The following is a 57,671-nucleotide window of genomic DNA, read 5'->3' as shown; positions in this document are numbered from 1 at the left end:
GATGCGCAGGCGGACCTTGAAGTCGTTGCGGTGCGGCTCGAAGTGGATATCGGACGCCCCGGAAGCGATCGCGGCCTCGAAGACATTCGCAACCAGGCGCGAGCCGGCGCCCTCGGCGGTGCTGTCGGCCACCTGGTCGACCTCGCGCTCCAGACGGCGTCGGTCGGCGACCACCGGCGGGGCCGTGGTGTGACGATCGAAGGCTTCGTCGAAGGCGCGCCGCCAGTCGGAGGGCCGGGCGACCAGGATCTGCACCTTGCGGCCGGTGGCGAACACTAGGCCGGAGAGGCCCTCGTCGTCCAGGGGATCGCAGGCGGCGATACGGATCTGGCCCTTGGAGAGACTCAAGGGCGCAATCCTCGCCCGGCGCAGGAACTCGACACTGACGCCGACGTCGTCGCGCGAGAGGGTGATTGGCTCGGCCGAGGGGTCCCAGATCCCGCAACCCGCCGCCTCGGCGTAGGCCGAGACCAGGTCATCGTCGGAGAGGCTTCCCAGAGTGTTGAGCACCTGCTCCACCGGCTGGCTGGTCTGGGCCGAGACGAGCTCGGCCCGGGCGAGGGCGCCGGTGTCCACGAGCGCGCGCTGGCGCAGGATCTCCACCAGCGCCGCACGCTTTTGCCGCCCGAAGCCGGCGGCGCCCTTGGCTAGAGGCGGAGCGGCCATCCGGCGGCCTCCTGGATCAGCCCCACAACGATCGCGGCCGCGGCGATGAACGGTCCGAACGCCATGCGCACGCCCTTGACCTTGCGCAGCCTGAACGCTGCAAGGCCTAGGGCGGCGGCGAGGGCGATGGCCCAGGATGTCGCCGCGCCCAGCCAGAGGGCCAGGGCGGCGACGAGCTTGACGTCGCCCAGGCCCAGGCCGTGGACGTTGCGTCGGCGAAGATAGACGGCCCGCAGGATTAGCAGCAGCAGCCCGCTGACGACCGCGGCCACCGATCCTTCGATGAGGGCGCGAGGCGACCAGGTCCAGGCCAGGGCCGCCGAGACCACCGCCGCGGCGAGGTTGAGGCGGTCTGGCAGCCGCTGGGTCTTCAGGTCAAAGACGGAGGCGGCGAGCAGGAGGAGCCCCAGGGCGGCGATCAGCCCGCCGCGCACCGGCCCCGCGATGACCAGGGGCAGCGTGAGCAGCAGCGCTCCTGTCACCTCGCCGGCCAGGTGTGTGGGGTCGATCGCCGCGCCGCAGTGCCGGCACGCGCCCCGCCGGAGGGCGAAGCCGACGACCGGCAGGGTCGCGGCAAATCCCAGGGCGACGCCGCAGTCATCGCATCGGGAGCGTCCGGCGACGAAAGCTTCCCCCCGGGCCTTGCGCAACGCCGCCGTGGCGGCGAAGCTGCCCAGGCAGAGGCCGGCGGCGCCGGTCGCCAGGAGGACAGGCCAGGGGATCATTCGGTTGGGGCCGTCAGGTCATGGTCTGCGCCCGTACCGCCGGGCTTGCCGTCGGCGCCGAGGCTCTCAACCTGGAAGGTGCGGCCGTTGGACCCCAGGACGTAGAGGACGGGATTGCCCCAAGTGTCTTTCAGGCTCCGGGTCTTGGCGTAGGGGCCGACCCAGCCCTGAGCGCCCGGATCCTGCACCAGGGCCTGCAGACCCTCCTGCTGTGTCGGATAGCGGCCGACATCGGAGTGGAAGTTCTCCACCTCCGTCGCCAGCGTCTCCAGTTGCAGCTGGGCCGCCTTGGCGCGGGCCCGCGACATCTGGCCCAGGACTGCAGGGGTCAGCACCGCGGCGATCAGGCTGATGATGCCGATCACCACCAGCATTTCGGTAAGTGTGTAGCCGGCGTCGGACCGCTTCCGGCGCCCCTGTCCTAGGCGGCGAAGTCGCATCGTTCCCCCATTGGACCAGAGTGCGTGAACTGCCGCTCGGCGACGGCGATGGGATGGCCTGGCGCCCCGGTGAAGCGGATCACCGTATCCTCCGTCCGCCCGTCGGCGTCGGTGAGCCGCAATCGCCAGAGCTGGCCGAGGCGCCAGTTGATGGGGCCAGGGCGCGGGGCCGCGGTCGGCGCGCGAGCGACGGACGCGGCGGTTCCGTGTGGCGACAGGAAGGTGCGCGCGCAGAGCCGCCAGAGGGCGCTGTCGTCCGCCGCCTCGATCGCCTCGGCGCTGTTGTCGCTCGCCAGGGCGGCGAGGGCGGAGGTCAGGTGGGCTTCATCCTTCACCTGCAGGCGCGCGTTTAGCGCCGAAAGGCCCTCGCCGGGGTTCTTCGGGGAAAGCTTGAGGCCTTCGGGTTCGGCGATGACTTCAACGGGGCCGTTTTCCGAGGCCAACTGCCAGCGGACGCGCCCGGTGTTGCTGGCGCCCAGCAGGGCCTGGACCGCCGCCAACCTGTCCCCGGCCAGGGCGTACTCCGCGCGGGTCTTCTCGTAGTCGGCATGCGTCGCCCGTTCGGCGGAGACGGCGAGCGTCATGGCTGCCGCGACCGTGGTGGCCAGCCCTAGGGCGATGGCAGCGGCCGCCGGCGTCGCAAAGCCCGCGTCGGGCCGGTCAGGGCGGGGAGAGGAGGCCACGGGCTTCGATCTCGCGCATGTCCGCCTCCAGGCGGGTCATGACCTGGTTGGTGGACGCCTGGTCCTTGAGGATGCTGGCGGTGAGAAGGACGATGAGTTCGGTGCGGTTGCCGTTCTTCTTGCTGCTCTTGAAGAGGTTGCCGACCACCGGGGTGTCCTTGAGATAGGGCACACCGCTGTCGCTGACGGTGTGGCCGGTGCTGATGAGGCCGCCCAACGCCACCACCGCGCCGTTGTTCATGATCAGCGAGCTTTCCAGGTGCCGCTGGGAGATCGTCGGAGAATCGATCCCCGATGTGGTGGTGTTGGAGACGGCGCTGACCTCCTGGGTGATGTCCAGGAAGATCCGGTCGTCGCCGGTGACCCTGGGGGTCACAGACAGGATTACCCCAGTGGAGCGGTAGTCGACCGAGGAGACGATGGGCGAGTTGGGCGCAGTGGTCGCCTGGCTAGACTGGGTCACCACCGGCACCTGGTCGCCGACCTGGAGCTTGGCGGTGTGGTTGTCCAGGGCGACGATCTTCGGCGCGGAGACCACTTCCACGGCCGACTTCGAGCCCAGGGTGTTGAGGGCCGCCATGATGTTCTTGTCGAGGAAGGTCACGGAGAAGCCTGGGAACTGCGGACCCACCGTTCCCGCATTGCTCTCGATGGAGGCCACCTGCAGCTTGCCGCCGGAGCTCAGGCTCGACCAGTCGATCCCGAACCGGAAATCGTTGGTCAGGGTGACCTCGACGATCGAGGCCTCGATCAGCACCTGGGGCGGCGCCTTGTCGATCTCGTCCAGGATCTTCTGGATCTGCATCCAGCGACCGGCCGAGGCCTGGACGAGCAGGCTGTTGGACTCCCGATCGACCCCGATCTTCAGGGTCTCGCCGTCGGTCGAGGAGCCGGACATGGAGATCGGCGAACTGGAGCCGGAACTGACGGGCGCTGGCGCAGTGGCCGCCGTCATGCTGGTCATCTGCGCCAGCGGCCCGGAGTTGACGGCGCCGATCGGCGGTCCTGGGATGCTGGGCGAAGCGGATGAAGACAGGGGCGCTGAAGCTCCTCCTTGGGAGCTGGCCCCTTGCAGGCCAAGGAAGGTCCCAAGCGCCTGGGCAAGCTTTTCCGCCGAGGCGTTCTTGGGATGGTAGACGTAGAGGGTGCTCGCCTGCTCCTTGGCCGGCACGTCCAGCTTGCCCACCCAATCGGCGACCTGGTCCAAGGCCTGCGGCGTGCGGGCGAAGACAAAGACCCCGTTCAGGCGCCGAAGCGGCACCACCGTCACATTGCCGGCGCCGGAGGCCTGCAGCACCTTGTCCAGTTCGTCGGCCACGGTCTGGGCGGGGGCCTGGCTCAGTTCGAACCAGCGGATCTTGGCGCTCTCCAGGCCGCTGTGGTCGAAGACGTGGATGGTCTTGACCGCCGCCTCCAGCTCCTCGCCGGTGCCGCCGAGCACCAGCAGCCCGGCCTTGTCGTCCACATAGACGACGAGGTTGGTGGTCGAGATGGACCCCAGGGCCTTGGCCACCTCCGAGGGGGTCGCATAGGAGAGCGGCACGGCCAGGGTCTCGTAGCCGGCGTGATGTACGCCCTCGGCCAGGGTGCGCATGGGCGCGGCGCCCTTGGCCTTGTCGCGCGGCGTGAGGAAGAGGGCGTCGCCCTGGCGCACCATGGCGATGTTGTTCGTGTTGAGCACCGCCTCGAAGGCTTCCAGCAGCTGTTCGCGCGTCAGGCGCCGGTCGATGCGGAAGGTCATCTTGCCGGTGACCGAGGGATCGACGCTGTAGGTGACGCCGAGCGCCTGGCCGAGGATCGCCTCGGCGACCTGGGTCACATCGGCGTCCTGGAAGGCGAAGGTGTAGCTCTGCGCTGACGAGCTGGCATGTGAGGCGGCCATACCGATGGCCGGAGCCGCGCAGGCGCCGGCCGCCAGCACGGCGGCCAGCGCCGGGCCGGCCCAAAGCCTGCGAACTCGCTCACGCTGTCCCAAAATCGATATCCCCGAACCCAATGACTTAAGTCTCAGCCGCCCGGCGCGTTCGCCGGCGCCGGCGGCAAACGATATCCGGCGGGCGGCCCAGCCGAACCGGGCGCCCCTGCCGCCGGCGCGCCCGGTGCGCTGCTCGCCGGCGGCGTTCCGGTCTTCTGGCCCAGAGCGACTTCCTTGGTCCCAGTGACCGTGTCCACCAGGACGCTGGCCGCGCGCACCTCCTGCAGGGTGACGCCGTCGCGGGTCTGCCCTTCCGACAGCCATTCTGGGGGCTTGCCATCGATCGTGAGGAGGGCCGAGGCGCGCCCGCCGGCTTTGGCGATGCCTTGCAGGGCCAGCACCGGGTCGCTGACCGCGCCGGGACCGGTCGTCAGGGCGAAGATCGGCGCGGCGCTCAGGTTGGCGGCATCGAAAGCCGTCTGACTGGCGCTGGCCGGGGCCCGAAGGCCATCGATCCGCTCCTGCAGGGCGTCCATCCGCTCGGCCGCGGGCGCGCCGCGGGCGAACGCCAGCCAGCAGAGGGCGCCGAGCGCCAGGCCGCCGCCGGAGCCCGCGGCGATCAGGGACGAGCGTCGTTGGAGCAAAACACCCGTCCCTGAAGCTTGAGGTCGACGCTGGACGTCTTGGAGACGAGGTCGGCGCTGTCGATGAAGATGGCGGGCTTGTCGTTGGCGAGGCTCGCCAGCAGTCCCATCACCTGGTCGTAGTGGCCGCTGGCCTGTAGCTGTAGGGTCACGGGGGAAAGGGTCATTCCACCTTGGCCCTGGGGACCGGGAGCGGCGTTGAGGCTGGCCAGGGTGACGCCGGCTGCTTGGGCGGCCGCCTGCACCCGACCCTTCAGGGCCTCGACAGCCTGCGCCTGCGAGGTCTCGCAGACCGAGCCGGCGGCATAGGTGAGCGAGCCGCTGGAGCGGATCTCCTGCTCGGACTTGCCGAGGCTCTGTTCCAGCTCGCCCATGCGGCCCGAAAAGCCGCTGGGGCTCGCCAAGGTCGAGAGCGCCAGGAAAACCAACACCGCGGCTGCCGCGCCCGCCGTCACCGGAAGGACGATCCGGTTGATGTCCATCGGTTCGCGCCGGCTCATGGCTGACCCGCGCCCAGGCTGCGGTGAGCCGCCGGCTCCACGCCCCAGAGCCAGAGTCCAGGGCGGATCGGTTTGGGGACCTTGGTTACCTGGCGGTCGCCGGCGGCGAACGGCGGCTGATCGCCATGGGCTTCCACCGCCATCAGGCCGTGGTCCCAGTGCACGGCGTCGATCCGGGCGCCGGGCGCCTTGGCCGCGGAGGCCCAGGCCAGGTCGCTGAGGTAATCGGAAAGGGCTAGGCCCCGCACGCCGCCATTCTCCAGAGCACGGGACTCGCGTCGCTGGCGGTCCAGCGCCTTGGCGAGGCGCGCCTTGCCAGCCACTGCAGGGGTGAGGCTTTCCAGCCGCTCGGCGTCCGCCCCGCGCGCGACGAGGGCATAGGCGAATGCCGTGCCGACCGAGGCCGCCAACATCCCGAGCAGGAGGGCCAGGGCGATCGCGCCTTGGGCTTTGCGCGCCTGCACTCGGGCCGAAACGAAGCGCACGGCCCGGGCTTGGCCGTCGACCTCGACCACCTCCTCAAGAGCCTCGCCGACGTCGCGGGCGCGCGCATAGAAGGCGGCGAACCGCGCCGGCCGGCCCGGCCGCCAGGGTTCCAGCCGCTGGACCTGATAGACGATCTCGGCCAGGGGGAGAGGCGCGCCGAGGCGCGCTTCGAGGCCCGCGGCCCGTCCCTGGTCCCAGGGCGCCCCCGCAGGCGCCAGGAAGGGGCGCACGAAAATCCGTTGCCGCGGCGCTTCCGGCTCGAAGACTTCCGGGTCCTCGGGCGGCTCCTCCTCCACCAGTCTCAGCGAGGGGATGTCCGTCATGACCGGCACCCCTGGGCGATGGCGTCGAAGACGCAGTCCTTCGGCTCCTCCGTCCACAAGCGCACGGCCGCGACCGGCTGCGAGCCCGACGCTGTGAGCGCGATCGCGGTCAGGGCCTGCGGGCGGGTCTCGTTGACCGGCCAGGTCGGATTGGAGCCGGTGGCGTCGATGTAGGCGAAGACGCCGCCTTGTGGAGCAGCATAGCGCTTTGAGGCGGCGCCCTCGCGGACAACAAGCCAGGACCCGTCCGCGGAGCTTTCCAGGTGGGCGCCGCAGGCGCCGGCGGCGCAGTCGAACTGGAAGCCGGCGGGCGAGCCGTTGAGGCCGCCGCGGCCATCGCTCAAGAAAGGACCTTGATGCGCCATCAGATCGTCGAGGGCGTTCTGCACCCTGAGGCTGCGAGCCGCCTGTTCGGCCGCGCCGTTGGCGCGCAGATCGGTCGCGCCGATCACCCGGGCGCCGGCGGTGAGGCCCGCGAAGGCAAGCCCAAGCATGGCGACAGCCGCCAGCATCTCCACCAGGGTGTAGCCGGCCTCGCTCATGCCATCGGCTCGAGCGGGCAGGGGAGCTGCGTCGCAACCGTATAGGTGCGCCCGCTCGGCGTGGCGGAGAGTGTCGCTGAACGGCGGCAAAGCTTCAGCGCCGGGTTGGCGCCCGGCGCCAGGGCGGGTGTTTCCGAAACCCGCCAGGTGAAGGCGCCCGAGCGGCCATCCCGGCTGCCCAGCTGGTTTGGGGAGGTCTCCATGAGATAGCGCAGCAGCACCGACGCCTCCCGCGCCTCCTGCGCTTTCTCGGCCGCCCGACGGGCCGTTACCGCCGCGCTTAGGGAGAGGCCGATGGTAAGCGTCAGGATGGTGAGTGCGGTCAGCGCATCGACCGCCGCGAAGCCGCCATCGGCCTTGGCCCGTGAGCCGGGGCGCGTTCGGCGACGCCAATTCCATATCCGCAACACGCATCGCCCCACGCCCCACCACCCGAGGGCGTTCCGTCCTTCCACCTAATCCGATATGACCGGCTCGTACAACCTTACGGCGCGCCAGGCGGCAAGATTTCCCCATGTTTTCAGTGATCGCCGATCGTTCGCCTCCTCGGCCTCCGCCGCCTGCGCGACAACGCGCCAGGCGCTGGCGCGAAACGGCGCTCGTGGCCTCGTTGGCCTTTCACGGCGCCCTCGTCGCCCTGTTCGTCCTCGGCGCGGCCGGTGAGGTGGTCACGGGGGGCGGGGGCGGAACGCCGGAAGAAAGCGCCATAACCATCTCCCTGGCCGGCATCGCCGGCTCGCGGCAATCGTCCTCGGCGAGCGAGCCCGATCGCCTGCAGGCCCTCTACCAAAAGGCGCTTTCGGCGCAGTCGGACCTCTACGCGACAGACAAGCCGGCGCCCCAGCAATCAAACTTGTCGAAGCTGTTCGACGACATCGAGCGCCAACACGCCGGCGACAGCCAGGCCGATGGGACGAACGGGAAGTCGGACAACGGCCGGGAAACCGGCGCTGGTCAGAAGGGCGCCGAGCCAAAGCCGAACCCGTCCAGGCTCGCCGCAAACGGACCGGGAACGGCCGCCTCGTCGGGCGCGCTTTGGGGGCAGGTCGAGCCGTGCTGGCGGCGAATGCCGGACAAGTCCCAGGTTCCTGTCCGCCTGCAGGTCCAACTGACCGCAAAGGGCCAGATCGCTCGGCCGCCGACAATCCTGCGGCCCGATTCTTCGCAGCCCGATCAGCGCCGGCTGATCGCCGAGGCGCGGGCGCTTGCGGCGATTGCCGCCTGCATTCCCTACAAGACCGCCGATCTGCGTTCCGACGCCATCTATACGCTCGACTTCAGTCCATCAGGTCGTTGAGGTAGATGACCTCAGCAGCCAATTAGAACGCGACACGCTGACCGCTGCAAGGAAGTTTTCGCGTGTCATGCTAACATAGGTTCGAATCTCACGGGCCGAAGATCATGAAATCGCCAAGGCCGACGACCGCGCCTCCGTAAATTCTTACATACCGAGCGGATACGCCATTCATGCTGACGCTTGTATAGACGTTGTCAGCGGTGTTTTCGATTTGCCCATCTTGCATGGTTGTGATGGTTGTCCACGTGCTTCCGTCATTGGAATATTGTAGAAGCTTTCCCTCAAGATCTGAGCTCGACCATATCGTGCCGCCAAGAGATATTTGTGGGATTCGAGCCACAGTGATGTGATCGATCGTTTTGCTGGAGCCAAGATCAGCCTGAATCCACTGGTTAGAGCCTCCGACATTGTTTGTCCCGTGGGCGGAGGCGAGCGTATTGAAGACCGCGTCGTCCATCCCCCCGGACGTCGTCAGGCCTGTGAAGCCGGAACCGGGATAGGTGGATGAGGCCGAGAATGTTGCGGCCAGTTCCTTGGTTGTGGCCCCTACCGTCACAGAGGCGGTGGACGAGACAAACCAGCCGTTGCCATCGGTGATGGTGAAGCTAAAGCTGTCGGTCCCCGCGTAGCCGCTGTTGGGAGTATAGGTCGCGTACTTCTTGCTGGCCGACAGCGCAACGGCGCCATGGGAAGGGGCTGTGAAGCTGACCAGGTTCAGGCTGCTGAACGTACCGGCGACAGCGTTTTCCTTCGGACTGAAGTGGACCGGAATGTTCGCGCGAGTCGAGAGGGCGTAGGGGTTGGCCGTAGGAGGCGCATCCATCCATACGGTGATGTTGCCCGTCGCGGTTCGGCCTATGGTGTCGATGATCGTGTAGTGGAAGGCGTCCGACGCCATGTTGTAGCCGGCGTTCGGTGTGTACGTGATCGACGTCCCGCCGTTGAGCACCGCGGTGCCATGCGCGGGCGCGGTGATCGACTGGATCGTAAGGGCGTATCCAGCGGGATCAGAATCTGCGCTCCGCGGGTCGAAGGTAACGGCGACGCCGGCGGTGGTTGCGGCGGTGAACGCGCCAGCCGTGGGATTGGCGGCGTTTACCGTGACGCCGGCCTTCGCAGTGCCGCCGTGACCGTCGGAGATCGCATATGCAAAGGCGTCGGAACCGGAGTAGCCGCTGGCTGCGGTATAGGTGACGCTCGTCGATGTGAACGACGTAGTGCCGTGCGCAGGCGCGGTCACGCCAACCACAGTCAAAGCAAAGCTATCAGGGTCGCTGTCATTCGTTCGCGGGTCAAAGGTGACGGGAGTCGAGCCCGTGGAGGAGATCGTATCGTTCACCGCCACTGGTCGGTGACGGGTTCCAGCCGTCGTCACGCGCTGAGTCCGATTGCCTGCGGGATCATAGGAGAAGGTTATGACGGTCCCGTCTGCATCTGTTTGGGTGAGGACGCGACCGAGCGCGTCATAGGTGTAGGCGCTCGACTCGGCTGCGGCGGGTGAGGCAGCAAGCAATATGCCAGCGCCCACCAGCGCAGCCTGAAGTGTGGTCATCCTCGCCATCGCTATCCCCAAAAAAACGCCACCAACGCGCCGCCATATGAATTGACGATCGAACAAGCTTTGCAATAGCGTTGACAACCTAAGCGCGGTTTTTTCGTGCATGACGAAACGATGACGCCCAGATCGACCGGTGGGCGAGCGATGGCGTGCGCCTCGGGTGGGTCAGGGATGGGCAGAGTTGTGATGTGGCAAGCGATAATCCGTTCCGCAGCCCTACAATTGGCCGGGTTGGTGCTTGGCCTCTCATTTGTCGGGGCGGCCGCAGCGCAAAGTGTGGCCAATCCGCCCCCACAGAACGCCCTGGCTGTGCCCCTCAGCTACGACGAGCAGATGTCCAAGCTTGCCGCCAGGACGGACGTGTCCAATGCCGTGGTTCCAACGCCGGCGCAATCCCGCGGCGGTCAAACGGCCTCATCCTCGGGGTTCGTGGCCACAACCAGCGGAACGGGCGGGGCTCGCGCAATGAGCTTGAGCCTTCCGGCCTCGGTCACCAATCCAGATGAGATTGTGGAGCTCTCGCGGGCTCTTAAGAACGACCCAGACCTGATCTACGAGTACGTCTACAACAACATCGAGACCTTGCCTCAGTACGGAAGCTTGAAAGGCCCGGTGGGAGCGCTGATCGACGGCAAGGGCACAGCGTTCGATCAGGCGGAGCTGATGTTGATGCTGCTCCAGCAGGCCATCTCCAATGGCAATGGGACGATCAACAACCCGCAAATCCAGATTGGCCAAGTCTGGATGACGGGATCCCAGCTGAAGAGCTGGATAGGGACGGACGAATACAACGGCGCCCGCCTTACGTTGGGCAGCTCTGGCCAGCCGGTGGCCAACTACTATGTTAACAGCAGCAACCAGATAACCTGCACTAACGTCGGTTGGGCATGGGTGTCGGTTCAGATCAACTCCGTGACCTATGTTTTCGACCCTGCGGCAAAGCTAAGCAATCAGACGTTCTCGGACCTGCAGGGCGAACCCGCCAATTGCCCCATGGCTACGTCCGAGGGGCCGGCGAGCAACGCCTACCACGTGATCAACGGACTCAGTGATCAGACCCCCAGCGTATCGCTGGGCACGGTGCTTGGGTACTCGCAGAGCAACTTTATCAGTGGGATCGATGGCCCGGGCAGCGGGGCGACGGTGACGTCGAATTCTGTGTCAGGCCTGAACCGCAGCACTGAACGCGCAAGCCTCACCAACTATTCAAACGCATTGGTGGGCTGGATTCAGGCAAACCGGCCGACTGCCACCACGGCGGACATCGTCGGCGGCAAGACAATCCAGGCCTTGCCACTTGCGACCCACCAGCGCTGGGCCGCTTTGCCCTATTTCTGCAACACCGCTGGCTGTTCAACGGTGCTGCCGAAATCGTGTGCGGATCCCAGCTGGGTGCAAGCAAATCCATGCTACGGTACCACCGTGCCGACAGTTTTTCGCACGACACTTCAGGTGACAATCCCCGGCGCCGCCAGCTCGATCACCTTCAATTCTTCAGACATATACGGCCACAGGCTCACGATTTTCTTCGACAACTCGAACGAGCCCGTCTTGTCCCTCGATGGAACCGTGCAGGCTACAGGTACAGCCGTTACACCGGGCGCCCCGGTGGCGATTCCAGTGGTGATTACCCATCCCTACGGCGGCTTCGCGAACCAGAGCGGCACGCTGTCTGTCGTCGCTGGCAGCCAGTACCTTATCGCGACCGGCTGGGGGCCGGTCAGCCGCGCGATGATGGAAAAGCACCGGCGGCTGCTGACACTGAATCGGCAGGCAAATCCATCGGCGCCCGCGTCCGAGCCCGTGATGGGCGAGAGCCTGTCGATGCAGGGCTACAGCTGGTTGGCCGAACTGAGCCAGGCCATGCTGGTGACCGGTCAGATCACCAAGAGCCAGACGCTGTACCAGCATGCCGTTGGGATCGTCGGCATAGGACTGGTGGGGGGTGGGCCTGGCACAGCGCCTTACGTAGACCTTCCGCTGAATCTCTTTTCGGTTGCCCAGGAGCACAACAGACCGGTGCTCCCGCCCTCAGGGCCAATTCCGCCTACGCCCCTTGAGACCTCCAGCTTCTACACGACGATGCAGATCGCGAGTGTCTTGGAATCTGGAACACTCGAACAGCTTGAGGCTTCAAATACAGCGGCTTCGACAATCAAGCTGTTGGATATGGCCAGTCAAACCGACGTCATCTATGATATCAATAATACAAACGTGACTGGCGATGGTGCATCGTACTGGACCAACGCCCAGATTGCGAGCGCGCTGCCCAGCTATACCGGAACGGACTTGGCCCGGGTGCAAAGCCTTGTCGCGTCGGGTTTGCGAGTAGTTGCGCCGCAGGGCGGCAACTATCCCATCGGCGGATGGAGGGGGACGGGCTTCCTGCAGTTGGGTCAGGACTATAGGAGCTTGGGCGCCATCATCACCGGCGGCCTAAGTGGCGGGTTCAGTGGCCAGTCGTACAACACGGACGAAGTGCTGAGCGGAAGCCTTCAGGTTCAAACGCCGACAGTCGTGAGTGCAAATAGCTGCGCGAGCGGATGTGTCTCCACGACCCCTGGTGACAACAACACGAACAACTTCAGCAGCGTCGCCGACCCCGTCAATCCGGTCGATGGCGCGTTTGAGAACGACCACGCCGACCTAACTGTCGGCAGCGGCTCGTTCCCCTATGCGCTAGGCTTTTCGCGCACCTACAATTCCAGCAGCCGATTGGCGAATGGGGTGATGGGGCTTGGCTGGACCCACAGCCTGGCGTTCAGCGCCCAGGCGGGCAGCGACGGCTTCGCTGGTTTGGGACAGGATTCTCCGATCAGCGGCGCCTCGGCGATTTCGACGATCTACGTCTTGCAGGACATCCTGAGCCAGGCGGATGGCTCCGGAAACTCTCTGATCAATCTCGACCGCCTCGTAATCGCAGCCATAGCTGAACGTTGGCTTATGGACCAACTGACCGGCAACGTCGTGACTGTGTCACAGCCAGGTTCCGGCGAAGCGTTCGTCAAGCTGGCGGACGGAACCTACAATGCGCCTCTGGGTTCGACGGGCACACTGGCTCTGAATAGCGGAGCGTACACCTACACGACACCGAGTGGGGCGACGCTGAACTTCAACAACGCCGGCAACATCTCCACTTGGCATAGTCCCGCTGGGCCGACGGTGACCTTCAACTACAACGGCTTGAACCAGCTGACATCCGTCAGCAACGGCATGGGCCGCAGCCTGACGCTCAACTACACTGCCAATGCTACAACCGGAACCAGCCAGATCACGTCGGTGACGGATGGTGCGCGCACTGTCAGCTACACCTACGATGGTTCCGATCAGTTGACGGCCTTCCACGACGCTGCCACACCATCGAACACGATCAGCTATCAATATGACCAGCCGGGGCGGTTGACGCAGATCTTCTATCCGTCTTTCCCGACGACGGCCTTCGTCACCAACACCTACGGTGTCCTCGATCGGGTCAATGTTCAGCAGGACGCGTTGGGGAACACGACGAACCTCTTCTTCGCTGGATATCGAACGGAAACGGACGACCCGGCCGGAACCCCCCAAGTTCAGTACTTCACGGCCCGCGGCAAGGTCCTGGCAGTGATCGATGGTCTGAGCCACGTGACGACCAATACCTACGACGGCCTGGATCGTCTGGTGTCGACGACGCTGCCAGAGGGCAACTCGACCACCTACGCCTACAACAACACCTACCAGTCGGGTTGGGTGTCGCTGCAGAACGTGACCAGCATCACCGCCAACCCCAAGTCGGGGCCTGGACCGAGCTCGCTGACCGTGTCGATGACCTACGACACCAACTGCCACGACCAAGTGAAGACGGCGACGGACGCCAACGGCAATGTCCTGACTAACGTCTACAACTCCACGACCTGCACCTTGAGCGAAGTGGATCAGCCGGCCGTTGCGGCGGGCGTGCCCAAGACCTTCTACACCTACAGCAGTCGGGGTCAGGTGCTGACGGTGACGGATCCGCTCGGCAAGGTCACAAACAACACCTACGACACCTCGACAGAGGTGCTCCTGACCAGGACCGCCGACTACGGAACCGGCCGGCTGAATCTCATCACACAATTCGGCTACACGCCCGTTGGCGATATCAATTCGGTGACTGATCCCAACGGCAACGTCACCACCTCCACCTACGACGCCTTGCGCCGCGTGACACAGGTAACGGCTCCAACCTCGACCAACGCCATCACCAAGACCGCCTACAATCCCGATGGCGCGGTGGTTTCGGTGCAGCGGCAGACGGCGACCGTGGGGACGTGGGAGACGACGAGTTCGACTTGGTCGGCTTCCGGCAAGAAGCTGACCGACGTGGACGGCAATGGCCACACGACGACGTATCACTACGACACACTCGACCGCGTCGATACGATCACCGACCCGATTGGCCGGGTGACCACAAACACTTACGACGTGCTCTCACGGCTGCTCAGCGTGAAGAATACCGCAATCCAGGCGGCGCCCCTGGTGGCCTACACCTTCACCCCCAACGGCAAACGGCAGACCCTGGTGGACGCCAACGGCCACACCACCACCTACGTCTATGACGGCTTCGACCGGCTATCGCAGATGCAGTATCCGCAGGCCAACCCGTCACTGACCACTTCGGACACCGCCGACTACGAAGGCTGCACCAGCTACGACAACAACGGCAACTGCCTGATCGCGCGCAAGCGAGACGGGACAACCACTATCACCAGCACTTACGACGCCCTGAACCGGCCGACCCGCGTGACGACCCCGGACCAGGACAACGTCTATGCCTACGACCTGGCAGGCAAGATCACCTCGGTCACGCGCCACAGCGACGGCACGGGCGTGGTCTATGGCTACGACACCGCCGGGCGGCAGACCTCGGAGACCACCTTCGGCAAGGCGCTGACCTTCCAGGTGGATGCGAACGGCAACCGGGTCCGGACCACCTGGGCGGATGGATACTTCGTGACCTACGACGTCGACCCGCTCAACCGGGTGACGGCTGTGCGCGAGAGCGGAGCGGCGAGCGGGATCGGGGTGCTGGCGACTTATGCTTATGATCCTCTAAGCCGCCGCACGTCGCTGATCCGCGGCAACGGGGCGGTGACAAGCTATGGCTATGACTCTGGTGACCGGCTGACCAATCTGGCGCTGGCGCTGGCGCCGGCGATGTCAGCCAGCAATCTGGCCCTGACGTTCGCCTACACCAACGCCAACCAGCTGCAGACGCGCACCAGCGACAACGGCGCCTACGCCTGGACCAACCACGCGACGGCGACGGTCAACACCACGCCGGACGGCCTGAACCGTGACGCCGCGGTGGTCACCGCCAGCGGCTACGACGGCAATGGCAACATGACCAAGGATGCCGCAGGCGCTAGGACCTTCAGCTACGACAAGGAGAACCGGCTGACGGGCGGAACCGTCAGCGCCTCCTCGACCAGCGTGACCCTGGCCTACGATCCGCTGGGCCGACTGAACAGCCAGGCGACTACGGTCTCCAGTACGACGACGAACACCAGCTTCCTCTATGACGGCCAGCGGCTAAGCGCCGAATACGACGGCTCGGGTAACCTGCTGCGCCGCTACATTCATGGCCCCGGCTCGGACGAGCCGATCGTCTGGATCGAGGGCGGGGCGACCAGCACCGACCGGCGCTGGCTGCACGCCGACGAGCGCGGCTCGGTCGTTGCCCAGTCGGACAACACCGGCACAGTGACGCAAATCTACGCGTATGGCCCTTACGGCGAGCCGCAGGACAATTTCGGCTCAGGCTCCCGTTTCCGCTACACTGGGCAGATCGCGATTCCGGAATTGGCTCTCTATCATTACAAGGCGCGTGCCTATGATCCGGCTTCGGGGCACTTCATGCAGACTGATCCCGTTGGCTACGACGGCGGCATTAACCTGTATGCCTATGTAGGGGCGGATCCCCTAAATGCAGCCGATTCTAGAGGGTTGACGGCGGGGTGGTCTCAGTCGGGTCAAGCATCCGGTGGGCGGCTTATACTTGCGGGATACGAAGAAGACGAGACCCGTGACGACGGCGTGGAGGATGATTCGAAAGAGGAATTGGCCAGAGAAGAGGCTGCAAAGCGTGTCACTTCGGCCAATCCAAGGATAGATCCTTCTGAATTTACAACAGGCCAGCTAAATGCCATAAGCACTCAATATAGTGTTTTGGGGTCCGGCAATTTGAACGGACAATCCGAGACAATGAATTCGGACGCAGGAGATCAACTAAGCTATAGAATCCAGACAGTATTGTCTGGTGCGAGGTTGGATAAGACAATTGGCCAGTACGGTGCAAGCTTCCAGTTTGTCGGAAATGCAAATAATCTAGATCGAGATATGGAGTTACTTACGGGTCAAGGGTTGAAGTTGGGGCAAAATGTGAGCTATCGCATCGGTGACGTGCAGGTGTTTATCAACTATCATCTCTCTAGCGGTCAAAGCGCCTCGGGGGCCTATACGTCCAGTCCGACACTTCAAATCACCGTGCGTGCACCAGTCTCTGACGGTGAGGCGGTGCCCACTAGCGTTAAAATTAGATATCCAGGGCCGTAGGTGACCGCATGTCTAAGTATCTTGTGTTGTGCAACCTTGGAATTGGCGACGATGAGCGTGATAACGCCAATCTGATAGAGAGCCGAAAAGTCGAAATAATTAAATATCTATTTACGCTTGGGCCGGCGTGGATGGCTTCTGGAGACTCTATTTTCGTTGATACTGAAGAATCTCAGACAAGTATTATAGAGGGTGCGAAGATAATATTGAAAGATTACGATGCCTTCTTTATTCTTGAACTCGTTGACGTTGGCCGTGCTACGTACTCAGGCGCTCTGATGGACGCCGAGGGCGCGATATTACTCTTCCCCAATGTTGATCTGAGGCCGACCTAACGCTCGCGGAAATCCGGCTTCGACGCCTGAAATAGCCGCGGCTGGCTGGTGACCGCCGCCTGTGGGTTTGCATGGAATTTTGACCCCCTGCCCGGGGTGATCGGCACGCAAATTTGACCCCTTCATCCCGGGGGGCGTGATGGCCAGATCGGCGGCTTTTGGGCTTGCCGAATCGGAGCGGGGATGTTGGTGGTGGAGACGATCGCCCGGATCAGGCGCGAGCACTTCGTGAAGGGCAAGACGATCAAGTTTCGATCAACGCCAGGGTCCTGTAACCATCGACCTTGATCTCATGCACTCAGTCCTCCCCGGCGGGCGGAACGCCGGCCTGGGCCGCCTGGGGCGCAATGAATTAGTGGCAAGATAGCGGTCGAGGCAGTTCGCGCTCGGCTGCCGCTTGAGGCGATCAGTCTATTCCTAATGGCGACGCCCCCCGTCTTCTCCGCCGAGCTCGTTCAAGCTTGGGTCACTGAAGCACAGTGTCTCTCGCAAAGCCGCTGAGTACGGGCGCCCGTGGCGCACCGCGGGCCGTCCGCCCCAGATAGACGACCTCGGCGCGCCAGACGGGCGCGATCCAGCGAATCTTGCCATAGCCCCGTGGGCCTCTGGGCGCCGGCAGAGCTGTCATGGGCTCCAACGCGTCGAACAGTGCTTGCCCGAACGAGCCCACGTTCGCCCGGCAGATAGGCCGCCAATCTGGCTCGCCCGTCTGCATCAGGGCCACCGATGAGACATAACCGGGGCGATTGGCGATGAAGCCTGCGATCCTGAACTGGCCATGCTCCTGGCGCTTGACCTTTAGCCAAGTCCTGGAACGCCCCCCGACATAAGGTTCGGTGACCTTCTTGGACACGATCCCCTCCATGCCGCGCTCACAGGCCATTCTGAAGAGCGTCGCGCCGTCCCTGTGGACAGCGCATAAGGCAACCCGATCCGCCTTCGGGCCCAGCGCCGCGACCAGACTGGCCAGCGCTGCCTTGCGTTGCAGGAGGGGGTGCTCGCGCAAGTCTGCCCCATTGAGGCGGAGCAGGTCAAAGGCATGGAACACCAGCGATCCTGTGTGGCCTTCGGTCAGAGCAGCTTGCAACCCGCTCAGTCGGGTGACCCCGTCGTGATCGGGGACCGCAATCTCGCCATCGATCACTGCGTCGTTGCAAGGCAGCGATGCAAGTTGAGCACCCAGGTCGCCATAGCGGTGCGTCCAGTCGTGTCCCCCGCGGGTGACGAGGCGAACCGATCCATCGCGGATGAAGGCGAACGTCCTATACCCGTCAACCTTGATCTCGTGGACCCAATCTGGCCCAGCCGGAGGTGCGTTGGCCTGGGCGGCAAGCTGGGGAGAGAAGGCTGCTTGGGAGAGCCGGGCGGCGGGTGCAGTGGAAGGAGCCATTGCCCTTCTTCGCCCGAACACAGGTGGAGTTTATCCTCCGTAGCGTCTTCGAGCGTTGCGGCGTGCGCGTGGCTTAGCGCTTCTGATGAACTCAGATCGAACTTGCCAACGTGTGCCGCTTTGCCTGGATCCCATGCATACGCCTTGGGATGCTCGCCAAGCGCCCAATCCCCTTTTGCCGGTTAGTGCCGCTGCCGACGCATCAGCCGCGCGCGATCTCGGATTTCGAACGGAGTAGCGTCATCCGGAAGCTCTTCAGCAGCGCGCGCCATGCTCTGAAGTATCTCTTCGAGTATCAGGGCGTGCTCTGCTGAAAGGCTCGCTGCAAAGCGCCTCATCGCCTGGCGCGCCAAGCGCGTCAGAGCAGGGTCGTCACGCTCGCTTTCCGTCGCTCGGGCAAGCCGAGAAATGGCCTCGTTGATCATGGCCGCCTCAAAGGGCCTGGCGGCCCTTCGCCCTCATGTAGACCGCGCCTTGAAGCGCGTGGTGGAACCAAGGCAGGACGGGATGCTGAGCGTCAAGGGGCGGCTTTGACGGGTCTCCTGGGCGCGGCGGGACTGTGTCTGGGCTCGATCAATCCAACAGCAAGGTGTCGAGCGTCGAGAGGATCTGACGTACCCTCTCCTTGGCGTCGAACACCAACTGTGTGTGGACGAGGTCGTAGCGCCCGCAAAGGGCAAGCACGATCTCCAGCACGGCATTTGAGTGGCGCATCAGGAGCACGAGGTGTTCGCCGCTCGGGCCGTTCCTGCCCTCGAACCAGTTACGCACGCCGCGCTCGTTAGCCCTGACGAGCCTGGCGACGCGCTTGACCGCCGATGGGTTGCTGCCAAAATCCCGCCGCAACGCGTCTGCAATCGCTGTTGAGAAGCTCAGCTCTTCGCTTGCATCCAGCGGAAAAGGTTTTCCGGATTCAGGCCGAAGATTTCGGCCGCTCTCTGCAAAAGACATCCGCCCACGTTCCTGCGTTACTTCGCCCGGAAGGTCGTTCTTCCCGTTTTGGTGTCGCAAGAGATGTGGACGAATACGGCGCAGCGAGCGCCCCCAGAAATCACAAAGCAGGCTGTCGCTGCAAAAGTGATCCGCGCGGCGCAGTACGTGCGCATGTCGACGGAACACCAGAAGTACTCGACGGAGAACCAGGCCGACGCCATCGCCCACTACGCGGAGGCTCGTGGCCTGACGATCGTCCGGACCTACGCCGACGAGGGCAAGAGCGGCCTGAACCTGGAGGGCCGCCTCCAGCTGCAGCAGCTGATCGCAGACGTCACCGAGGGGCGGGCCGATTTCGAGGTGGTGCTGGTCTACGACGTCAGCCGCTGGGGCCGCTTCCAGGATGCCGACCAGAGCGCCTACTACGAGTACGTCTGCCGCAACGCCGGGGTTGCGGTGCAGTACTGCGCCGAGCAGTTCGACAACGACGGCAGTCTCAGCGCCACCGTCATCAAGAGCATGAAGCGCGCGATGGCGGGCGAGTACAGCCGCGAGCTCTCCGCCAAGGTGTTCGCCGGCCAGTGCCGGCTGATCAGCTATGGATTCCGGCAGGGCGGCCCGGCAGGCTTTGGCCTCAGACGGGTGCTCGTAGACGAGCAGCGCCAACCAAAGGCCGAGCTCGCCAGGGGCGAACACAAGAGCCTGCAGACCGACCGCGTGATCCTGTCCCCTGGACCGGCCGAGGAGGTCGAGACCGTCCGGCGGATGTATCGGATGTTCACGCTGGGCGGCCACGCCGAGAGTCAGATCGCCGAGACCCTGAACGGCGAGGGACGGCTTACGGACCTTGGCCGGCCCTGGACCCGCGGATCGGTCCACCAGGTGCTGACCAACGAGAAGTACGTCGGCAACAACGTCTTCAACCGCACCTCCTTCAAGCTGAAGATGCGGCGGGTCAGGAACCCACCGGAGGCCTGGGTCAGGCAGGAGGGCGCGTTCGAACCCATCGTCGAGCCTGATTTCTTCGCCGCCGCCCAGCGCATCATCCAGGAGCGCTGCCGCCGCTACAGCGACGAGACCTTGCTGGAACGCCTCTCAGAGCTCTTCAGCCGTGAAGGACGGCTCTCTGGCCTGATCATCGACGAGGCGGAAGGCATGCCCTCCAGCTCGGCCTATCGCCACCGCTTCGGCAGCCTGGTGCGCGCCTACCAGCTGATCGGCTTCTCCCCGCCCCGCGACTACCGTTTCATTGAGATCAACCGTCTCCTGCGGGGGCTGCATGCAGACGTCGTCAAGGACACGATGCGCGGGATTGAGGAAGCCGGTGGCGAAGTCGAGGCCGATCAGGAGACCGACCTCATCGCGGTCAACCACGAGTTCACGGCCTCGATCGTGATCGCCAGGTGCCATCCGACACCGGCCGGCGGCCTCAAGTGGAAGCTTCGTCTCGACACTGGGCTCAGGCCCGACATCAGCGTAGCCGTCCGCATGGACGCCGGCAACGCCGCCGCCCGCGACTACTACCTGCTGCCCCGCCTTGACCTGGGGCGCATATCGCGGCTGCGCCTTTCCGAGGAAAACGGCATCGGCCTCGACGCCTACCGCTTCGACGACCTGGCCGCGCTCTTCTACCTGGCGAGCCGGGAACCCATGAGGGCGGCGGCATGAGTGTGGAAGAGACCGACCCCGCCACTGCCGGCGCCGTCGAGCGCGTGCCGATCAGCCAGATCACGGTCCTGAACCCCAGGGCGCGCAACCGGCGTGTGTTCGAGGAACTGGTCTCGAGCATCGCCAACCTAGGCCTGAAGAAGCCGATCACTGTCAGCCGCCGCAGGGACGGCTCCGGCTACGACCTCGTCTGCGGCCAGGGCCGGCTGGAGGCGTTCAAGGAGCTCGGTGAAGTCGAGATCCCCGCGCTGGTGGTCGAGGCCGACGAGGAGGACTGCTTCGTCATGAGCCTGGTGGAGAACCTGGCGCGCCGACAGCACACGCCGCTTGAGCTGCTGCGCGACATCGGCGTGCTGCGCCGGCGTGGCTATTCAGTGCAGGACATCGCCGCCAAGACGGACCTCAGTCCCGAGTACGCCTATGCGATCTGCTACCTCTTCGAACACGGCGAGGAGAAGCTGATCGCCGGGGTCGAGCGCGGCATCATCCCGCCGACGATCGCCATCGAGATCTCCAAGGCCAAGGACGGCGATGTCCAGGACGCCCTTGCGGAGGCGTATGAGACCAAGGCCCTGCCGGGCAACCAGCTCCTGGCCATCCGCAGGATCATCGAGCAGCGCAACGCCAGCGGAAAGGGGATAAACGGCACCCGCGCCGCGCCCCGAAAACGGGCCACGAGCGATGGCCTAGTGCGCGCCTACCTTCGCGAGACGGAGCGGCAGAAGACCCTCATCAAGAAGGCCACCCTGGCCCAGAGCCGGCTCCTCTTCCTGGTCAACGCCATGCGCAAGCTGATGGCCGACGAGCACTTCACCACCCTGCTGCGCGCCGAGGGCCTGACCAGCCTCCCAAAGCCGCTGGCCGAGCGCCTGAACAGGTAGCGACATGGCCGACACCCTCCATGACGGCATCCGCGCGGCCTTCGAAGGACGCCTCGTCATCCTGCCGCTGGAGATGATCGCGCCTCAGCGGGAGGCCACGGAGGCGATGCGCCTGTCGTCGAAGTACCGGCGCATTGCCCAGTCCATCGACGAGGTGGGCATCATCGAGCCCCTGGTGGTCGCGCGCCCCACCGGTCTGGAACCGCGCTACCTGCTGCTCGACGGCCACATCCGCTTCGACATCCTCGCCGCCGCAGGGGAGGCGGACGTCCGTTGCCTGATCTCCAGCGACGACGAGGCCTTCACCTACAACAAGCGCATCAACCGGCTGGCGACGATCCAGGAGCACTACATGATCGTCCGCGCCCTCAAACGCGGGGTCTCCGAGGAGAAGCTGGCCCGGGCCCTCAACGTGGACGTCAAGGCGATCAAGCGCCGTCGCCTGATGCTGGAAGGCGTCTGTCCCGAAGTCGTGGACCTCCTGAAGGACCGCAACATCAGCGTCCAGACCCTGGAGGTGCTGCGGCGCATGAAGCCGATGCGCCAGATCGAGGCGGTCGAGCTGATGATGGCGCTGGGCAACTTCTCCTGCGCCTACGCCAAGGCGCTGCTCGCCGCCACGCGCCAGAGCGACCTTGCCCAGCCCGATAAGGCCAAGAAGGTCGGCCGCATGACGCCCGAGCAGATGGCCAGGCTCGAACGGGAGATGGAGACCCTCAACCAGGATTTCCGGGCCCTGGAGGCCTCGTACGGCGACGACGTGCTGCAACTGGTGATCTCGGCCGGCTACGTGGGCCGGCTCCTCGCCAACAGCGCCATCCATCAGTTCCTGGCCCGGCGCCAGCCCGAGCTCCTCGAGGAGCTGACCGGCATCGTCAATGCCGCCTCCCTCGACCAGGCCGGTCCGCTGCCTGCGATCGGGCGCGAAGGCGAGACTCTGCGCCCCGGATGGGCGGTCGCCCGAGCCCCACCGGAGACAGCGGGCGCCCAGCCACAAGCGCCGACGCCCTGACTTCAGGGCAGGGCGGGGAATAGAGGGGACCGGGACCCTTCAAGCGCCGGGACCGCCGGAGAAGCCGCCGTGTGGGGCGGATCAAGGGCGGTGGCGGGGATGACGGCGAACCCGTTCGGAGCCCGCCAGGCCGGTCGCGATAGGTCCGGCCGGACGCCGCGTCTATGCGGCGCTGGAGTGGGTGCGCCGAGGCTGGCGCCCGCAGGCGACCTTCGGCGCACCCGTTTTCCGTTTAAGGTGTGAGCCCGCCCCCGCGGCTGGGCGACTAGCATCGGAAGGCGTCAATCAAGCCTTGGCGCACGTCGAAGATTTGTATGCACGAGTTGGGGTTTCCACGGGATGAGCGGTGACCGAGCACCAACGCTGAAACCGACGAGCGAGGGGGCCTGGGTTTGTTCTGATCCACGAGGCTGTCGCCGTCAGCCCAGACCAAGCCGCTGGAAGCCGACCACCATGCTGTCCGCGGCCCTGAGCGGGGTTCCCATCATGGCTGGTTCCTGACCCTCCTGTGGGGCTGGCCACTGCTGCACAGCAGTTTGGAAGTTCGGGTCATCGACGAGTGGGTAGAAGAAGCACTCGTGGATTTCCCTGAAGAGCCGCCATTCAAAGCAAGGGGCGGCACGATCAGGGTGCGTACCGTACGTATAGACATTGCGAAGGCCAAGAAAGCGCAACGTGTACTCCCGGTCGATCACGGCGACAGCGTCTGGCAGCAGGAGCGCCAGCACCTTGGCGTTGGCGACGAGGCGGCTGTTCGTGGTGGACGCCTCGGCGGCGTGGAACACCCGACAGAGCGCCGACCATTGCGCCTGGGTCTGGGGTCGCCTGACGTCCCAGAGCGCCTCAAGTAAGGGCCATACGGACAGGATGCTTGCCCTGAAGGTTTCGAAGCGCGGCATCGTCGCGCCCCGTTCGCCCATGCGGTGCATGCCCCAGGCAAGAAGTGTCCCGTAGACCTCACGAAGGAACCGGTCCCGCTCTGCGTCCCCGTTCCGCGCCGTTCCGCGCGCTTCCGCGGCCCAGACCGGCAAGTCGAGGCTTGGGCCGCCGAAGACCCCGTGCGCCGCCGCCATGGCCTGCGGAAGTTGCCCAAGTAATCTGATCCTATGCTCTTCATAGCAGCGAACTTGCCGTAACCGGCTGCGCGGCTGCGGCAGCCGCGCGGGTTCCCGATCGCAGGCACACATGCAGTCGGCCTCCTTGACCTCCGCCATCAGTAGTCGCCCTGCTCCACCCTTGCCCCCGTCGCGGCGAGGTTAACGGACGCCGGGGGCCGCCGCCTGTGGCGTCTTTGCCCCGGAGCGTTTCGTCCTCCCCTTGTCGGTAGCGTGCACCGCTGCTGTGCCCTGGTCATAGGCCGCGCTGTCGAACTTTGCTTTGTCGTCGGCTACGGTGTCCGAAACCACCGCGCTGACGAACAGGGACGCTCATTGACCACCGCGCCTGCCGCAGGACCGCGCGCCGACCTTGAGGCCATGGCCCAGGCCCTGGAGTTTTCGGACGACTACCGGGTCCTACGTCGCCTGGCGCCAAGACCCGATCGAGGCCCACCCGTTGGTGTGCCGACCCGTATGGGCCTCTTCGTCGATACAGAGACGACCGGCCTCGACACCGCCCACGACGAGATCATCGAACTGGCGATGGTCCCGTTCATCTACGGCCTGGACGGCGAGGTCTACAGCGTCGGCGAGCCATTTCAGCAACTGCGTCAACCCGCCAATCCTATCCCCCCTCAGATCACCGCCATCACTGGCATCGATGACGCCATGGTGGCGGGCAAGACGATCAATCCGGACGAAGTCGCCGCGTTCGCCGCCCCCGCCGCGCTGGTCATCGCCCATAACGCGGGTTTCGATCGGCGTTTCCTGGAGCGACACTACGGAGTCTTCAACACCAAGCCCTGGGCGTGCTCGATGAGTGAGGTGGACTGGGCTGGCGAAGGTCACGAAGGCACGAAGCTCGCCTACCTCGCCGTCGGCGCCGGTTTCTTCTATGAGCGCCACCGCGCCGTCCATGACTGCTTGGCGGCCATTGAGCTCTTGGCCCGCCGTCTGCCTGTCAGCGGCCGCACTGGCCTTGACCAGCTCCTGGAGCGGGCACGGGCTCCGTCCTGGCGCATCTGGGCAGAGAACTCGCCCTTTGACCTGAAGGATGTCCTCAAGGCTCGGGGCTATCGATGGAACGCAGAAGGTGGGGGCGGACCGCGCGCCTGGTACATCGACGTCGATGCAGAAGCGCGAGAAGCCGAGGAGGCCTTCCTGAAGGCAGAGATCTACCGCGGGGAAATTGACCTGCTGGTGCGCCGCCTTGATGCCTATGACCGGTTCTCAGACCGTGTGTGAAGCTGCGTTGTTCTTGGGCGAAGCGCGACTGTCCAACCCCGTTGTTGGGACAGCGGGTTTTCGCGAGAGCGACCTGCGCCCCCACCACGCTTGCCGAAAGGCAAGATCACCAAGCGCGTACTAAAGGAAGAATTCGGCGTCTGCCAGTTTGCCCACTGGCGCCTGCTGCGTGAGTCCCACCGGGTGAGGGAGCGGTTCCGGAACGGCGCCCGTAAGCGCTAACTCGCAGAGGCTAACGCGCAGATATCCAGATGGTGGTCAGAACGGATCCTCGCGGCGAAATTGAAACGCGAGTTTCGTTATCATCGCTGCTTCAGTTGGATACCCTAGGTCGCGGCATTTGGCGCGAAGCCTTGCAAGGAACCCCAATTGCCCCCCCAGCCGTGTTTCTACAATGGCTTCATCGAGCAAGGGTGCGATATCGGCGCGAGTTTCCGTTGAGGACGCAACAGCATCGTCAAGTGAAGAAGGATAATTCTCTAGTGAGTAAGAATATAACATAGCGTGTATCATACGTGTCAGGGAGCTTTTCGTCAATATTTTATTTAAACTGAAGTCAACCACCGTTCGGTGTTCTGATTTCATGCGCTGGCGCACCACAAGCTTGCCGACAACGCCTGCACCAAGGCTCGCTTCCGTCGCCTCGATCAGCGTTGCGCTGTGCATGCGGGGGGCTCAAACTCTGCCGCAGCACAGAATCCAACCGTCCGTATTGGCATCGCTAGCGGCGTGATGGTGGTGGCACACCTCCCGGTTCAGCGGCAGACGGCCTCTCAGGATGCATGCGCCGGATAGCAAGGCGATACAGCGGCGGCCGCAGACCAGGCGGGCCACTCGATTGCGGAAGAGGCCAGCAGCGGGCCGGGTCTCACGCCGTCTCGGGCCAGCAGACCCATCAGCGGTTCGACAATGTTGCGATCCACTTCGACGGGTCCAGAAATCCGTCCGAGGGGCACGGCGTACAGCCACGACCGTCTGGCCATTGGCAACGACGCTTCGCTCTCAAAAGCAAGCAGGCGCGTACCAAAGGCGGCCATAGGTGTAAGGCTCGCCCGATAGTCGGGATCGGTGAGGCGTCCATCGGAGCCGAAGACCAGATCGTCCATATCCCAAGGATCAGAAGCCTTTGGCCCGTAGCCCACCAGGAGCAGCGCGGCATTGCCGGCAGGCCAGCCCTCAACAGCGCCAGTCCTGAAGAGATCGAACCCAAGAAGCAGGTGAGCGGGCCTGTTCTGTCGGGCGTAAACGCCTTTGAGCTCGCACTCGTAGCCGTAGCTGAGGGCGTCCGAGCGCATAACCTCTTGCCTATATACGGCCTCCAGTCCTGCACGCCGTAAGCCGGTGATTGCGGCCTGTCGCAGGTGTTCACCTTCTGCCCAGACCTTTGTCATCAGCCCAGCGGCAACGAAGATCGGACAGTCAATCATCGGTCGCCCTCCAGTAGGCCTAGCTTTTCAAAGGGTCCGAAAGGCCCGCAATCCGGTCGGCGGCGAACCCGCCGAAGCCCACAGGCTGCGCCGATGCTTCGGCTGGAGACAGCCAAAAGGCGCACGCCGGGATGCTGGGCGGCAGGTGGGGCAACGCCTCGAGGGGAAAGCCTCCAAATCCCACTACATCTGCAAGAGCCAGAAAGCTCCGAACGAGGATGGCCCAACGGCCGGAGGCTCTCTGCTCTGCAGTCGCCTCCATTTGCTCCAGCCGGCTGGACGCGTCTAACCAGGTGAGCGCCTCAAACCCGCGATGCCGAACGCGATAGGGGTATTTTGACAACACGAACGCGAGCTGCTCGCCTGGCCAGCGGCTTCGGACCGCCACCTTCTCCCGGGCGACTTCCCGATCGAGCGCAGCGGGCGCCATTTTCCAGTCCCACTTCATCTCGCCGATCACGACAAGCCGCCGCCCGACCTCGAATTCGAATACGACCACGAGGTCCGGCTCGCAGCCGGTAAGTTCATCGCCCTCGACGCTTGGCGCCAACAGGCCCGACGGCCAAAGATGGACCGTGTGCCTGCGGGGCAAGTTTGCGTCAGAATGCTGCCCGAGCGCGCCGCCAAGCAACTGATCGAGGGCTGCGAAAGCTTCGCCGGCTTCCATGAAGGTCAGGGGCGTGAAGACCATCGAGGTGATGGCGTCTTCGTCCTTGCCGTTCGTGTGCTCATGGCCATCGCGGCCAAGAATCCGTCGCACCTTTTTGGTGATGAAGGCGTGCAGCACGTGCAGTCTTAGCTCCAGCAGGTTTCTGAGGTATCAACACCATTCAACCTTAAGTGCCAACGGCAGTCCTGGCCGCCGATCGCGTCAATCTGTCGTGCGTTCTAGGCAGAAGCCCTGGCCATTGACTCCTCAGTCGTCGGTTGAGGCCAGAAGACTGAGGTCCATTCCCAATGGAACTCCGGTTGCCGCGCGACAGTAACATGGAGCCGCGGCGACGCTCGCGACGCCAAGCGGCCCCGCGTGCGCTATCCAACACGACCGAATCTGTCGGGTGGGCGCGCGATAGTCCCAGGACTGTCCAGGGACCCAGTCAATGCTTGAACTTGACCTGTCTGTACACGCCGGCGCCCGCGCCCAGCAGCGCGGGGCGCCCCACAGCCTCATCAATGCCCTGCTTGAGCATGCCGACATTGACGCTCCCGCAGGAGGCGGTTGCCGCTTATTGCGGGTCAGCCGCCGACGGTTACAGGATCGCTCTATCCGAGCTGAACTAGGTGGCCAGGTTGATCGCCTGTCACGGCTGGTTCTGGTCTGGAGCGACCTTACAGGCAGCGTTGTGACAGTCCTGCACCATCACGAAGGCCGCGGTGGTCGCCGCTACCGCGCCGTCCATTGATCGGCGCCTGCCGCGCGACAGCCCCAGGCTGCGCAACGAACCAGCGGTTCGTTGAAGTTGAATTCTTCCTCTCAAGCACATTAACTTCAGCTACGGGGGCAAGGCGATGATCGAAGCGGACATGCGCGTGCGCGTGAAGGATGATCCGGCGAAGGTCGGCATCGCTTCAGCGCAGACCAGGATCACCAACGGCCGGGTCTACCGGCAAGTTCAACTCGCGAGCGGACAGCCGATCTGGCTTCTCGAATCTCGTCTCATCCCCCTGGAAGAGGCGCCGGACGCCGTCTCGGATCTAGCGCGAGGGCAGCTCTCGGCGCCCGACGACCTGGGCCGCCTTCTGACGCATGTGCGCCTGACCGGCCGACTGGCCGACCTCATCTACAGCATGGAAGCGACGAACACCGATTTCCATGCCTTCCAGTTCAAGCCAGTCGTGAAGATCCTCAATTCCGCGTCGCGCGGCCTACTCATCGCCGACGAGGTCGGTCTCGGCAAGACCATCGAGGCGGGCCTGGTATGGACGGAGCTTGCCGCCCGCTACGACGTACGCCGTCTCCTTGTTGTCTGCCCCAAGTCCCTGCAGCCGAAATGGCGCACCGAGTTGCGCGATAAGTTCCGCGTCTTCGCTGAAGCGTCAGACGCTGCCGAACTCCTTTCAACCTTGAAGGAGGCTGAGGTCCGAGGCGGCGATTTCGCGGTCGTCGCGACCTTGTCCGGCGTCCGTCTCCCCCGAGGCTGGGATGACCAGGAGACGCCGGCTTCCGGAGCGAGAGCCGAGCTTGCCCGCTTTCTCGACGCCCGTCAGGGCGGCGAGCCACTCTTCGACATGGTCGTGTTCGATGAGGCCCACCATCTGCGCAATTCGGAGACGGCGCAGCACCGCACGGCGCGGATGATCACTGAGCTTGCCGACTACAAACTCATGCTGTCGGCGACGCCGATCAACCTGAGGAGCGAGGACCTGCGCTCCATCTTGCGCCTTATCGAGCCGGATCTGTTCGACCGCGAATGGATCTTCAGCGAGCTGCAGACCGAGAACGCGCCCCTGGTGGAGGCGCGGGACAAGGTGCTCTCCGCCAGACACTCCCTGGCTGACGTCGCTGAAGCGCTGACTGCGATCGCGCCGGGGCAGCTGCTGAAGACCGATCGGCGTCTCGCCATCCTGCGCGAGCAACTGTCTGAGGACGCTACAACGGACACGCCGGCCCGCCGGGCGGAGATCGCCTCGCGCCTGGAGGAGATGTCGATGCTCGGCGGCATCGTCAACCGGACCCGGCGGCGGGACGTCAGCGACATGCAGGTTGTGCGCCGGGCCGAGTGCCGCCGTTGGCAGATGAATGAGTTGGAGCGCGACTTCTACGACCGCGCCAGCGCGATCATTCGCCAGTACGCCTGGGAAGCGGACGTCAACGAGATGTTCCTGCTCTCCAACACCCAGCGGATGCTCGCATCCTGCCTGCCGGCCGCCTACCGCCGTTGGAAAGAAGCGGTGGACGACTTCGGCGAGGAAGGAGAGGACGAGGTGGATCGTCCTGCGCGCCGCGCGGCCGGCCCACTCATCCAGGCCTTGTCCGCCGCTTGCGAGGACCCCCGCGGCGCTGGGAAGCTTGCCGACGCCGACAGCAAATACACCCTCCTGCGCACAGCCCTTGGCGACACCTGGGCTGCGGATCCGCTGTCCAAGCTGATCGTCTTCTCCAGCTACCGGGGCACGCTGGACTACCTGGAGGAACGCCTGCAGGCGGACGGCATCGCCTGCCACAAGATGCACGGCTCGATCAGCCGGTCCCGCGAGAGTGTCCTGGAGGCGTTCGAGGACGCTCCAGGCGCCGCCGTCCTGCTTACCTCGGAGATCGGCGGCGAAGGCCTGGACATGCAGTTCTGCCGCATCCTGATCAACTACGACCTGCCCTGGAACCCGATGCGGGTCGAACAGCGCGTGGGCCGCATCGATCGCATCGGACAGACGGCCGAGACCGTGGAGGTCTTCAGCCTCATCTGCGAGGGCACCATCGAGGATCGGGTCTACACCCGGCTCTATGAGCGCCTTGAGCTGATCGTCCGCACGTTGGGCGGGTTCGAGCCCATCCTAGGTCCCATCGTTCGCGAGCTGGAGGGGCGCCTTCTCGACCCCAAGCTCACGACCGAAGAGGTCAACGGCGAGATCGAGCGCGCAGCCCAGGCCGCCGAGACCCGGCGAAGGATCGAGGACGATCTGGAAGAGGAGGCGGCCGGTCTCATCGCCCACGGCGACATGATCCTGCGCCGCATCAAGCGCACCCACGAACAACAGCGCTGGATCCAGCCCGAGGAGCTTTATTCCTATCTGCGCGGCGGCCTGCAGGCGATCTTCCCCCGCTCGTCCATCGACCGCGCGCCGGTGGACTACGAGGCCCACGATCTGAGGCTCTGCCCGGCAGCCCACCAGGCTTTCCGCGAGTATCTCGACAACCGGGCGCGCCGCTTTGAAACCCGCTTACGCCGCGGTGAGCCTGTTCGCGTCGCCTTCAAGAAGCCGGCGGGCGCTCGCCGGCCGGACATCGAGGTCATCACACCGACGCACCCGCTGGTGCGGTTCATCGCCGAGCAGCGCGAAGCGGCGGCGTCCGGCCTTAACGCCCGCCCCGCCGTCGTCGGACTGCTGGACGCTGATGAGCGTCCAGCCGGCCTTCAGCCCGGAACCTATGGCCTGGCCGTGCAACGCTGGTCCGTCGGCGGCGTGACGCCGCAGGACCGGCTGGTCTACGCCGGCATGGATCTTGTCACAGGGGAACTACTGGCCGAGGAGACCGCCGAGACCCTGACGAGCACTGCGCTGCAGCATCTGCAGATGATGGACTGCTCGCCGTCCGAGGCGGCGCGCTTCGCAGACGCCATCCGAGACGGTCTTATCGAGGGGCATCTGGAGCGCGCCCACTCGGAATACATCGCCATCGAGGAGGCGTCGCACGAAGACAAGCGCGCGACCCTGCTCGCCGTCCTGCAGCGCCAGCTCGACAGCCGGCGGGCCAAGGATGAGGCCCAGATTGCCGAGTTGCTCCGGGTCGGCGGGCGGCGCGCCAGGATCGTGCCGGCGCAACGGGCCAAGCTTGAGAAGTACGTCGGCCGGATGGAGCTCAAGATCGAGGAGGCCGAGCGCGCGGGTTACTTCGAATTCAACCCTCCCGAGACGCTCGGGGTCGCCGTGGTGGAGGTGGCCTGATGTCCAACCGGGAGAAGAACCTGCCGTTCCAGGAAGCGCTCGCTCAGCTGCGCAAGCGTCTCGCCAGATCCCTTCCCGGCACGCAGCCTTCGTCTTTGCCTGCCCGTCCTGCTCCAATCGCCCCAACCGCTCCGCCGTCCCCGCCGGCGCCAACCAAGGCGGCCAACGCCTCGCACGCGCCTTCGCCATTGCCCGTAGCCGCAAACGATGAGCAGCCCGTCGCGGACCTCAAGGGCCGAGCCGCGCTCGCCTATGTCCACTCCAAGATCTTCGAGCAGGCGATGCAGCCTGCGCTCACGAGTGAGACCTTGACCCCTGAAGCGGTGGGAGCGATCAGCGCCACGGTGAAGGCTGGCGCGGCGCGGATCGCGATGGAAGGCGCTCCGGACGAGGGCGGCTATGTGGTCGGCCTCGATTTCGGCACGAGCTCCACCAAGGTCGTGGTGCGCCAACCGGGCGCCGGCGACCCCTCCTACGCCCTGACGGTCCCTGAGGGTCTGAGGGCAGAGCCTGGCGCGGCGGGAGCCCACCTGTGGGCGACGCGGGTCTGGTATTCATCCTCGAGCGGACGTTTCGCCCTGACGTCGTTCGGTGACGCCGAGCCCATCACGGGCTTCAAGACTGGCCTGATCCCACGGCCGGATGCAGGTCAGATCCATACCCGCGGTCATCGGATGGCGGCCCACGGTGTGACCTATGCCCAGGCTGCGACCGCCTTCCTCGCCCTCATGATCGCCTACGTCGTCGGCGACCACGACAACGATGCGCCCGCGGGTATCCGAAGAGCAGACTATTTCTCGCGCTTCCACGTCGGCTTGCCGGTGTCGTGCAAGGACGAGGCGGGCTGCGTGGAGGAGATGCATGGCATCCTGGCAGCTGCCTTTCGCCTGGCCTCCCAGGCCGATCAGCTAGACCTGGACGCCGTGCGTGAGGCCCTGCGAGACGCAGACAAGGCCGAAGCAGCCGGCGCCGATACGCCGTTCGTCCTCTACGAAGAGCTCGCAGCGGTGATCGCCGGCTACAAGGTCAGTCCCGACCACCGGGCGGGCGCGCATGTGATCGTCGATGTCGGCGCCGCGACCCTCGATGTGGCGACCTTCTACCTCCCGGCCGGCGACGAGAACGTCCAGGTCCTGATGTCTTCGGTGGATACGCTCGGCGGCGAGGCCCTGGCTTTGGCGAGAAGGAACGGTGTTCCCGATCCCACCTTCCGCGCGGCCTGCGCCCAGCATACGCGCCGTGTGCTCAGCTACACCTTCCTCCGCAAGGACAGCCGCTTCTTCCCCCTGAACGGCATCCCTAAGCCCTTGCTGTTTGTGGGGGGCGGACGCCTGACAGACGTCCACTCTGAGCTCTACAACAACTACCCTCAGGGTCTCGAAGCGCCTCTGGTGACGCCCAAGCCCCAGCGTGGGCTGAAGTACACAGCCGGCGCTGACTTCGCCCGCCTCGTCCTGGCATGGGGTCTTTCCCAAGGTGAAGAGATGCTGCCGACGCTGACCCCGCCGTCGCAGATCGAAGACGAAGTGCGCCGCCACCGGGACTACACGGCGAGCTTCGTCGACAAGGACATGTGTTAGTGCGCCGTCCAGGGGCACTGAGCATCCCATCCGACCGAACCTGACGCATCGGTGATCCAAGCGCAGAGGCAGACAGCCCAGGGCCGCGCCGCGGTCCGCTGCATGACCTGGAGGCAGATACACCATGGCGAACCTTGGCCCGTTCATCCTCAGCGGCGTGATTGGACTGCTCGCGGCGGCCATGGTCGCGCTCGTGCTCGTCGTCGTCCTGCGCCGCCATGGGCTTCGTCCGGCTGGCGCTTCGGAACCGATGGCTGAACGTGTCTCGCTTGAACGGGAGCTCGCCGTGGCGCGGGAGCGGCTCTCCCAAGCCACTCAGCACGAACAGGAGCTCGCCAGCGCCCGCAGCAGGATTGATGAGGAAAGGGCAGCGAAGGTGCAAGCTCAGACAGAGCTTGCCGCAGCGCTTGCGACGGGCAGTGAGCGCGAGGCCACTACTGCGGACCTGAAGGGCCGGCTGCAAGGCGTCGAGGCCGCTCGCAAGGCGGAGGCCGAGGCAGCGCGCGATGCGCGCGAGGCATCGGATCGTGAAGTCAGCCGCCTCAAGGTCGAACTGGCAGGCCTTAAGGAGGCCCTCGACCAGGAGCGCCGCAACGCTGAGGAAAAGCTGAAGCTCCTCAGCGAGGCCAGGGACGCCATGACCAAGGAATTCCAGGTCATGGCCAACGACGTGATGTCGCGCCACGGCGAGACCTTCACCAAACAGAACAAGGAGCAGCTCGACGGCCTGCTGACGCCGCTGCGCGACAAGCTCAAGGAGTTCCAGGACGGTCTGGCGAGCGCCCAGACGGACAGCGCCAAGGAGCGCGCGGCGCTCAGCGAACAGGTCCGCCTGCTTTCCGAGCAGAGCGCGAAGATGACTACCGAGACGGTGAACCTCACCCGCGCCCTGAAGGGCAAGTCCCAGACCCAGGGCGCCTGGGGCGAGATGATCCTGGCCTCGCTCCTGGAGAAGTCGGGCCTGCGGGAGGGCGAGGAATACATCTCGCAGTTCAGCCAGACGCTGGACGATGGCCGCCGACTGCGTCCCGACGTGATCGTCCGCCTCCCCAACGGCCAGCAGGTGGTCATCGACGCCAAGGTCTCGCTGGTGGCCTTCGAAACCTATGTGAACAGTGAGGATGAGGCCGAGCGCGATGTGGCCCTCTCCGCCCACCTCGCCTCCATGCGCAAGCACATCAAGCACCTGGCCTCCAAGGATTATCAGGCCCTGGCCGGTGATCACCTCGACTATGTGATCATGTTCGTGCCCATCGAGGGCGCGCTCGCCGCGGCCCTGCAGAAGGACCCGACGCTGACGACATTCGCCGTGCAGAACAACGTCGCCATCGCCACACCAACGACGCTCATGATCGCCCTGCGCACCGTGGACAACGTCTGGCAGGTGGAGCGCCGCAACCGCAATGCTGAGGCCATCGCCGAGCGCGCCGGCCACCTCTACAACAAGTTCGTCGGCTTCGTTGAGGACCTGCAGAAGGTCGGACAGAAGCTCGACCAGGCGCAGCTGAGCTACCGCGGCGCGATGACCAAGCTGCAGACAGGGCACGGCAACCTGGTGGGCCAGGCCCAGAAGCTGCGAGAGCTAGGCGCCCGCAACACCAAGGCATTGCCCAAGGGGCTGTATGCCGAGGACGAGGGTGACGACGAAGGTGACGAAGCGCCGACGCTGCCGTCACTGGAGCCAGCGCGCCTCATTGATGAGGCCGCCGCGGAGATCGCGCACTGACGTTTGGGCGCGCCGCTATCAGGCCGGCTCCGCCGAGTCGGACCAGGTTGGCGTCCGCGGGCGCTCAGACGTCCCGATCCCTAGACCTCGGCGCTGATCTCGCGCGACGATGCCGGCGCCGCCAGGCACGGCCATATCTGACGCACCAAGCCGCTGAGCTGAAGACGCCATCCGAATCGTCGATGGTGTCTGGAGGTCCATGATGGCCTGCAATGCCCGCAACCACCGCAGCGACTGCCACTGCGGCTGGGGCGGAACAAGAAGCCCCCGCCCCGCACAACCATCCTTTTTCGCCGTGCCGCCGAAGCCGCAGAGCCGAGCCCAGCGGCTGCGCCGCCTCACCATACCGGATGTCCGCTGTCCCGAGTGCCGCGAACGGGTGTTCTTCCACCAGTCAGTCGGTGGCGGCCGCGTCTATCTCGACAAGCTCGGCCCACCCTGGCCCCGGCACCTTTGCACCGAACATCCTGACTGGAATGTGCGCAGGCTCGGCGAGGCCGGCGGGGGCCACATCGTCCGGCAGCGGACGCCTGCAGAGGTCCGGCGCTGTGTACGGGACGCCCGCGGCTGGCTCCCCGTGACGGATATGCAGCCCGGTGCGGGACGGCCGGCGGACAGCTTCGTCCACGCCCTGGCGGGCGGTACGGTCTGGATCGAGACGCAGAGCGACGGCATTGCCCTGCTTTGGTTTCCGGCCAAGCCGTTCGACTGGGGCGGACCTGTCTTCTTCAGGCCCAGACCAAAGGATCCGATGATCTTCGACCTTGAGACGATCCGCATCGCACGCGGCGCCCCACGACCCATCCGCCTTACGGCAATCCTCGACGACCCCTCGGTGAGCGGTGAGTCCCTGGCAGGCCGTCTGGCTCGGGCGGTTGGATAGGGGGTTCGCGCAGCTACGCGGGTGCTCATGCGAGCGCCAGATCGCGTCGAGGGAGCCGTGAGCCGCCACGCCGATCCCGGCTACACCCCGCTGTCCGAACGCGCCTTCACGTCGGTGGCGATGGCCGTGAAGCCATCCCAGATCGCCGCCTGCGAGAGGTCGGCAAGGGGTATCGCCGGCCAGCCGGTCGCCTTGGTGGTGGAGATGGAAACGCCCGGCAGGGCCCTTATCCGTTCCAGCAGCTCAAGACGCTGCGCATCGCTCGCAAACGCCGGATTCTCCTTCAGGTACTGCAGCGAGGTCTCCACCTTCCCGGAGCTACGCCGGATGAAGAATGGCCAGATCGGCTTGCCACCCGGCTTCACCAGCCGCGCGAACATCGCATCCTGGGAGTCGGTGATGCCGGTGACGAACCCATGCGCCCTGAACCACTCCAGGAGCCGGGCGGCATGGTCGGCACACGCCACGCCCTTGGCCTCCTTCAGGCTCTCCAACCATCCCGCCTCGTCGATCGGCGGCTTGGCCGGCGTCACCGCCTTGGCGCTCACCGCCCGCTCGGTCGCCCCGATCAGCTTGGGCGTCAGCAGCCGCACGCCGCCCTCAGCGGTGAACTGGGCCACCTCGATCGCCAGGACCTCGGCCGGTCGCATCTGCTCGTTGAGGAATTCCACGATGCGGCGCAGCTCCGAGCCGATCTGGTCGGCCACGAACACCATGCGCACGCGCCCTGAGCGCAGGTTGGCGTCCACCTGACGCCAGTAGGACTCCGGGCTCACGTCGCCCAGGAATTCGGCGAGCTTCTGCTCGGGCTCTGCGCCCCCTTTGCGCGCGGTCGCCTCGAAGGCCTCGATGATCTGGTCGACGGGCCAGTAGGCGACGCCATTGGCGGCATAGTCGAGCATCTGGGCGACGACCTCGCGCCGCGCCCGCGTGTCGGTGGCGCGCTTGACCTCCACCAGGACCGGCACCCCGTCGCCGTCGAGGAACAGGTGATCCAGTGACCAGCGGCCCGGTCCATCCTGCGCCTCAGGCACGGGCGCCTCACGGCGTACAAGAATCAACTTCCCGGTTGGCCCGCCTGCGCTTTGGAGGAGGGCAGGATGGTCAGCCAGGAGCGCCTGGAAGAGGTCCTCGGAGTCGTAGGCCGACGGGCTGAGCTCCGTCAGGCCATTGGCCTGGTCGATCATGAAGACGGTGGATGCCGCCATAGTCCCCCTCCCATCCGCGCCTCAGGCGAAGGTCTTCATCCGGGCGATGGCGGCGCGCAACTCGATCGGCAGCGATGCGCCAGCGCCCATCCGCGCCTCATAGATGTCGGCCAGCCGGTCATAGTACCAGAGCGTCCCCGCCTTGCCGCCGGTGAAGCGGGCGAAGACGTCCTTGCCGCTGGCCGCATCCGCCGCGATCGCCCGGGCATTGTGCAGCTTGTCGCAGGCCGACACCAGGAGGGCATCCTCGCTGACCTCTGTCTCCAGGTGCGCCAGATAGGCCTCCTTGCGCTCGCGCCACGGCGGCTTGACGCCCGCGGCATCCGGCACGCCATCCGTGCACGCCAGCACGATGGCCGCCACCCTGTCACCGAACGCCGCGCGCACCTGGGCTTCATGCTCCGGTCCGGCGTCCTCGATCACGTCATGCAGGAGCGCCGCGATCGCCTGGCCCTCGTCGCCGCCGTTCTCGATGACCAGGCTCGCCACGCCCATCAGGTGGCTGAGGTAGGCGATCGTCGTACCCTTGCGGGTCTGGTGCTGGTGGGCTTCGGCCGCATAGTCGAGGGCTTCGTGCAGTTTGGGGAAACGGTTCATCGGGTCCTTTCGGTCATGGAAGTCATCAATCAGCGCGCGCTGCATCAGGCCGCACGGCCCAGGGCCAGCGGTCCTGCCGACAGCCCGGCGCCGTCCAGCAGCGCGCCGCCGCACTGAAGCAGATCGATCAGGATGTGTGCGGTGACCCAGGCGTCCGGGGCCGCGCGGTGCGCCGGCATGGCGAGGGCCGGATCAAGCTCCAGTCGGCGCCAGTAGCGCAGGACCTGATTGCCATAGCCGGGCGCGCCCGGCCAGAGCTCGCGCGCAGCCTTGACGGTGCAGAGCCAGGGCAACGCCCCCGTCGCCCGCCCAAGATGCCGCCGCTCGAAGTCGGCGTTGTGCGCCACAAGCACGTCCGGCGCAGGAGCCTGCAGCACGAACTCGGCGATAGCCTCATCGGTCGCCGGTCCCAAAGCCGCGTCCAGGTCGGCCAGCGTCAGGTGATGGATGGCCATGGCATGGACGCTGATCTCTCCGGAGGGCCTGAAGAGCCGCGAACGGGGCGGCCCCGCCGTCCAGCGGCCGCCGGAACGGATCACGTCCACAGCGGCGATCTCGATCACCTCCGACGGCGAGGTCCCTGTCGTCTCGATGTCGATCACGCGCAGCAGCATCCGCTGTCCTCCCTGACGCCAGGAGGATTGCGGGCGCGGTACGTCAGCATCGGACGTGAGACCGCCGCCCAGAGCACAAGCCGGCCTTGTCCCCGCCGCCCCAGGCCCTCAGGGTGACCCTGGAACGGCGACACCCAGGGGGAGCGGGCTCCGCATGTCATCCGACACCATGCTTTCGCAGGCGCATGCCGCCATCCGCGCCAGGCAGGCCAGCGACCCGATGCTGGCCGAGTGCCGAGGCTACGTCTTCAACATCGGCTATGCGGACGGCCAACCCGTCGAGGCGCAAGGACCGGTCGACGTCCTGATCATGGGGATGAACCCTGGCGAGGCCCCGCATGAGGCCAGCGGCGTCAACAAGGCCAGCGAAGAGCGCTGGATCAGGCTCTGCGGCGACTTCGCCGCGGCGGTCGGCGGCCCCTGGGCGACGACGGAGATGTTCTTCTGGAGCTCGAACAACCTCGGCGCGCTCTCGCGGCGGGTGGGCGATCTCGAACCGCACCTGCAGTTCTGCGCAGAGCTGAACCGCCGCCTCATCGCCCACCACCGCCCGAAGGTCGTCCTGCAGCCGGGGCTCGGCTGGAGAGGCATGGCCGCGCGCCTCTATGATCTGCGCCACATCCGCAGCGTGACCGCGCCAGCAACCACGGGCCACAAGCCAAGACGCCTCCTGGAGCACTACGTCCTCCCCGACGGCACGCCCTGGCTCAGCACGGTGCACTGGACAGGAGCCTGGGGCATCCGCGATGAGCATCTGAAGCAGATGCGGGCCTATGCCGCGGCCGTCGCCAGCGGTGCGCCAACCTCCCAGCCGTTTGCAGCTTGTGATTGTCCTTCGCTGGGGTAAGGCTTTGCCGTGACCTTTGGGGGAAGGCATGCGCTACGAGAAAGCGGAACTGCTGCTGCAACTGGCCAGGCGACTGGCCTCGAGCGCCGAAGGGCTGACCCTCGACGAGATGGCCGAAGCCTCCGGCGTCGGACGGCGCACCGCCGAGCGCATGCGCGATGCGCTCTACATCCTCTTCCCACAGATGGACGAATGGCCCGACGGCCCGGTCAAACGCTTCCGCATCCCGCAGGGCCTCGATGCGATCTTCCAGACCCCGACGACGGAGGAACTGGCGGAGCTCGGCATGGCCGGCGCGAGCCTCAGGGCTTCCGGGGCGACCGCGCGGGCCGAGATCCTCGAGACCCTGGAGCGCAAGGTGACCTCCGCGATCCGCACCACCGCCTGGCGCAAGATCGCTCCCGACCTGGAGGCGCTGGTCAGGGCCGAGGCGATCGCCGTACAGGCCGGTCCGCGCCCCTTCGAGGACCCCGAGATCGTCGGCGCGATCCGCCATGCCCTCGTGGCCATGCGGGCGATCGCCTTCCGCTACGAAGGTGGCCGCACGCCTGGCGCGCGCCGCACCGTCGCCCCCTATGGCCTGATGTTCGGCCGCGCCAACTACCTGGTGGCGGCCGAGCTCGGCAGCGACGGCGAGGCCCCCCGTAACTGGCGGCTCGACCGGATCTTCGATCTGGAGGTGCTGGACCGGCCGGCCAGCGTGCCGGAGGGCTTCCACCTGCAGGATTATGCACACCGCTCCTTCGGCATCTTCCAGGACGAGGTGCAGGACGTGGTGCTCAGGATCGGGCCGGCCGGCGCAGAGGAGGCGCGGCTCTGGCGCTTCCACCCGACCCAGGAGATCGAGGATAAGGCCGACGGCTCAGTGGTCGTGCGCTTCCGAGCCAGCGGCATGCGCGAGCTGGCCTGGCACCTCTTCACCTGGCGCGACCAGGTGGAGATCCTCCAGCCGGCCATCCTGCGCGAGACTATGCTGGAGGAACTGAAGCTGGCGCTCAGCGCGCACGACCGCTCCGCAAGGTCCTGAAGTCGCTGTGCCAGCACCAAGCGCCACCATGCGACCAATCCTGACGTGCGGGTCAGCGACCCTTCGCGCATGACAAAGCTGCTTTCCGCCTCCCGCCTCAACGAATTCCTGGGCTGCCAGCACCGGGCGGCCCTGTGGCTCGACGGCGTCAAACCCGACGAGGAGGCCAACGCCACCCTCGAGCTCGTGCGCGCCAAGGGGTTCGACCACGAGGCGCAGGTCCTTGACCGTCTCGCCGCGCTCCACGGCGCGCCGGTTGAGATCGCCACCGACGCCTCCCTGGAGGACCGCGTCGCCCAGACCCTGGCCGCCATGGCGGACGGCGCGCCGCTCATCTACCAGGGCGCGTTCGCCAACGACCGCTGGGTAGGCTTCCCAGACTTCCTGATCCGCGAGACGCGCCAGGAGGAGGGCATCACTGGCTATGCGCCCGAGGATGCCAAGCTCGCCCGTGCGGCCAAGGCTGAGCATGTGGTGCAGCTCGGCATCTATGGCGCCCTCATTGCCGACGCCACCGGCTACCGCCCCCGTTCCGGCGTCATCCACGTCGGCCAGGGTGAACCCCAGGCGTTCGAGCTGGACCGCACACGACACATCACCCGCCGCCTGATGGCGGATTTCGAGACGTTCGCCGACGCTGACGAGCGTCCGACGCGCCCGCTGCCCTCCGCCGAATGCGCCCGCTGCGGCTATGCGGCCCGCTGCGAGGCGCAATGGCGCGCCGCAGACAGCCCTACCTTCGTCGCGGGCCTCGCCACCAACCAGATGCTGAAGCTGGAGGCCGCCGGCGTCACCACCCTGGCGCAGCTCGCGGGCTGCGATCCGGCCACCCCCATCGGCGGCATCGGCGCCAAGGCGTTCGAGCGGCTGGCCAGCCAGGCGCGGCTACAACACCGCGGCCGCGAGGAAGGGCGCTACCTCACCGAGCTGCTGCCGCCGGAGGAGGGCAGGGGCTTTGACCTCCTGCCAGCCCCGGCGCCGGGCGACCTCTTCTTCGACATGGAGGGCGATCCCCTCTACCCGGAGGGCCTTGAGTACCTGTTCGGTCTCTGGGGACCGCTGGGCGCGGACGGGACCGACATCTTCCACCCGATCTGGGCGCACGATCGCGCTGCCGAGAAGCGCGCCTTTGAGGCCCTCATGGACCTCTTCACAGCTCACCTCGATCGCTATCCGCAAGCCCGCATCTACCACTATGCGCCCTACGAGACGGTGGCCCTGAAGCGCCTGGCGATGCGCCACGCCACGCGCGAAGCCGAGCTCGACGACCTGCTGCGCGACAAGCGGTTCGTCGACCTCTACCAGGTGGTCCGCCAGTCCATCCGCGCCTCCACCGAAGGCTACTCGCTGAAGGACCTGGAGAAGATCTACTGGGGTCAGCGTGAGGGCGAGGTCACCAACGCCGGCGACTCCATCGTGGAGTACGAACGCTGGCGCGAGACCGGCGAGCAGGCGATCCTCGACAGCATCGGCCGCTACAACGAGGACGACTGCGTCTCCACCGCGCGAATGCGCGACTGGCTTGAGACCCTGCGCCCAGCAAACGGCGGTCCTGCCGCGCCTGGCCCAAATGGCGCGGATCAGGTCGAGCAAGCCGAAGAGGACGAGTGGGCCGCAAAACGCCGACAGGACGAGGCCGTCCGCCAGGCGCTGAAGGCCGAGCTGATCGCCGCAGCCAGGCCTGACGAAACCGGCGCCGATCTCCTCGGCGAACTCCTCTGGTTCCACCAGCGCGCCCAGAAGCCGCAATGGTGGGCGATCTTCGACCGGCAGACCTGGAGCGAGGAGGACCTGATCGAGGACTTCGAGAGCATCGGCGGCGCCTGGCTAGATCCCAACGCGCCGGTCCGCCCCGACAAACGCTCCCTGATCGCCACCTATCGGTTCGAGCCGCAGGACACCAAGCTGAAGGAGGGCGACCGCTGCCGCTTCGCCGATGGGGCGAAGCCGGCGGGCGTGCTGCTGGAGCTCGACGTTGACGGCGGCTGGCTCACCCTTCGCCGGGGTCTTGCCGCTGGCGACTTCCCGGAGAGGGCCAGCATCATCCCAGGTGCGGTGATCGACCAGGACGTGCTCATCGAAGCGGTCAAGCGCCTGGCCGCTCGCCTGGCCTCCGGCGACGCGGACTGCGACCGTGCCCTCCTGGACCTGATCACCCGCCGCGCACCGCGCATCGCAGGCGTCGCCGCCGGTGATCCGATGATCCCCGAAGGGGTCGACCTGGTGGACGGCGCGGTCAGCGCAGCGCTGCGCCTCGATCGCAGCTACCTGCCTGTTCAGGGCCCGCCTGGGACCGGCAAGACCTACACCGCCTCCATGATGATCCTGGCCCTCCTGAAGGCCGGCAAACGCGTCGGCGTGACCTCCAACGCGCACAAGGCGATCAACAACCTGCTGGAGGCTGTCGAGGCCCGCGCCGCCGAGCAGGGGTTCACCTTCCAAGGCTGCAAGAAGGGGTCGCAGGGCAATCCGGAGTCCTACTTCAACGGCGCCTGCATCAGCACCATCACCGACAGTGATGAAGCGGGCTTCGCCCAACTGGTCGGTGGCACGGCCTTCCATTTCGCAAGGCCGTCCGAACTTGGCGCCTTCGACGTTCTGGTGGTCGACGAGGCGGGCCAGGTGGCGCTCGGCAACCTTGCCGCCATGTCCGGATGCGCCAGGAACATCATCCTGGTGGGCGACCAGATGCAGTTGCCCCAACCGGTACAGGGGACCCACCCCGGCCAGTCCGGGCTCTCGTGTCTGGACTACCTGATGCAGGACCACGCCACGGTCCCGCCAGAGCGCGGCATCCTCCTCGACGTCTCGCGCCGCATGCGCCCTGAGGTCTGCAGCTTCATCTCAGAGGCCTTCTACGAAGGTCGCCTGGAAGCCCACACCTCGACCACCGAGCGAGCGCTCATCCTGCACCAGGACGCCCATCCCGCCCTGAAGCCCGCCGGCATCAGCGTCGTCGCCGTCCCGCATGAAGCCAACCGGCAGACCAGCCCGGAAGAGGCCGACGTGGTCGCCGCGCTCGTCGCGTCGCTCGTCCGACAGCAACTGCGCCTGCCAGACGGTACGGTCCGCCGGCTGACGCACGAGGACATCCTGGTCGTCGCCCCCTTCAACGCCCAGGTCCATCTCCTGCGGCGGATGCTTCCTGCGGCGGTCCGCGTCGGCACGGTCGACAGGTTCCAGGGCCAGGAAGCTGCCGTCGCCATCGTCTCCATGGCGACCTCAAACGGCGCCGATGCGCCTCGCGGGACCGGGTTCCTGTTCAGCCGCAACCGGCTGAACGTCGCCCTGAGCCGCGCCCAGTGCCTGGCGATCCTGGTCCGGGGCGAGGGCCTGCTGGAGCTCGCTCCTGCCACCATAGGCGATCTGGAGCGCCTGGACGCGTTCGCCTTCGCGGATGAGGCGGCGGGTTGAGAGACGCTACGGGAGCCTTGTGGCGTGCCGCCAGGCGCTCCGGCAACTATGCGGCCGGCTCGGCCAAGATGTGAGGCGTGAGGGTGGACGACGAAGGATATCGAAACTGGCTAACGGGCCGTGGCGTAGCGCAAAACAGCGCCGCCACGCGCACCCAGATGCTCAAGGTCGTCGAGCGCAATCTCACGGCTCTTGGCGTGGGCGCGGCCAACCTGGACGACGCCTTTAGCCAGGACGGACTGAGCGCCGCCATCTCGGCGCTTAAGCGCGTGAAGACGGATGCGGCGGCTGGCGGCGCCCAATTTCGCGCGTTGATGCCCAACTCGGAAAACCCGCACAAGCGGCTCAGCAACTGTGTCAGCTGGCTTCGCCAATACGCTGCGTTCCGGAATGGCGCCGCTCCAACGGGGGAGAGCATCGCCGATCGGATCCGCGCGCACGTCATTGAAACCTACATTACCCCTGCCAGAGAACGCGGCGACGACGTGGTCGTGGTGAAGGTGCGCGATGTGAAGGATGCGCTGGGGCTTGAGCAAGGCTCGCGGAACATTTGTCAGGTGCTTTTGGGAAAGAAGCTCCATGAAGAGGCGGACCTCATCGCTCCTATCCAGCAGGGTGCTGACGACAGTCCTGCGACGACCTTCACCTTTGATCTCAACGCCGGGCCCTTCACGCTCGAGGCCGTCGAAGAAGTCCTTCGCGCAAGGCTCGGGGAGCCGACCAAGCATGTGAAGAAGATCCTGGCCTTCCAGCTGGGCGACGCTCGCGAGGTCGCGCTGGACCGGGAAAGAGACGCGGCCCAGCTTTGGGTGGAAGCATCCACGCCCTTGCCCGCTGGTCTTGAACACCAGCTCTACCCGGCCAGGCGCAACCGCCATCATGGCTTGCCGGGGCGCCTGAATCACGCTGCGGGCGACCCCCAACCCGTGGCGCTCGTGCGGGTTCGCTCCTGGAGCGAGCTCGATCGGCTTTTGGATTGGTACGGCGCGTCGAAGAGCGCGCGGGATCAGGCCAAGCCAGCGTCTTCAGATCCAGCCCAGGACACCCGGTCCATGCCCCCATCGCCCAAGCCGACCAACCTCATCCTGTACGGGCCCCCAGGCACGGGCAAAACCTTCGCGACGGCGGCCGAGGCCGTGCGCCTCTGCAACCCAGCAATCAACCTCAACGACCGAGAGGCGGTCGTCGCCGAGTACGAGCGCCTGGTCGAAGCCAACCAGGTTGAGTTCATCACCTTCCACCAGTCCTTCGGTTACGAGGAGTTCGTGGAGTGCTTGCGCCCTGAGCCGATCGAGGGCCAGGCGGGCTTCCAGCTGAAGCCGGAAATGGGCGTCTTCAGGCGGCTGGCGCAACGGGCGGAAATGGGGAAGGCGACCACCGGCGCCACGCAGCCGTTGTTCGATCCGAACCGGGTCTTCAAAATGTCCCTCGGAGAAGCCGCCAACGCTGACGATGCCTACGTCTTCGAGGACGCTATCGCCGAGGACTGCATCCTCCTGGGCTTTGGCGACATCGACTGGTCGGACGATCGCTTTGCGACCACCGAGGCGATCATCGAGGCTTGGGCGCAGAAGTTTCCCGAGGAGGCCGCGCCAACGGCCAAGAACGCCAGGGTCCAATGTCCTTACGTCTTTCGCAATGTCATGCGCGAAGGCGATTTGGTCGTCGTCTCAAAGGGCAACGGCAGCTTCAGGGCGATAGGGATTGTCGCTGGGCCTTACGAGTATGTGCCGCGCGAGGACGGTGGCTATCCGCATCGGCGCGCGGTGCGCTGGCTTTGGTCAGATCCGGAAGGCGTGCCGGTGGAGGAGATCTACAACAAGCACTTCTCGATGAAGACCCTGTACAGCCTGATACCCGGGCTTTTGAACGTGGCCGGCATAAACCGCTACCTATCGAGAGAGGCGCCGAAGCCTTCTACCACTGAGCAGTTCGTACTGATCATCGACGAGATCAACCGAGCGAATATCTCCAAGGTCTTTGGCGAGCTGATTACGCTGTTGGAGCCGGACAAGCGGCTGCGCCCCGACGGCGGTGGTCCGACGGTACTGCTGCCCTACTCGAAGAAGCGATTTGGCGTTCCAGCCAACCTCCACGTGATCGGAACCATGAACACGGCCGACCGGTCCATCGCCCTCCTGGACACCGCCCTTCGCCGCCGGTTCGAGTTTCGCGAACTGATGCCGAACCCGAAGTTGCTCCAGACGGCATCGGAACGGACTGGCGTCGACCTTGTGACCCTGCTGACCCAGATCAACGACCGCATCGAGTACCTCTTCGACCGCGATCACCAGATCGGCCACGCCTACTTCATGGCCTGCGAAACGCTCCAGGACGTGCACGACCTCATGCGGCAAAGGGTAATCCCGCTTTTGGCGGAGTACTTCTACGAAGACTGGTCGAAGGTGGCTGCCGTGCTCGGCGATGCGCAAGGGGAAGGCCGCTTCATCCTGCGGCAGGAGCTGAAGGCGCCCGATAGTCTGGACGATGAGCCTGAAGATCCCCGCTATCGGTGGTCGGTGCGCAGCGAGTTTGCAGCCGACGCCTACCCGATGCGCGCATGATCCGGCGAACCGTCTTGGAATGGAGGTCGCTACCTTACGGCGACACAGACGCTTCCATCCCCAGGGATGCCGCTCGGCGTCTCGCCGCTGTGGCCAGGAGATCGGCGTTGGCTGGTGAGGGGGGCGGCCGCGTGCTGAGCGAAGGTCGAAGTGGGTTGAAGGCCGGCCAGGTGGTGGGTGTCGTCGTCGCTGATGGCTGCAGTCTGGAAATCCTGCCGAAAATCGACTTCCCGACGCAAGATGGCGAACCGGCGATCGCACCGATCCGCAAGCGGCTCGTTCATATGCTGGCCGTCGCCCTTGACCTGAAGATCGCCACCGGGGCCGTCACGGAACTGGGATGGCAGCGCGAGAGCCTGCTGGAAATCCTAATCGGCCTCTTTGCGGCCAAGCTCTCCGATGCGGTGCGCCAGGGCATGCCGCGGCGCTACATCGCCTGCGAGGACGATCTCCCTGTCTTGCGTGGGCGGCTTAATATGACCCGCCAATTCACCGCGCTGCTCGCCACCCCTCAGACCCTCGCCTGCCGCTACGACGTGCTATCTCCCGACGTTGCGCTCAACCAGATCATGAAGGCGGCGGTCGGGCTGCTGGCAAAGGTGTCGCGAAGCAGCGCCAACCAGCGACGCCTGCGCGAGCTCACCTTCACGTACGCGGACATCTCTGACGTGCCCCGCCAGATCCTCCCCTGGAATGAGGTGGTGCTCGATCGGACGAATGCCCAATGGCGTGAGCTGGTTAGCCTCGCCCGACTCCTTCTCGGCGAACGCTTCCAGACAACCTCGGCCGGATCGGATGGAGGGTTTTCGCTCCTCTTTGAGATGAACACCCTGTTTGAGGCGTTCATCGCCCGCAGCATGAAGCTGGCGCTCGCCGGCACACCGCTATCGGTGCATGTCCAGGGAGGGCGTCTCTATTGCCTGGAGGAGACGCCAAGCGGTTCGAACCGGTTCATGACCAAGCCCGACATCCTGATCAAGCGCGGTGGCGCTGTCGAATTGATCATCGACACCAAGTGGAAGCGACTCAGCAGCCGCATCGACGACCCGAAGAAGGGCGTGAGCCAAGCCGACGTGTACCAGATGATGGCCTATGGTCAGGTCTACCGCTGCAATCGGTTGATGCTGCTGTATCCCCATCATGCGGAGCTCACCTGCAGCGAGGGGGCTCTGAATCGTCATCGAGTGAGGAATGCGAGTAGTTACCTGACGACGGCTACAATTGATGTCTCGTCGTCGCAGGGATTTTCGCAGCGCCTGACGGCGCTGGCGACCGATCCGTCAGCCCAACCCTCGCTTGGGTGTTGCTCAGCGGCAGACTGAAGAAGGGCGAAGGAGGCGAAAGTGGGACATAACGACAAGTTGCCCACGTCTTAGCGCCGTCTTGGAGAAGGTGAAGCGCGGGCCTACGGTATCATAGGGGTCGATGTCAGCATGCTCGTGCTAATCGGTTGGTCGCGGGGCGACGCATTGGATGTCGGATAGCGGGCTAGAGGAACGACTGCGTCTGGCCGCGTTCGAACGCGTGAAGCGGCTTGGCGAAATACACAATCCCCTCACAGCCCAGCAATTGGGCGAGGGCTTCCTGTCGGATGGCCTGCGCTACCCCCTTCTCAATCCGAGGCGCGGGATCTTTAAGCCCCGCCAGATGCGCTTTCTGTTGTCCATCAACACTGTGTTTCCAAAGAGCGGAAACCGAGTTTGGTACGACGATCAACGTGAAGTGCATCGCCAAATCTATGAGGGCGACGATGTCGTCGACTACGCTTTCATGGGGACAAACCCAGACGCGGCCGACAATCGGTGGCTTCGAGAAGCATTCGAAAATCAAATCCCAATCATCTATTTCTTGGGCGTCGCACCTGGCCGCTACGAGGCCATGATGCCGGCCTTCATTGCTGATTGGGATTCCCAAACTCTGAAGGCGCGGATTGCCTTTGGCCTTCCCGTGGAGGGGACTATCGTTCCGCCGCGCGATACTTCAGAGCGGCGCTACGCGCTGCGAACTGTCAAGCAAAGGCTACACCAAGCGACATTCAGGGCCGCCGTTATCGGCGCGTACCGGGGCCGTTGCGCGCTATCCGGCCTGCCGGAGCCCATGCTGCTCGATGCGGCCCATATCGTTGCTGATATTGATGCGCGGCTTGGTCAGCCGATTGTGCGCAATGGCATTCCCCTGTCCAAAATCCACCATGCCGCGTTCGATGCGCATCTCATCGGCATCGACCCTGACTACCGCTTGCATGTCTCCGAACGATTGTTGGCCCAGAACGATGGACCGATGCTCGAAGCGATTAAAGCGCTGGCGGGCGGAACGCTTCGCCTTCCGAGGCGGGAACAGGATCGGCCGGACCGAGACCGTCTCGCGCTACGATTCGAACGGTTCAAAGCGGCGGCTTAAGCGCCGTCGGCCGTCTTGCCTCGGCTACCGCAGCATCGATGTTTGCTGTCGGCAACGACCCAAATGAGGTTAGTGCGCTAACCCAGCCATAAGCGCCAATTTCGGCAGCGAGCATTTGGCGAAGGACCACGCTCCGACCTAAAGTTGCAAAGGGCGGGGGTTCAGGTCATGACTTTCGAGATCGTCGGGACCATCGCGTCCAAGGTCGGCTTCGCATCGCACCAGAACGCTGTGCCGTTGGTGCGTGAGCTGAAACTCCACGCCGCCGGCGACGACGCTATAGAGCACTGCGAGCTTCGCCTTTCAGCAGATCCCCCCTTCGTCCAGCAGAAGACCTGGCGCCTCGATCGCCTCGCGCCAGGAGACGAGCTGGTCATCGCCGATCGCGACGTTCAGCTGAATGCGACCCTGCTCAGTGGTCTGACCGAAAGCGTCGCCGGCTCGATCACGCTCACCCTGCATTCGCAGGACGGCGAAGAGCTGGCCCGCAAGGACGCCTCTGTTGAGCTACTGGCCCACAACCAGTGGGGCGGCTCGTCAGCCATGGCCGAGCTCCTGCCTGCATTCTCGATGCCCAACGACCCGGCGGTCGACCGCGTCCTGAAGTCGGCCTCCGATGCGCTGCGACGTGCGGGAAAGCCTTCCGAGCTGGATGGATACCGCAGCAAGGAGCGCGCCCGCGTCTGGCTGGTGGCCTCCGCAATCTGGTCTGCGGCCTGTGGGCTTCGCCTGTCGTACGCCCTGCCGCCAGCGAGCTTCGAGCGGCAGGGACAGAAGATCCGCACGCCTGGCGCCATCCTCGATGGTCGGGTGGCCACGTGCCTGGACACGGCGCTTCTGTTTTCGGCGGCTCTTGAGCAGGCCGGCCTTCACCCCCTGGTCATCCTGACCAAGGGCCACGCCTTTACCGGGGTCTGGCTCCAGCCGCTGGAGTTTGCGAGCATCCTGACCGACGAGGCTGCGGCGCTGCGGCGGCGTATCGACCTGGATGACCTTCTGGTCTTCGAGACGACCCTCGCCACAAACGATCCGCCAGCCAGCTTCATGGCGGCGATCGATGCGGCGCGCCGACAGCTCGCAGAACCCCTGGACGGCAGCTTTGAGATGGCGGTGGACATTCACCGCGCGCGCATGCAGCGCATCTGGCCTCTCGGCGTGGCCGTCGGGCCAAAGGATAAGGTCGATACGGGCCAGACCACCGCCGAGGGCCTGCAGGACGCGCCGCTTTTGCCGGCGTTCGACGTCGAGGTTGAAGCCGAGGCCGACACCCCGGGTGACCGCATTCGTCAGTGGCAGCGCAAGCTTCTGAACCTGACCACCTCCAACCGGCTCCTGCATGTTCCTGAGAGCGCAAAGGTGCTGCGCCTGCACTGTCCGGAGCCCGGCAAACTCGAAGACCTCCTGGCCTCTGGCCACAAGCTGAAGATCGGCGCCATGCCGGACCTGGAGGTGGGCGGGCGCGATGAGGCCACCTATGAGCGCCAGACGCAGACGAGTCTGCGCGACGAGGTCGCCCGGCAGATGCTTGAGCGCAACGAAGTGCTCTCCACACTCGCAAAGGACAAGCTCGACGCCCAGCTGGTCGAGCTCTACCGCAAAGCACGGACCGATCTCGAAGAAGGCGGCACAAACACCCTCTACCTGGCCCTGGGGTTCCTGAAGTGGAGGAAGTCGGCCGCTGAGGACAAGGTCTATAGAGCGCCCCTGATCCTGCTTCCGGTGAAGCTGGAGCGCCGCAGTGCGCTATCCGGCGTGGTGATGGTCCAGCATGAGGACGAGCCCCGGTTCAACCTGACCCTGCTGGAGCTCCTGCGTCAGGACTTCGACCTGGCCACCCCCGGGCTTGAGGGCGAGCTGCCAAAGGACGAGCACGGCATCGATCTGGATGGAATCTGGAGGATCGTGCGGTCTGCGGTGCGTGAAATGCCGGGCTTTGAGGTGATCCCCGACCTCGTGGTCGGCACCTTCTCCTTCGCCAAGTACCTGATGTGGAAGGACCTGGTCGACCGTGCCGACCACCTCAAGCAGAGCCCGCTCGTCAAACACATCATCGAGCGTGGCGGCGACGAATTTGGTGACCGGGAGAAGTTCCCGAGGCCCGAAAGCCTCGACGATGAACTGACGCCGGCCGACCTTTTCACACCCCTGCCGGCAGACAGCTCCCAGCTTGCCGCGATTGTCGCCTCCGCAAGAGGGCAGAGTTTTGTGCTGGACGGCCCGCCAGGCTGTGGGAAATCCCAGACTATCGCCAACATGATCGCGCACAACCTGGCCCTGGGGCGTCGGGTGCTGTTCGTCGCGGAAAAGCGGGCGGCGCTGGAGGTGGTGCAACGGCGCCTGGCAGACAAAGGCCTTGGTCCGTTCTGCCTTGAGCTTCATTCGGCGAAGGCAACCAAGACGGCAGTCCTGCGCCAGCTCGACCAGGCTTGGTCGACACGCGACGCGATGACCGCAGAGGAGTGGGAGGAGGAGGCGTTGGAAGCCAGGGCGCTGCGCGACAGCCTCAACGCCCTGGTTCGCCTGTTGCACCGGCGTCAGGCCAACGGCTGGACGATCCAGCAGGCCATCGGCCTTGTCGTGCGCGAGGGGCCTGAGTGCGCGCTGCGCTTCGACTTTGGACCCGACGTCGATCACCACGCCGAGGATATAGCTGCTCTCCGCGATGTGGCGCGCCGCCTTGGCCTGGCGCGTGCTGAGGTGAGCGACATCCCCGCGGACATGAATGATGTTGCGGCCAGCGAATGGTCGAATGCATGGCAGGATGAGGTGATCGCGGCCGCGAGCGCGATCCCGGCATTGCTCGACGAGCTCGAACAGGCTGCACAAGGGCTGCGTACCGCCTGTGGCCTGCCGCTGCCGGGAGAGGATGCCTTTGCACTTGGCCGTCGCCTGGCCTTCGTGCGGACACTTCTTCAGAGCTTCTCGCGCGATGATCGGCTCGCCTTCTCCCCGGTGATGGCCGACCAGGTGGTCGCAGCCCGTGAGGGCCTGCAGCATCTGGAGCGGTACCGAGCAGAAGAGGCTGCGCTGTCCGTCCGCTATGTAGAGAAGGCCGCAGCACGCATTCCGGTCGATGCCCTGCGCGCGGCCTGGTCGAAGGCCTGTGGACAGGTCTGGCCTCTGTCGATGTTCGCCAAAGGGCGGGTTGCACGCGACCTGGCGCGTGAGGGTGGGGCAGCCGGCAAGGTTCGCCCTGACGCTGACCTGCCGCGTCTGGCGGTCATGCGTGACCTCCTCGCCACCATGAGCGGCCTGGCGCCGCGCGCGTCTGGTGTGACCGGCTGGAATGGCCTTGAAACGAACGCCGTCGATGTCGAAGCGGCGATTGGCCGGGCTGAGCGTCTGCGCGCAGCGATCGCCGCGGAAGCGGGCGGACCAGACGAGCTCGCTGCCCTGAAGCGCTCCGCTGCTGCGCTCGTCGTGGAGTCCAACGAGCTTCTTGACCCGGAGGGTCCAATCGCCAGGGCGGCCTCGCGGCTGGCCCGCGCTCTTGAGGCCTATGAAGCCGGCGCATCGCGATACCATCGGCTCGCCCAAAGCTCGGCCGAGAACGGGTTTGCGGCGCTTCGTGCGCAGGCCCTGGCCATCGTCAACAATAGCCGGCGGCTGCGCGACTGGGCCAACTGGAGACGCGTTCGCGGCGAGGCCGTGGCTTTGAGCCTCAGTCCTTTGGTGGAAGCGCTGGAAACAGGCCTGACCGCCCCAGAGGACGCCTCTCGCGCGTTGGAGCTGGGATATGCGTTCTGGTTCGCCGCCAGGCGAATGGATGAAGAGCCGCTGCTGAAGACTTTCGCCGGCAATGAGCAGATGGACCGAATTCAGCGATTTCGGGCTGTGGACGAGCGCCTGTCGGAACTCTCAAGCCGCTTCATCCGTGCAAAGATCTGCGGCCTCATCCCGGACAAGTCGGAGGCCAGTCGCAAGGACGGTTACGGCGTGCTGCGGCACCAGTTGCAGCTCCAACGCCAGCACAAGCCGATCCGGCAACTGGCGGCGGAGATGGGTGATGCCTTCACGCGGCTTGCGCCCTGCATGCTGATGAGCCCGCTTTCGATCGCGCAGTACCTCCCCGCCGATCAGGCGCTGTTCGACCTCGTGATCTTTGACGAAGCCTCCCAGATCACGCCCTGGGACGCCATCGGCGCCATGGCGCGGGGTAAGCAGGTGGTGATTGCCGGTGATCCCCGGCAGATGCCGCCTTCCAATGACTTCCAGCGCAGTGCTGACGGTGGGAGCGACGGCGACGGGACGGAGGCGGATCTCTCCTCAATCCTTGAGGAATGCCTTGCGGCCGGTGTCCCCCAGCACAGCCTGGACTGGCACTACCGCAGCCGCCACGAAAGCCTGATCGCCTTCTCCAACCACCGCTACTACGACAGCCGCCTTGTGACGTTCCCCGCGCCGCAGAGGCGGCCCACCGCCGTCTCCTGGGTCCGCGTGCAGGGAGTCTGGGCGCGCGGCGCTGAGCGAACCAATGCCATCGAGGCCAGGGCGATCGTCGAAGAGGCTGTGCGAAGGCTGCGCGATCCGAAGTTCGTCGATGGGCAGGGGCAGCCGCTATCGCTAGGCGTGATCACCATGAACATTGAGCAGATGCGGCTCGTAGAGGATCTGCTGGACCGGGCCCGCCGCGCTTATCCTGAGATCGAGCCACACTTCCGCGATGACCGCCTCGAGCCGGTGGTGGTCCGCAACCTTGAGACTGCCCAGGGCGATGAGCGCGACGTGATCCTGATCGGCGTGGGGTTTGGTCCGACGGACCCGCATGGCCAGACGATGTCGATGGGCTTTGGCAAACTGAACACCGACGGCGGATGGCGCAGGCTGAACGTCGCCGTCACCCGCGCCCGACAGGAAATGGTGCTTTTCACATCATTTGACGCGGGGATGATCGATCTCACGCGGACAAGCCAGCAAGCGGTCGCCGACCTCAAGCAGTTCATCGAATATGCCGAGCGGGGTCCCAAGGCGATCGCCCAGGCGAACCGCGGGTCGCTTGGCGATGTGGAATCGCCTTTCGAGCAGGCGGTGGCCAATGCGTTGCGCGACCGTGGCTGGACTGTGGTTCCTCAGGTCGGCGTCTCGAAGTTCCGGATCGACCTGGGCGTCGTCCACCCTGACAGGCCGGGTGACTACCTGGCGGGGGTGGAGTGCGACGGCGCGACCTACCACAGCGCCGCGACTGCCCGTGACCGCGACAAGGTTCGGGCGTCAATCCTGGAAAACCTCGGCTGGAAACTGCTTCGGGTCTGGTCGACAGAGTGGTGGACCGATCGCGAGCGCGCCGCGGACAAGACCCACCAGGCCTTGGAAGCGCTTCTGGAAGCCGACCGCGTCACGCGCGCCCAGGCTGAGTCTGCCGGGGCTGCAGCCATCGATGAGCTGCCCGCCGTGACGCCGGAGGACAACGGCCCGCCCCCAGAGTCCAGCCTGAACCTAGAGTTCGAAGCGCCTCAGGACCTGGCGACCTACGCCTCCCCCGCAGCAGTGGCTGGGTCGCCCGCTCCGGTGCTGCCAGAGGAGGCGCCATCGCCTGGCGCGACGAGCGACGGGCTCTACCGGATAACTGACTTCAAGGGTCTGGCGCACCAAATCGACCCGGCCAACTTCTATGAACCGCAGTACGATGAGACCTTGCGCCAGCTCATCGAGCATGTCGTCGCGTCCGAAGGACCAATCGCGCAGATCAACCTCGTTCAACGGCTGGCGCGCGCTCACGCGTTTGCGCGCGCCGGCGGCGTCATCCGGGAGCGGGTCATGACACTGGTCAGGGCGCGCCACCACGTGGACGCCGACGGCGATGCAGAACCCTTCATCTGGGCCAGCGAAGACGCCTTCCTGGAAGGTGTGCGAGCGCGTTTTCCGGCAACTGACGAGGACATCCGGCAGGTCGAGGACATTGCGCTCGTCGAGCTGCGCGCAGCTGGAAGCACTGACCCCGTGGAGATCGCCCGCCGGTTCGGCGTGCGCCGCCTCAGTGCCACCGCCAGGGCGCGGATTGAGCGTGCGCTGGCGACGTAGGCAACTGCAGTAAACGCAGGTCAAAGCGCGTGCCCTGGACGAGGGAGCCGGAGCGGACAAGGGGCGTCCTGCGCTATCCCAGGCCTTCAGGTCAGCGTCGGGGATTAACACTCTGCTGCGCGTGCCGAAGCGCCGAAGCAGGGAGGTCACCGTGCGACTTGCCGCGCCAGCACGCCCGGCAACCAGCGCGACACGGCGACCTTAGCCGCCAATAGGCTTACCAGCTCGCTCTTGCGCGCCTTCTGCGGCCCGGTGACGCCTTCCGCACTCAGCGCCTCGACCAGCGCATCGCGCGTGCCTCGCGCCAGGAAGGTCGCATCGGGGCGCCAGGCCCCTGCGAGATCGACCCCAGTCCGCCGCATGAAGACACCCAGCTGCCGCCAGGCCTCCGACCGGCGCTGGTCATGCCGCAGCTCGACCGCATCCAGGCCCAGCCCCACGCCCAGCGCGAGAAGCTCGGCCTTCTCCTCCGCCGGCAGCCCGACGACGAAGTCGAAGCAGTCCTCGAAGCTCTCCGTCGGAAGCCGCTCCCGCCAGGCCGCGAAGACGCTGGTCCAGTCCGCTTCACCGGCCAGGCGCGCTTCGGCCGGGATGTCGCTGACGCGTACGCCCCTGGCCTGCAGCTTCAGCGCTCCGCCGCGCGGCATGGCGTGAGACATCTCCCAGGCCAGCGACGCCACCAGCACGTCGTAGGCCGCCGCCGGATCCTTCAGCAGCGCATGCCGTGTCGCCGCCGTGGCGATATGGGTCATGTGCCAGTGACCGGTGTGTCCCCAACCATGCGGCGCCGCGGCCTGAGCCTTCTTCCCGGCAGCCTCACCTGTCGCCTCAGGGCGCTTGCGGTAACCCCGCCGGATCGTCAGCAACCCGCCCGCATCCAGCTGGATGAAGACGCCCGCCTCAGCCTTCTCCTCGGCGGTGAGGCCGCCGGCCTCCATCTTGGCCTCCAGCCGCGCCAGGGTCTCGGCGGCTGCATCGAGCTCGCCGACCCCCGCGCCCTCATGCTCCAGCACCTCGGCGGCCGCGTCGTAGGCCGCCTGCTCCTCGGCATCCAGCTCGACAGGTGATCCGGACACCCGCTCATAGCCATGCCCCCAGCCGAAGTCGTAGGGCTCCAGCACCTCCACCCACCCCCAGCCCTCGGCCTTCAGGTCCTCCACCACCTTGGCCATCTTCTCAGTCGCGAGGCGCTCGACCAGACCGCTGTCGGTCCAGGCTTCCGCCTCCTCGCCCTCGGTGAAGAGGTCCACCAGGAAGCCACCGCCGGCGGCCTCATAGGCTTCACGCCCCACGAACCTCGCCAGCCGTTCCCGCGGCGAGGTCATGCCCTGCTGCAGGAGCTGGCGCACCCGCGGCGCCTGCACCCAGCCCTGGCAGGCGGCCAGGACCTGGCGTTGCCGCTCGTGGTCATCCGTCAGGGTGAAGGCCTGCGCCGCGCCAAGGCTGAAGTCGCCGGCCTCGAAGGCGTCGAGGATCTCCGGCGCGAGGTTGGCGAGCTTGAGGATCTGCGCCACACGCCGGGTGTCCACCCCCATGGCTGCGCCGATCCGCTCCGGACTCTCCCCCTTGTCCAGCATCGCCTTGTAGGCCTTGAATTCCCGGGCCGGATGCAAGCCCTCGCGCACGAAGGTCACCACCGACTGCCGGCACGCCGCGTCCTTCTCCGACACCAGCACCGGCACACCCTCGGCAAGGTCCGCCGGCAGCTTCCTGGCCTTGTGCAAGGCCTTCAGCGCCTTCAGCCGTCGCCCGCCGTCCCAGACCATGGCGACCTTGCCTTCCAGGTAGACGTGCAGCGGATCGAGCAGGCTCTCGGAAGCGATCGAGGCCATCAGGCCGGCGACGTCCCCGCGCGCCTGGCGGGCGTTCTCCGGCGCGAGCTTGCAGGCGGCGAGGGGAATAGTGCGGATGTCGGACAAGGAGGGCCTCCACATGGACGCGCCCTTGAAGGGGCGGATGGGAGGTGTTCACGCGACGAAGCGCGAAGTTCAGCGTCTGCTGACCTCCGCGCCGTCGCTCCCCATGAATTGCTGCCGATGGCGCCACAGTGCCGGCGATGGACGCCAGCCGCGCCATCAGCCTTCAGGGCAGGCTCCCGGCGCTGAGCGTTTGTCAGCCTCCAGGAAGGAGCTGCCGGTCCACTGGAAATAGGCGCGGTAGCAGGTGGTCTGCGCCTGGTCCGGCTGGCTTTCCCACTGGGTGCGCAGGAGGGTGCTGCCGACGTCGTAGCGATAGGTGAGGTTGTAGAAGTCCTCACCTTCCTTGGGCAGGTCGATCACCTGTCCCGTCTGCAGGTTGATGATATAGCCGCGCATACAGTTGGTCCCGCAGCCGAACTCGGCGATGGCCGCATCACCGGCGAAGTTCGACCCAGCCTGCACCGCTGCGGTGATGCGCGAGCGGAACGCGGTCCACGGCTTGCTGTGATCGGAGAAGTCCGGCGTGACCACCGGTCCGGCAAAGCGCCGCGGCGGGTACTGCTGCGGGTTCGGCTCCGGTGGGAATTCAGCGACGCTGGCCACACCTTCGCTGGCGGCGCCCGCACTTGTCGCCTGCAGGTCAGCCGCCGACGCCGATGGACCGCCGTCAGTCGCAGACGCCGCCGCGACAGTTGTGGCGCTGAGCGCCGGTGTTGCCGCCTGCGCCGCGGCCGAAGCCAGGTTTGTCCCTTCGAACGCCCGCGCCACGCCGACACAGGCGATGAAGGCCAAGCCCACGCCCAGGGACTGCGGTCCCACCATCCAGAATAGACGCTGACCGGCCAGGTCCATCGCCCCGGATCCGAACACCAGCGACGGCATGGCGAAACGGCGGAAGAGGTCGCCAAGCCACCAGGCGATCGGGGCAGCCACCAGGAAGGCGGCCACACACGCCCCCGCGACGAGCGCCGGCAGCATATGCCCGTGCATGAACTGCTCGCCGCCCATCACGGCCAGGGTGATCACCCCGGCAAGCACGAGCAGGATCAGCAACGGGTGAGGGCGTGGCTTTGGTGGTCGGGGCGCGACGCTGGCCCCGGTCCCGGCTGCGCCCGCCGCTGCAGGTCTGGGAGGCGGCGGTCCGGCCTCGGTCGGCAGGTCCTCGTGGCAATGCTGGCAGCGGATTGCCGCGTCCTGGATTTGATTGGCGCAGAAAGGGCAGGTCTTCATCGCGGCCTCGCGTGGGGACTGTGCTGGTGTTCGGAGGAGCGCGACCGCAGATTCTGAACGGCATCATCCACGGCGCTCGCGCGGATACATACTATAGTTGATAAACTTGTCGCTACGGGCTGATCGAGTTTCCGCGCATGGATATGCGGCAGCTCGTCGGGGACAACGTTAGGCGAGCCCGGATCGCGAAAGGGTGGACCCAAGAGCAATTGGCGGCCGCGTCCGGCTTTTCACAGCAGTATCTGAGCGGTCTGGAAAGCGGCCGTAGGAACCCGACAATCGTAACGATCTACGAAGTCGCGATGGCCCTCGGTGTTTCGTATCTGGAATTACTTACTCCGGCGCAGCCATCCTAGCTCTTGCCCCGCATCGCCCAGGTTAAAGATGCGCCTACCATATGCCCTGGACGCTGTGCGCCATGGCATCGCCGGACGGCTAGGGAAACTTCAGGTGAGCGCTGATCCAACAGCGCCGCCAGGCCGGCCCGCTCGGGCTAGAGCGGGTTCCTTTCTGGCGGAATCGGGGTTCCCAAATCAGCGGAGAGCTGATTCACCCTGGCTGCTGGGGGAGGCCAGCTGGGATGACGGCTCCTTACTCGATGGATCTTCGGGCGCGGGCGATGGCGCGCCGGGCTGCGGGCGAGACGCATCGCGAGATTGCGGCGGCGCTGCAGGTGGCGCCCTCGTGCATATCGAAGTG

Annotated in this window: 42 protein-coding genes (1 of these 42 running past the window's edge); 19 read left to right on the top strand and 23 right to left on the bottom strand. The window is 65.7% G+C overall.

Features of this window, described 5'->3' with window-relative positions; translation table 11 throughout:
• The 10 genes from ACO2Q3_RS12670 to ACO2Q3_RS12625 all read right to left on the bottom strand — a co-directional run.
• Window positions 1–666: the beginning of a GspE/PulE family protein gene (locus ACO2Q3_RS12670; protein WP_423306988.1), read on the bottom strand. 1,044 nt of this gene lie to the left of the window's left edge; the window shows 666 of its 1,710 coding nt (coding positions 1–666); the start codon lies at window positions 664–666; its stop codon lies off the left edge, out of view.
• Window positions 648–1,391, bottom strand: a complete 744-nt coding sequence (locus tag ACO2Q3_RS12665) for a prepilin peptidase (RefSeq protein WP_423306987.1) — start codon at window positions 1,389–1,391, stop codon at window positions 648–650. Before ACO2Q3_RS12665 ends, ACO2Q3_RS12670 begins: the two co-directional genes overlap by 19 nt.
• On the bottom strand, window positions 1,388–1,831 hold the full coding sequence (gene gspG, locus ACO2Q3_RS12660; RefSeq protein WP_423306986.1) for a type II secretion system major pseudopilin GspG: 444 nt from the start codon (window positions 1,829–1,831) through the stop codon (window positions 1,388–1,390). Before gspG ends, ACO2Q3_RS12665 begins: the two co-directional genes overlap by 4 nt.
• Window positions 1,813–2,415 (bottom strand): hypothetical protein, encoded by a 603-nt coding sequence (locus tag ACO2Q3_RS12655; protein ID WP_423306985.1) that lies wholly within the window; start codon window positions 2,413–2,415, stop codon window positions 1,813–1,815. Before ACO2Q3_RS12655 ends, gspG begins: the two co-directional genes overlap by 19 nt.
• A 76-nt stretch (window positions 2,416–2,491) precedes the next feature.
• On the bottom strand, window positions 2,492–4,396 hold the full coding sequence (gene gspD / locus ACO2Q3_RS12650) for a type II secretion system secretin GspD (RefSeq protein ID WP_423306984.1): 1,905 nt from the start codon (window positions 4,394–4,396) through the stop codon (window positions 2,492–2,494).
• A gap of 125 nt (window positions 4,397–4,521) precedes the next feature.
• Window positions 4,522–5,073, bottom strand: a complete 552-nt coding sequence (locus ACO2Q3_RS12645) for a hypothetical protein (protein ID WP_423306983.1) — start codon at window positions 5,071–5,073, stop codon at window positions 4,522–4,524.
• A complete protein-coding gene (locus ACO2Q3_RS12640; RefSeq protein ID WP_423306982.1) occupies window positions 5,049–5,573 on the bottom strand; it encodes a GspMb/PilO family protein in 525 nt (174 codons plus the stop codon). Before ACO2Q3_RS12640 ends, ACO2Q3_RS12645 begins: the two co-directional genes overlap by 25 nt.
• A complete protein-coding gene (locus tag ACO2Q3_RS12635; protein ID WP_423306981.1) occupies window positions 5,570–6,355 on the bottom strand; it encodes a hypothetical protein in 786 nt (261 codons plus the stop codon). Before ACO2Q3_RS12635 ends, ACO2Q3_RS12640 begins: the two co-directional genes overlap by 4 nt.
• 23 nt (window positions 6,356–6,378) lie before the next feature.
• Window positions 6,379–6,924 carry a type II secretion system protein gene (locus ACO2Q3_RS12630; protein WP_423306980.1) on the bottom strand — a complete coding sequence of 182 codons (546 nt, stop codon included), beginning with the start codon at window positions 6,922–6,924 and terminating at the stop codon, window positions 6,379–6,381.
• Window positions 6,921–7,334: a hypothetical protein gene (locus ACO2Q3_RS12625; protein WP_423306979.1), complete on the bottom strand. Its 414-nt coding sequence runs from the start codon at window positions 7,332–7,334 to the stop codon at window positions 6,921–6,923. Before ACO2Q3_RS12625 ends, ACO2Q3_RS12630 begins: the two co-directional genes overlap by 4 nt.
• A 104-nt stretch (window positions 7,335–7,438) precedes the next feature.
• Here ACO2Q3_RS12625 and ACO2Q3_RS12620 point away from each other — a divergent pair, with 104 nt between their 5' ends.
• Entirely contained in the window at window positions 7,439–8,221 is a 783-nt protein-coding gene (locus tag ACO2Q3_RS12620; protein WP_423306978.1) for a hypothetical protein, read from the top strand.
• A gap of 88 nt (window positions 8,222–8,309) precedes the next feature.
• Here the strand turns inward: ACO2Q3_RS12620 and ACO2Q3_RS12615 are convergent, their stop codons facing one another.
• The gene (locus tag ACO2Q3_RS12615) at window positions 8,310–9,773 is read right to left on the bottom strand and encodes an Ig-like domain-containing protein (protein ID WP_423306977.1); all 1,464 of its coding nucleotides are present in this window, start codon (window positions 9,771–9,773) and stop codon (window positions 8,310–8,312) included.
• A 339-nt stretch (window positions 9,774–10,112) separates the two neighbouring features.
• Here ACO2Q3_RS12615 and ACO2Q3_RS12610 point away from each other — a divergent pair, with 339 nt between their 5' ends.
• Window positions 10,113–16,349, top strand: a complete 6,237-nt coding sequence (locus ACO2Q3_RS12610) for an RHS repeat-associated core domain-containing protein (protein ID WP_423306976.1) — start codon at window positions 10,113–10,115, stop codon at window positions 16,347–16,349.
• 8 nt (window positions 16,350–16,357) lie between these two features.
• Window positions 16,358–16,684: a hypothetical protein gene (locus tag ACO2Q3_RS12605; protein WP_423306975.1), complete on the top strand. Its 327-nt coding sequence runs from the start codon at window positions 16,358–16,360 to the stop codon at window positions 16,682–16,684.
• A 466-nt stretch (window positions 16,685–17,150) separates the two neighbouring features.
• Here the strand turns inward: ACO2Q3_RS12605 and ACO2Q3_RS12600 are convergent, their stop codons facing one another.
• The 3 genes from ACO2Q3_RS12600 to ACO2Q3_RS12590 all read right to left on the bottom strand — a co-directional run bounded on the left by ACO2Q3_RS12600 (window position 17,151) and on the right by ACO2Q3_RS12590 (window position 19,193).
• The gene (locus tag ACO2Q3_RS12600) at window positions 17,151–18,074 is read right to left on the bottom strand and encodes an RNA ligase family protein (RefSeq protein ID WP_423306974.1); all 924 of its coding nucleotides are present in this window, start codon (window positions 18,072–18,074) and stop codon (window positions 17,151–17,153) included.
• 182 nt (window positions 18,075–18,256) lie between these two features.
• Window positions 18,257–18,499: a hypothetical protein gene (locus ACO2Q3_RS12595; RefSeq protein WP_423306973.1), complete on the bottom strand. Its 243-nt coding sequence runs from the start codon at window positions 18,497–18,499 to the stop codon at window positions 18,257–18,259.
• A gap of 148 nt (window positions 18,500–18,647) precedes the next feature.
• Window positions 18,648–19,193, bottom strand: coding sequence for a hypothetical protein (locus ACO2Q3_RS12590; RefSeq protein WP_423306972.1), 546 nt, complete (start codon window positions 19,191–19,193; stop codon window positions 18,648–18,650).
• Between ACO2Q3_RS12590 and ACO2Q3_RS12585 the strand changes: the two genes are divergently transcribed.
• The 3 genes from ACO2Q3_RS12585 to ACO2Q3_RS12575 are packed head-to-tail and all read left to right on the top strand — an operon-like array spanning window position 19,179 to window position 22,568.
• Window positions 19,179–20,675: a recombinase family protein gene (locus ACO2Q3_RS12585; RefSeq protein WP_423306971.1), complete on the top strand. Its 1,497-nt coding sequence runs from the start codon at window positions 19,179–19,181 to the stop codon at window positions 20,673–20,675. The two genes, ACO2Q3_RS12590 and ACO2Q3_RS12585, sit on opposite strands and share 15 nt — an antisense overlap.
• Window positions 20,672–21,556: a plasmid partitioning protein RepB C-terminal domain-containing protein gene (locus tag ACO2Q3_RS12580; protein WP_423306970.1), complete on the top strand. Its 885-nt coding sequence runs from the start codon at window positions 20,672–20,674 to the stop codon at window positions 21,554–21,556. The genes ACO2Q3_RS12585 and ACO2Q3_RS12580 overlap by 4 nt, the downstream gene beginning before the upstream one ends.
• Before the next feature lie 4 nt (window positions 21,557–21,560).
• The gene (locus ACO2Q3_RS12575) at window positions 21,561–22,568 is read left to right on the top strand and encodes a plasmid partitioning protein RepB C-terminal domain-containing protein (RefSeq protein WP_423306969.1); all 1,008 of its coding nucleotides are present in this window, start codon (window positions 21,561–21,563) and stop codon (window positions 22,566–22,568) included.
• Window positions 22,569–22,987: 419 nt separating this feature from the next.
• On the opposite strand, the gene ACO2Q3_RS12570 is transcribed toward ACO2Q3_RS12575, so the two are convergent.
• Window positions 22,988–23,782 carry a hypothetical protein gene (locus ACO2Q3_RS12570; RefSeq protein WP_423306968.1) on the bottom strand — a complete coding sequence of 265 codons (795 nt, stop codon included), beginning with the start codon at window positions 23,780–23,782 and terminating at the stop codon, window positions 22,988–22,990.
• Between the two features lie 216 nt (window positions 23,783–23,998).
• Here ACO2Q3_RS12570 and ACO2Q3_RS12565 point away from each other — a divergent pair, with 216 nt between their 5' ends.
• Complete coding sequence (locus tag ACO2Q3_RS12565; RefSeq protein ID WP_423306967.1) at window positions 23,999–24,910, top strand: 3'-5' exonuclease; 912 nt, start codon at window positions 23,999–24,001, stop codon at window positions 24,908–24,910.
• A gap of 258 nt (window positions 24,911–25,168) precedes the next feature.
• Here ACO2Q3_RS12565 and ACO2Q3_RS12560 read toward each other — a convergent pair whose 3' ends face one another.
• From ACO2Q3_RS12560 to ACO2Q3_RS12550, 3 genes are all read right to left on the bottom strand, one after another.
• The gene (locus ACO2Q3_RS12560) at window positions 25,169–25,576 is read right to left on the bottom strand and encodes a hypothetical protein (RefSeq protein WP_423306966.1); all 408 of its coding nucleotides are present in this window, start codon (window positions 25,574–25,576) and stop codon (window positions 25,169–25,171) included.
• A gap of 107 nt (window positions 25,577–25,683) precedes the next feature.
• Window positions 25,684–26,337 (bottom strand): hypothetical protein, encoded by a 654-nt coding sequence (locus tag ACO2Q3_RS12555; RefSeq protein ID WP_423306965.1) that lies wholly within the window; start codon window positions 26,335–26,337, stop codon window positions 25,684–25,686.
• Window positions 26,338–26,356: 19 nt separating this feature from the next.
• Entirely contained in the window at window positions 26,357–27,124 is a 768-nt protein-coding gene (locus ACO2Q3_RS12550; RefSeq protein WP_423306964.1) for a hypothetical protein, read from the bottom strand.
• Window positions 27,125–27,846: 722 nt separating this feature from the next.
• On the opposite strand from ACO2Q3_RS12550, the gene ACO2Q3_RS12545 reads away from it, so the two are divergent.
• The 4 genes from ACO2Q3_RS12545 to ACO2Q3_RS12530 all read left to right on the top strand — a co-directional run bounded on the left by ACO2Q3_RS12545 (window position 27,847) and on the right by ACO2Q3_RS12530 (window position 35,131).
• Complete coding sequence (locus tag ACO2Q3_RS12545) at window positions 27,847–30,942, top strand: SNF2-related protein (protein ID WP_423306963.1); 3,096 nt, start codon at window positions 27,847–27,849, stop codon at window positions 30,940–30,942.
• Complete coding sequence (locus ACO2Q3_RS12540) at window positions 30,942–32,522, top strand: hypothetical protein (RefSeq protein WP_423306962.1); 1,581 nt, start codon at window positions 30,942–30,944, stop codon at window positions 32,520–32,522. Before ACO2Q3_RS12545 ends, ACO2Q3_RS12540 begins: the two co-directional genes overlap by 1 nt.
• A gap of 124 nt (window positions 32,523–32,646) precedes the next feature.
• Window positions 32,647–34,248, top strand: coding sequence for a DNA recombination protein RmuC (gene rmuC, locus ACO2Q3_RS12535; protein ID WP_423306961.1), 1,602 nt, complete (start codon window positions 32,647–32,649; stop codon window positions 34,246–34,248).
• A gap of 199 nt (window positions 34,249–34,447) precedes the next feature.
• A complete protein-coding gene (locus ACO2Q3_RS12530) occupies window positions 34,448–35,131 on the top strand; it encodes a hypothetical protein (protein WP_423306960.1) in 684 nt (227 codons plus the stop codon).
• Between the two features lie 80 nt (window positions 35,132–35,211).
• Here ACO2Q3_RS12530 and ACO2Q3_RS12525 read toward each other — a convergent pair whose 3' ends face one another.
• Genes ACO2Q3_RS12525 through ACO2Q3_RS12515 form a run of 3 tightly spaced genes read right to left on the bottom strand, consistent with a single transcriptional unit; the run spans window position 35,212 to window position 37,550 of the window.
• Window positions 35,212–36,339, bottom strand: a complete 1,128-nt coding sequence (locus ACO2Q3_RS12525) for a hypothetical protein (RefSeq protein ID WP_423306959.1) — start codon at window positions 36,337–36,339, stop codon at window positions 35,212–35,214.
• 21 nt (window positions 36,340–36,360) lie between these two features.
• Complete coding sequence (locus ACO2Q3_RS12520) at window positions 36,361–36,936, bottom strand: HD domain-containing protein (RefSeq protein WP_423306958.1); 576 nt, start codon at window positions 36,934–36,936, stop codon at window positions 36,361–36,363.
• Window positions 36,937–36,980: 44 nt separating this feature from the next.
• Entirely contained in the window at window positions 36,981–37,550 is a 570-nt protein-coding gene (locus ACO2Q3_RS12515) for an exonuclease domain-containing protein (protein ID WP_423306957.1), read from the bottom strand.
• Between the two features lie 154 nt (window positions 37,551–37,704).
• Between ACO2Q3_RS12515 and ACO2Q3_RS12510 the strand changes: the two genes are divergently transcribed.
• From ACO2Q3_RS12510 to ACO2Q3_RS12480, 7 genes are all read left to right on the top strand, one after another.
• Window positions 37,705–38,397, top strand: a complete 693-nt coding sequence (locus ACO2Q3_RS12510; protein WP_423306956.1) for a hypothetical protein — start codon at window positions 37,705–37,707, stop codon at window positions 38,395–38,397.
• A 28-nt stretch (window positions 38,398–38,425) separates the two neighbouring features.
• Window positions 38,426–39,424, top strand: a complete 999-nt coding sequence (locus ACO2Q3_RS12505; protein ID WP_423306955.1) for a helix-turn-helix transcriptional regulator — start codon at window positions 38,426–38,428, stop codon at window positions 39,422–39,424.
• A 69-nt stretch (window positions 39,425–39,493) separates the two neighbouring features.
• Window positions 39,494–42,838 carry a TM0106 family RecB-like putative nuclease gene (locus tag ACO2Q3_RS12500; RefSeq protein ID WP_423306954.1) on the top strand — a complete coding sequence of 1,115 codons (3,345 nt, stop codon included), beginning with the start codon at window positions 39,494–39,496 and terminating at the stop codon, window positions 42,836–42,838.
• A gap of 83 nt (window positions 42,839–42,921) precedes the next feature.
• Window positions 42,922–45,402 carry an AAA family ATPase gene (locus tag ACO2Q3_RS12495; RefSeq protein WP_423306953.1) on the top strand — a complete coding sequence of 827 codons (2,481 nt, stop codon included), beginning with the start codon at window positions 42,922–42,924 and terminating at the stop codon, window positions 45,400–45,402.
• Between the two features lie 107 nt (window positions 45,403–45,509).
• The gene (locus ACO2Q3_RS12490; protein WP_423306952.1) at window positions 45,510–46,724 is read left to right on the top strand and encodes an McrC family protein; all 1,215 of its coding nucleotides are present in this window, start codon (window positions 45,510–45,512) and stop codon (window positions 46,722–46,724) included.
• Window positions 46,725–46,875: 151 nt separating this feature from the next.
• A complete protein-coding gene (locus ACO2Q3_RS12485; RefSeq protein ID WP_423306951.1) occupies window positions 46,876–47,802 on the top strand; it encodes an HNH endonuclease in 927 nt (308 codons plus the stop codon).
• A gap of 168 nt (window positions 47,803–47,970) precedes the next feature.
• Window positions 47,971–53,823 carry a DUF3320 domain-containing protein gene (locus tag ACO2Q3_RS12480; protein ID WP_423306950.1) on the top strand — a complete coding sequence of 1,951 codons (5,853 nt, stop codon included), beginning with the start codon at window positions 47,971–47,973 and terminating at the stop codon, window positions 53,821–53,823.
• Window positions 53,824–53,969: 146 nt separating this feature from the next.
• On the opposite strand, the gene ACO2Q3_RS12475 is transcribed toward ACO2Q3_RS12480, so the two are convergent.
• Window positions 53,970–55,742 carry a ParB/RepB/Spo0J family partition protein gene (locus ACO2Q3_RS12475; RefSeq protein WP_423306949.1) on the bottom strand — a complete coding sequence of 591 codons (1,773 nt, stop codon included), beginning with the start codon at window positions 55,740–55,742 and terminating at the stop codon, window positions 53,970–53,972.
• A gap of 156 nt (window positions 55,743–55,898) precedes the next feature.
• A complete protein-coding gene (locus ACO2Q3_RS12470) occupies window positions 55,899–56,795 on the bottom strand; it encodes a hypothetical protein (protein WP_423306948.1) in 897 nt (298 codons plus the stop codon).
• Window positions 56,796–57,109: 314 nt separating this feature from the next.
• Between ACO2Q3_RS12470 and ACO2Q3_RS12465 the strand changes: the two genes are divergently transcribed.
• The gene (locus ACO2Q3_RS12465) at window positions 57,110–57,328 is read left to right on the top strand and encodes a helix-turn-helix domain-containing protein (protein WP_423306947.1); all 219 of its coding nucleotides are present in this window, start codon (window positions 57,110–57,112) and stop codon (window positions 57,326–57,328) included.
• Window positions 57,329–57,671: the final 343 nt, after the last annotated feature.

It is taken from the genome of Caulobacter sp. KR2-114, from assembly GCF_049446115.1.
In the GTDB taxonomy this organism is placed as follows: domain Bacteria; phylum Pseudomonadota; class Alphaproteobacteria; order Caulobacterales; family Caulobacteraceae; genus Acaudatibacter.
Note: the sequence above shows the minus strand (reverse complement) of the source record. Positions and strands in the feature narration are given on the sequence as shown.

Coding starts and splice junctions, on each gene's coding strand:
- ACO2Q3_RS12665 (WP_423306987.1), bottom strand. CDS start 1,391: ATGATCCCCTGGCCTGTCCTCCTGGCGACCGGCGCCGCCGGCCTCTGC.
- gspG (WP_423306986.1), bottom strand. CDS start 1,831: ATGCGACTTCGCCGCCTAGGACAGGGGCGCCGGAAGCGGTCCGACGCC.
- ACO2Q3_RS12655 (WP_423306985.1), bottom strand. CDS start 2,415: ATGACGCTCGCCGTCTCCGCCGAACGGGCGACGCATGCCGACTACGAG.
- gspD (WP_423306984.1), bottom strand. CDS start 4,396: ATGGCCGCCTCACATGCCAGCTCGTCAGCGCAGAGCTACACCTTCGCC.
- ACO2Q3_RS12640 (WP_423306982.1), bottom strand. CDS start 5,573: ATGAGCCGGCGCGAACCGATGGACATCAACCGGATCGTCCTTCCGGTG.
- ACO2Q3_RS12630 (WP_423306980.1), bottom strand. CDS start 6,924: ATGAGCGAGGCCGGCTACACCCTGGTGGAGATGCTGGCGGCTGTCGCC.
- ACO2Q3_RS12620 (WP_423306978.1), top strand. CDS start 7,439: ATGTTTTCAGTGATCGCCGATCGTTCGCCTCCTCGGCCTCCGCCGCCT.
- ACO2Q3_RS12615 (WP_423306977.1), bottom strand. CDS start 9,773: ATGACCACACTTCAGGCTGCGCTGGTGGGCGCTGGCATATTGCTTGCT.
- ACO2Q3_RS12610 (WP_423306976.1), top strand. CDS start 10,113: ATGTCCAAGCTTGCCGCCAGGACGGACGTGTCCAATGCCGTGGTTCCA.
- ACO2Q3_RS12605 (WP_423306975.1), top strand. CDS start 16,358: ATGTCTAAGTATCTTGTGTTGTGCAACCTTGGAATTGGCGACGATGAG.
- ACO2Q3_RS12600 (WP_423306974.1), bottom strand. CDS start 18,074: ATGGCTCCTTCCACTGCACCCGCCGCCCGGCTCTCCCAAGCAGCCTTC.
- ACO2Q3_RS12595 (WP_423306973.1), bottom strand. CDS start 18,499: ATGATCAACGAGGCCATTTCTCGGCTTGCCCGAGCGACGGAAAGCGAG.
- ACO2Q3_RS12585 (WP_423306971.1), top strand. CDS start 19,179: ATGTCGACGGAACACCAGAAGTACTCGACGGAGAACCAGGCCGACGCC.
- ACO2Q3_RS12580 (WP_423306970.1), top strand. CDS start 20,672: ATGAGTGTGGAAGAGACCGACCCCGCCACTGCCGGCGCCGTCGAGCGC.
- ACO2Q3_RS12575 (WP_423306969.1), top strand. CDS start 21,561: ATGGCCGACACCCTCCATGACGGCATCCGCGCGGCCTTCGAAGGACGC.
- ACO2Q3_RS12570 (WP_423306968.1), bottom strand. CDS start 23,782: ATGGCGGAGGTCAAGGAGGCCGACTGCATGTGTGCCTGCGATCGGGAA.
- ACO2Q3_RS12560 (WP_423306966.1), bottom strand. CDS start 25,576: ATGCACAGCGCAACGCTGATCGAGGCGACGGAAGCGAGCCTTGGTGCA.
- ACO2Q3_RS12555 (WP_423306965.1), bottom strand. CDS start 26,337: ATGATTGACTGTCCGATCTTCGTTGCCGCTGGGCTGATGACAAAGGTC.
- ACO2Q3_RS12545 (WP_423306963.1), top strand. CDS start 27,847: ATGATCGAAGCGGACATGCGCGTGCGCGTGAAGGATGATCCGGCGAAG.
- ACO2Q3_RS12540 (WP_423306962.1), top strand. CDS start 30,942: ATGTCCAACCGGGAGAAGAACCTGCCGTTCCAGGAAGCGCTCGCTCAG.
- rmuC (WP_423306961.1), top strand. CDS start 32,647: ATGGCGAACCTTGGCCCGTTCATCCTCAGCGGCGTGATTGGACTGCTC.
- ACO2Q3_RS12530 (WP_423306960.1), top strand. CDS start 34,448: ATGATGGCCTGCAATGCCCGCAACCACCGCAGCGACTGCCACTGCGGC.
- ACO2Q3_RS12525 (WP_423306959.1), bottom strand. CDS start 36,339: ATGGCGGCATCCACCGTCTTCATGATCGACCAGGCCAATGGCCTGACG.
- ACO2Q3_RS12520 (WP_423306958.1), bottom strand. CDS start 36,936: ATGAACCGTTTCCCCAAACTGCACGAAGCCCTCGACTATGCGGCCGAA.
- ACO2Q3_RS12515 (WP_423306957.1), bottom strand. CDS start 37,550: ATGCTGCTGCGCGTGATCGACATCGAGACGACAGGGACCTCGCCGTCG.
- ACO2Q3_RS12510 (WP_423306956.1), top strand. CDS start 37,705: ATGTCATCCGACACCATGCTTTCGCAGGCGCATGCCGCCATCCGCGCC.
- ACO2Q3_RS12505 (WP_423306955.1), top strand. CDS start 38,426: ATGCGCTACGAGAAAGCGGAACTGCTGCTGCAACTGGCCAGGCGACTG.
- ACO2Q3_RS12500 (WP_423306954.1), top strand. CDS start 39,494: ATGACAAAGCTGCTTTCCGCCTCCCGCCTCAACGAATTCCTGGGCTGC.
- ACO2Q3_RS12485 (WP_423306951.1), top strand. CDS start 46,876: ATGTCGGATAGCGGGCTAGAGGAACGACTGCGTCTGGCCGCGTTCGAA.
- ACO2Q3_RS12480 (WP_423306950.1), top strand. CDS start 47,971: ATGACTTTCGAGATCGTCGGGACCATCGCGTCCAAGGTCGGCTTCGCA.
- ACO2Q3_RS12465 (WP_423306947.1), top strand. CDS start 57,110: ATGGATATGCGGCAGCTCGTCGGGGACAACGTTAGGCGAGCCCGGATC.